This window comes from Xaviernesmea oryzae, from assembly GCF_900109605.1.
Classification (GTDB): Bacteria; Pseudomonadota; Alphaproteobacteria; order Rhizobiales; family Rhizobiaceae; genus Xaviernesmea; species Xaviernesmea oryzae.
In genome coordinates, this window is sequence record NZ_FOAM01000028.1 from 1 (window position 1) to 41088 (window position 41088).

Consider the following 41088-nt stretch of genomic DNA (forward strand, 5'->3'; position numbering starts at 1 on the left):
AGTTCGTCCAAAGTCGTTTCGCCATGGGCCGACATCCGCTCGCGGACCCAGTCACCATGGGCCATAAGCTTCCCACCACCAGGCGGGTGGCCCTGCTTGGCCGCGGCCAGAGAACCGGATGACCGATGCAGCATCATCATATTGTTGACGAACCGAGGCGAAACCCGGAAATGCCGAGCGGCTTCACGGTTGCTATGCCCTTCATTCACAAACGCAACGACACGCTCACGCAACTCGATCGGATGCGGCTTGCCCATGGTGCATCTCCTTCCATGGGCAAAGTGAATCACAGAGCAAGACAAACTGGAACCATGAATCAGGTTTACAGCGACACGCTTTAGCAAAACCACGAAGGCGCCGGCCTTGACGGCAGCCCTTGCCGTGGCCTCGCCAATACCGGACGAGGAGCCCGTTATGAGAACGACGGCGTCTTCGAGTCTCATGATCTGTCCTTTTGAATCATGCCTGTTCAGCCTCAGCTAAACTTGCGTATTGGCCGGCTATTGGTCGCCACTCAATAAACTGCCGCTAGAAACTAGGCGCACTCAAAGCTGGCGATTATTTGCCTATTCCTGCTCCATGCATTGCCCGCTCGGGTTCGATGTGTGACGAACAGGCATGAACGACACTTTGCGAACATTGACGACATTCGTGGCACAGCGAACGCAATCCGTGCTGACGCGGGCCGAAATGCCGCGAGTGGAGATCTATCGTGTCACGCAACCGACAAAGCTATTGCCGGAGATTTACCAGCCTTTTGTCAGCCTCATTTTGCAAGGCAGCAAGCGGCTGATGATTGGCACGCAGGTTCTTGACTATGCTGCCGGAAACACATTCGTTGCCTCCGTGGCTCTGCCGGCGATTGGCGAGGTCATCGAAGCGAGCGTCGCCGTGCCTTATCTTGCCGTATTGCTCCGGTTCGATCTGACAGTGATTGCCGATCTGCTGCGAGATGTGCCTGGCTCGATGGACGTTCCCCATCAGCAGAGCTTCCGTGTCGACCCAGCAAGCGATGATCTCGTCGATGCTTGGCTGCGCATGATGCGCCTCATGGACCGACCTGACGATATTGCGGTGATGGCACCCTTACTTGAACGGGAGATCCTGTTCCGTCTTCTGCAAGGCCCGCAGGGCGTGGTGCTCCGTCAGGCAGCCACTGCCGAAGGGCGGTTCTCGCAGATCAGGGCAACTTTGTCCTGGGTCAGGACCAACTACGCAAGGCCCTTCCAGGTCGAGGATCTCGCCGACATGGCCAACATGAGCCCGTCGGCATTTCACCGCCGCTTCAAAGCGAGCACGGGTCTGTCTCCATTACAATATCAAAAGCACCTCAGACTGTACGAGGCGCGCAGGATACTCTTTGCTCAGCCTGGCGATGTTGCTGCCGTGGCCTTCGCCGTCGGGTATGAAAGCCTATCGCAATTTACCCGCGAATATGCCCGTCTATTCGGCGCACCGCCCGCCAGCGACATCAGAGATCTGCGCGCGCCTGGTTCCCGCAACATCACCGGCGCTGCCTGATACGGTCCATCGGCGGAATGGACGGTAAACCGGCATGAACCGCCCGTCTTTCTCACATAGCCCCGACGGTTTGGTCTGCCCTGCTTCGCTGTCTCTTTTGGGACCCAGATTTGACTGCAACTACAGAACTTGAAGGCGCCTGGCGGAAAAGAGCCAAGAGAACTGGACAGGTTGGCAATTCGGACCGCCAGAGCTCGCCGCAACAGAAGCAGCATTGCTGGATCACAGCCAGCATGCCGATAAAATTCCGCCACTCTTGACCAAATCGAGCGCACCCACAGGTGGTGTACCTAAACTCTGGCCGTCCGACACATATTGACAACGCTCAGCCATGTCGCCGAGTTAAAAAAAGTAAAATGCTTTGACGCCGGCATAACCGGCGATCGTGGAGATGGAGGACTCCTGTGGCATCGTTGCTTGAAAGATGAAGAGCGCGCCAGCCAAAGCGGACTGGCCACCGCTCACAATCATTGCCCACTGACCGCCGCTCGTATTCCGCCGTCCGAGATCCTTTTCGCAGTTTTAAGAGACCCGAAAAGAGAAATTCCTTCCGATCACATAAGTCTCTCGCCACTAAAGCGGCCGAAGCGGAAAAACAGGCCCGCTCCAGCCGCCGGGACCGGCACCACAAGCAGGTCGTCAAGAAAAGCCGGCGACCGAATGGGGACGATAGTTGGCCTCAAGGGCTTGTATTTCTTCCGCAGTGAGCTTGATGGTCAGTGCAGCGACAGCGCCGTCCAGGTGCTGCAATTTCGTGGCGCCGACGATAGGCGCGGTGACTTCGGATTTCGACAGAAGCCATGCGAGAGCGATCTGCGCTCTGGGCACCTCCCTGTCCTTCGCAATCGTCGCGACTGCCTCCACCACGCGCCTGTCAGCATCCTCCGTCCCCTGCGCGTAGAGACCTTTGCCGAACTCGTCGCTTTGGGAGCGTGCGCTTTGCTCGCTCCACTCGCGCGTCAGACGACCACGCGCGAGGGGGCTCCAGGGAATGACGCCAATGCCTTCGGCCTTGCACAGCGGAAGCATCTCTCTTTCCTCCTCCCGATAAAGAAGGTTCAGGTGGTTCTGCATGGAGACAAACCGTGTCCAGCCATTTGCCTCGGCGACAGCGAGCATTTTGTGAAACTGCCACGCATACATCGACGACGCGCCGATATAGCGGGCCTTGCCTGCCTTGACGACGTCATGCAACGCCTCCAGCGTTTCCTCGATCGGGGTATGGGGATCGTAGCGGTGGATCTGGTAGAGGTCGACATAGTCGGTCCCTAGCCGCTTCAGACTGGCATCGATCTCCGAGAGAATGGCTTTTCGCGACAGGCCGGCGCCATTTGGTCCGGGCCTCATCCGGCCATGGACCTTCGTGGCGATGACGACGTCGTCTCTCGTTGAATAGTCCTTGATCGCACGACCGAGAATTCCCTCGCTCGTGCCATCGGAATAGACATTGGCTGTATCGAAGAAGGTGATCCCCAGTTCGATCGCCTTGCGGATGAATGGGCGACTGTCTTCTTCCCGAAGCGTCCACGGGTGATTTCCGCGATCAGGCTCGCCGTAGCTCATGCATCCCAGGCAGAGGCGGGAAACCTCAAGACCTGTGTTTCCAAGCCGTGTGTAATCCATGGTCGTCTCCGAGTTTTGCAGCGTGAATGATGAGAAACGTCCCAAGGGGGCGTGGGTTCGCAGGGTGCACTGTTCAAGTGCGAATGGCACCTTCCACGAGCAGGCCTGAACCGGCAATGCTGATCGCGTCAGACCCAGCGACGAAGACGTCTGTTCGCCAACCTTCGTCTATTCCTCCATCTCTGCCATTAAGCCGTGCGATGGAGCAGACATCTCCACCTTGCACACATACTTCGCTCACCTCAGCCTGTCGCGCACATCGGTCATGCGGCGATCGGTTCAGCCACCTGGATCAGGCAATCGCCTGCCTGGCTGTCGCAATGCAGGCGGTGGGAGATGACGATGCCGGGTTCGGCGAAGTGCAGTGGTTCCTCCGGCTGTTCCAGCCGTTCGAGATCGTGATACCAGCCGGCGAGATCACCGGCTGAGACCATGGCACCGAGCGCCACGGCGGGTTCGAACCAGCCGCGTCGTTGCGCATAGATGCCCTGGCTGTGGCGGGAGAGCGAGAGGAGCTGCAGCGGGCCGCTTGCCGGCGCGAAGTCCCGTGACAGGATGGGCGTATCGACCATGCCAAGCGCGAGAAGGAGCCGGTCGATGGCGGCGGCGGTGAAGCGCATGCTGGCCGGCGTGACCGTTCCGCCACCACCGAATTCGCCCGAAAGGCCAATGGCACCGGCGCGGCCTGCCGCGCCCATGGAGGTAGGGGCCGCCGGGCCGTTGTCGGCAATGAAGGCATGCGCCCCGCCCATGACACGCAGAAGCTCGACCGCTCTTTCAAAGCGGGCCGGATCGGCCTGCCGCTCGATCAGCGTGCAGGGAAGATGCGCCATGGAGGTGCCGCCGGCGTGAAGATCGAGCACGACGTCATGATGGGGAAACAGGTGCGTTTCCAGAAAATGGGCGAGCCGCGCGGTGGGCGTGCCCAAGGGTTCGCCAGGAAAGGCGCGGTTGAGATTGCCGCCATCGAATGGCGAACACCGTTTCGCGGCCATCACGGCCGGCAAGTTGGCGGCCGGCAGGATCGTGATCGCGCCGCGCATCCTCGCTGGATCGAGCAGGCGCATCAGCCGCGCGAGCTGAAGCTCGCCCTCATATTCGTCCCCGTGATTGCCGGCCATCAGAAGGAGGCTCGGGCCTTGGCCGTTCTTCACGCGAAGGATCGGGATGCGGATCTGGTAATAAGGCGACCGGTCGATCGAGAAGGGAATCGCAAGATCGCCGGCCTGACGGCCGTCCCGCGACAGATCGATCGGATTGACGAGGCCACTGTGCATTTTGTCTCCAGTCGGGGGTCAGCCGAAGCATGTCAGATAAGCCCCGGTCACCCGCTGATCGGGGTCGAGGCCGTAGAGGATGGCGTGCCGGTCCAGGCAGGTGCAGGGATGGGAGATGCCGAAGACAATCACGTCGCCGACGCTGACGGTGCTTGCGGGATCGAGCCGCAAGAAAGCGTGCTGGTCGTTGAGGCGCAGCACCTCGCAGTCATGAAGGGTCGCAAGTCGCTCTCCTGCGCGATAGAGCGCCAGCGGGCGCGGCAGTCCCTGGTCATTGGCGACATCGCGCAGGCCCAGACCACAGATCGCCAGGTCGGGTTCAGGGCGCGAAAGCACCTCCGCCCAAACTCTCAGCGCCGGCTGGAAGGCCTCGGAGGCGGCCAGCGTCTCGCCGCCGATCACGAAGCCGCCGCGCGCGTCGACGCCGGCCATGCCGCGTTCATAGACACCATGATCGTGGAAGAAGACGGCGCCGCTGCGCAGGATCAGCCGGCAATGTGGGTCCGCTGCGACGGCAGCCCGGAGCCCAGCCATCACCCGGTCGAAGAAGACCGACCCGCCAGCCGTCAGGATCAGCGCGCGCGTCTTGCCAAGGCGCGTACGCAGCAAGGCCAGGAAATCGCCGGTGACCTGCATCAGGGCATCAATGCGCTGCGCCGTTTCCAAGACATCGGCTGTTGCCGCAGCGCCTTCATAAGCCGCAACACCTGTCAGCCGAAAGCGCGTTGTCTCGGATGCCAGGATGCGTTCGAGAATGCGCAAGCCCGCCTCGATCGTCCGCGCTCCGGCGCGGCCGGCGCCGAATTCGATCAGCAGGCCGAGCGGCGGCAGGTCGTCGCGCTCGGCCCAGGCTGTGCGCAGCGCCTCGACGGCCTCAGGCGAGTCGACGAAGATGTGGAGGTCCGCATCGGGAAAGCCCGCAAGCAGCGCTGCCAGCCGTCGCGCGGCTGCCACCCCGCCGATCTCATTGGCGAGGATCAGACGCCTCTGGCCCGCGCGCAGGAGCACGCCGGCCTGGCGGATATCGGCTACCGTTGTTCCCCAGGCGCCCGCCTTCACGAGCGCGTCGGCGAGCGCCGGCACCATCGGCGTCTTGGCATGCGGAGCAATGTCGACGTTCTTGTCCCGCACATAGGCCATCATGGTCTCGACGTTGCCGGCAAACGCCGCTTCGTCGAGCGAGAGAAGCGGCAGGGCCATGCGCCCGTCATAAGGCGCCCAGTTCTGCGCGCCGATTGCACCTGCTGGCAGCGGCGGATGGCCGGGTGGAAAGCCGCGGATGCGGTCATCGATCATTGGATCGGTGAGGACATTAAGGGCGGCGTCAGACATGGTCTTCCCCTGCGGCGGCGGCGTGATCGCTCAGCCCCAGCCGGTATGTGTCGTTTGCGGTGGTGAAGAACAGCGACCGCTGCTCATCGAGGGAGAGCGGTTCGGCCGCCCGGCGGAAGACGTCGTAGAGCGCGTCGAAGCCGGCATGGAGACCGGCAACCGGAAAGTCGCTGGCGAACATGCAGCGTTCGGCGCCGAAGCACCGCAGGCAATGGGCGATCACGGGCTCCAGGCTGTCGAAGCTCCAGCCATGGTCATAGGCCACGAGGTCGGAGATCTTCAGCCGAACGTTGGGCTCGGCGCCGAGCGCTTGGAGCCCATTGCGCCAAAGCGCCATGCCATCCTGCGTCCGATCCGCCGGACTTCCGGCATGGTTGATCACGAAGAGGGTTTCGGGGAAGGCGCGCACCAGATCGCGGGCCTCATCCATCTGCCAGGGGTAGAGCATGAGGTCGAAGACCAGACCCAGCTTCGTCAGATGGGAGAGACCTGCTCGCCAACGGGCATCCGCCATTCGCCAAGGCCGCGGCGCAAAGCTTTTGGCCGGTTCAGGGTGCCAGCTGACGATGTCGCGAATGCCGACGATGCGCGGATTGGCTGCTTCGATGGCGAGTTTCTCTTCGGCATCGGGATCGTCGAGCGGCACCCGGGCAATCGCGCGTCGAGCAATACCGCCTGCGAGATCCAGCGTCTCCAGCCAGGCACTTTCCTCGTGCGGATGGGCATCCGACCATCCGGCCTCGACATGAACGGTGGCGACGATGTTCTGGCGCGCGGCATCGGCGGCATAGTTCGCCACGCCATAGGAGCGCAGCAGAGCGGACATGTTGCCGAAGACCATCTCATCCTGGTGCGCGCGCGCCCGCTCAAGCCAGGGATGGCGCTTCAGCGAGATGTCCCACAGATGATGATGCGGATCGACGACCGGACCGGCATAGCGCGTCATCGGCGCGCCTCTCTGCCGGAGATCATGAGAAGCGCGAGGATCAGCGAGCCGAACATGATCGACCGCCAGCCGGGCGAGGCATTGACGACGGTGATCAGCGCCGTGGTCGTGACCAAGAGGATGGCGCCGGGAATGGTGCCCGCATAGGTGCCACGGCCGCCGAGAATGGAAGTGCCGCCGAGAACGACCGCTGCAATCGAGGTGAGGAGATAGGGATCGCCGATGCCGACATAGCCTTGACGGTTCATGCCCAGGAGCAGCAGACCGGCAAGACCGGCAAAGAAGCCGGATAGCGCATAGAGGATCAGCGTGTTGCGGGTCGTGCTGACGCCCGAGAGACGGGCGGCCAGCGGATTGGCGCCAAGCGCCAGGAAGCGGGCGCCGATCGGCATGCGGTGAATGAGCAGAAGCATGCAGGCGGACACGAGGATCCAGAGCACCACGCCGGCCGGAACGCCCAGCGGACGCGACTGGCCGAGCAGCAGCACGGCCGGGTTCTGCACCGTGACGGCGCTGCCGCCGGCCACCAGCACGAGCATGCCCTGCAGGAAGGTGGCCATGGCCAGCGTCATGATGATCGGCGGCACCTGCAGAAAGGTCGCCCCTGCCCCGTTGAGCAAGCCGATGCCGACGGCAATCGCCAGGACGAGCGCGACCCCGACAAGCCCGGTCGGATCCCAGGCCGGCGAGAGAAGCGGCAAGAGGATCGCCGTGACGGTGATGACGGCGCCGACCGACAGATCGATCCCGCCCATCAGCACGACAAGCGTCTGCCCGGCGGCGGCGATGCCGATGACGGCCGCAAGCTCCAACAGATAGCGCAGATGGCCATAGGCGCCGAAGCCGCGCAGCGACAGGCCGGCAATGAGCCAGACCAGCGCCACGAGCAGGAAGGTCAGCAGCGGCGGATTGCGCAAGATGGCCTTGGCACGCATCATCGCGCAGCCCTCCACAGAGCGAGATGAGCCGGCACAGCCACGGCGCCGACGATGATGAGGCCTTGCGCGACATATTGCGCGACCGGCGGGAAACCCAGGAAGAACATGACGTTGATCATGACCGATAGAAGCAGGCTGCCGCAGACCGCGCCGCGCATCGTGCCCTTGCCGCCAAGAAAACCGACGCCGCCGAGAACGGCTGCCGCAATCGAATTCAGCGTGAAAGGCGCGCCGATGATCGGATCGCCCGAGCCTGTCTGCGCGGCGACAAAGAGACCGGCCAGCGCCGCAAGCACGCCGGACAGGGCAAAGGAGACGATCTTTACCCGCTCGATCGGCACGCCGGAGCGAAACGCGCCGACGGGATTGTCCCCGGCGGCATAGATGGCGAGGCCCAGCGGGGTGGCGAGAAAGATCTTCCAGAGCCCAAGGATGACGAGAAGAAGCAGGAAGGCCACTGGCGTGTGTCCCGCAAGGAGGGTGGAGAGCCAGCCCGGCACGAAGCCGCCCGGCCGCGGCAGGAGGATGAGCGCCACGCCGGTGATGATGAAGGAGCCGGCCAGCGTGACGATGATGGCCGGAAGACGCAGGAGCGCGACGATCGCACCGGTCACCGCGCCGATGCCAAGGCCGACGGCGACGACAGCCAAAATGCCGCCCGGCACACCGAAGGCGCTGCCCATCGTCGTCGCCGCGATGACCGCGCCGAGACTGACCAGCGGCCCGATGGCGAGCGTGATGCCACCGTTCAACATCAAGAGCGCCTGCGCCATGGTCACCAGCGCCAGAGGAAACCAGTTCTGCGTGAATTTGGAGAAGCCGCCGATGGTCAGGATGCCAGGGAAAAGCACGGCATAGAGGACGAGAAAGGCGGCAACGACGAGGTAGAGACCGACAAGGCCGCGATTGCGCCGCCGCTGGATGGCGCCGTAAAGTCCGGATGAGGATGCGCGGTTCATTGAACAGTCTTCCTTCCGATGCCTTCGCCCTGCTCAACGCCCATGGCCGCGCCGACGATTGCCGCCTCGGTGATCGCCGGTCCACTCAGTTCGGCTGCCACAAGGCCCTCGCGCAGCACCAGCACGCGGTCGCAGAGATGGACGAGTTCGGGCGTATCCGAGCTGGCGAGGATCACCAGCCGCCCCTCCGCCGCAAAGCGACGGAGCATCAGGTAGATTTCGCGCTTGGTCTCGATATCGACGCCGCGCGTGGGATCGTTGAGCAGCAGGACGCCTGGGTCGAGCGGCAGCCATTTGGCAAGCGCGACCTTCTGCTGGTTGCCGCCCGACAGGGCCTGCACGGGTCTGGCCACATCGCCCTTGATCATCAGCTGCCGCGCGAGATCGGCGACCAGCCCCGCCTCGGCGCGCCGGTCGCGCAGGCCGCCGCGCGCCAGCCGTCCCAGCGAGGGAAGCAGGATATTGGACGCGATCGAATGTGGCAGGACCAGCCCTTCATGCTTGCGGTCAGCCGGCACATAGACCATGCCCGCCGCATTGGCCGCAGCAACATCGACAGGCAGGCCGGACCGTCCATCGATCTCTGCCCGATCGGCCTTGGCGGGGATCGCCCCATAAAGGCCAAGCAAAAGATCCTCCTGCCCCTGCCCGACCAGTCCACCAATGCCGACGATTTCGCCGGCCCGGCCGGCAAGCCGCGCGTCGCGAACGAGCCCGGCGGAAAAGCCCTCGACGTCGATCCTCACCTTGCCGACGCGTTGCTGCGGCTTTGGCGGGAAGAGCTCGCCCGTTTCGCGGCCGACCATGAGGCGCACCAGCCCCTCCCCGTCGACACCGGCGAGCGAACGGTCGGCCGTGACGCCGCCATCCTTGAGAACCGTGACGTGGGAACAGAGCGCCTGAACCTCGTTCAGGCGGTGGGAAATATAGAGGATTGCGACACCGCGATCGCGCAGCGTGGCGATCAACCGGCCGAGCACGCCGGCCTCATGGGCCGATAGCGACGACGTCGGCTCGTCGAGGATGAGCACCCGCGGCTTGCGAAACAAGGCCTTGGCGATTTCGACCATCTGCCGGCGCCCGAGAGCAAGATCGGCGACCGGCATATCGAGCGGTTCGGTCAGGCCGACGAGATCGCAGACCTCGCGCACGCCGCGCGCAAGCGCTGCATAGTCGATCAAGCCGAAACGCCGGGGATAGGCGCCGAGCCCGATATTCTCGGCGATCGACAGATCCCCCGCCAGGCTCAGCTCCTGCTGAACCACGGCAATGCCGGCCGCGCGCGCCGATGCCGGCGACAGCCGCGATATCGGCTGGCCATCGATGGCGATCGCCCCTTTATCCGGCGCAAGGGCGCCGGACAGGAGATTGATGAGCGTGGATTTGCCGGCGCCGTTTTCACCGAGCAGGGCGTGAACCCTGCCCGGACGGAGCGCGATATCGACGCCCTTGAGAACCGGATTTCCAAAGAAGCCCTTGAAAACCCGGCGGGCTTCCAGAAGCGGCCCTGCATCGGTCATGTCGATCGTTCCTGCCCGGCTTACTGGGCCAGCAGCTTGTCGAACAGCGCCTTGTCGTAATCCGAGTAAATATAGCCATCGGCGGGGAACTTGTCGGCCCGTGCGAGATAGCTATCGATGGAGCTGTCGTCGATCACCGGCAGCGGCACCTTGATGAAGGCGGGGACGGACTTGCCTTCCAGCGCCTGAACCGCCGTGTAGACCGACAGAGCACCCAGCCAGTTCGGCTGCATGGTCGCCCAGCCCTTCAGACCCTTTTCCTTCCACAGCTCCAGGAACTGCCGTGCGTTTTCGCCCGTGATCGGCACCTGCTCGCGACCCTGACGGTCGAAGGCAAGAACGGAACCCGCAGAAAGCGCGCCGCCGAGCGACAGGACGCCATCGATTTCCTGATTGGCGAAGAGCAGGCTGGTCATCGCTTCCTGAGCCGGCGCGACGTTGTATTCCGTATTGGTCTCGGTGATGATTTCGATGCCCTTATTGGCATCCAGCACAGGCTGGGCGCCCTTGCGTCGATCATCGGAGACGGAGATGCCGGCCGGGCCGTTCATGACGATGATCTTGCCCTTGCCGCCGAGCTGGTTCACCAGCCACTTTGCCGCTTCGCCGCCCCATTCGTTGGAATCCGTGTTGATCTTCGCGGTAACCTTGTCCGTGTTGACGAGGCTGTCGAAGTTGACGATCGCAATTCCCTTGTCGCAGGCATCGGAGATGACGCGGTCGAGCGCGTTGGAGGAGCCGGCGATCACCACGATCGCATCGACATTGGCGTCGATCATCGACTGAATGTGCTGGATCTGCGTTTGCGCGTTGCCCTGAGCGTCGGTGATCATCAGATCCTTGACCAGACCTGCTTTCTTCAGCTCATCGACCTCGGCGGTGATGGTGCCCTCGGTCTGTTTCATCCAGGTCGGCACCGAATAGATGTTGGCCCAGCCGATCGTATAGGGCGCCTTGCGGTCCCCCTTCACGCAGTTCGACGCTGCGTTGGCCACGCCGGAAAAGGCGGCGAGCACGAGACCGGCCGCGACAGTCGCTTTCAGAAGGCGGCGCAGCGCACCGGACGAAGTTTCGTTGACGTTGATCATGTCGTTCCCCTTTTGACGCGGCTGGCACCCTCACTTGTCCATGATGTCCGCCGCTTGATGACAACGTTACCATTATGAGTCCGCCTGTCAATGACAACGTTACCATATTAAGACAAAGCGGGTTTGGGCGTCGATCCATCGGGTTGCGCCGCGCACCGTCCGCAGCGCGCTCTTCACGCGGTTGCGCTTCCGCCTCTGCGCGGACTAAAAACAGCACGGGCAAGGATAGGGAGACGGATGCAGAGCGCGCAGGACGAAAACGGATCGACCGTCGTCTATGACGACGTGCTGCGGATTGCCGACGCCGATCCGCCAAAGCAGGGGCACGGCACAGAGAGGCAAGCGGCGTCGCAACGCGTCTCGATCGGCGATGTCGCGCGGCTGGCCGATGTCGCGCCGATCACCGTGTCGCGTGCGCTGCGCAATCCGCAAAAGGTCAGCCCGGACAAGCGCGCCCGGATCGAACAGGCGGTGGCGCAAACCGGCTACAGCATCAATCCCCATGCCAGCGCCTTGAAAAGCGGACGGTCGAATGTGGTGCTCGCCTTCGCCTCCAACCTGATGAGCGAGCAGTTCGCCTCCGCCCTGAAGACCTGCGCGGCAGTGCTGGAGGATGCCGGCTATCTCTTTCTCGTCGGCCAGACCTCCTATTCCTACGAGCGCGAGACAGCCGCGCTTCGCTCCCTGCATGCCATGAAGCCGGCAGCGGTGATGCTTACCGGCGTCATCGAGCTGGAGAGCAATCGCGAGCTGCTGCGCGGCCTCGGCATTCCGATCATGGAGACCTGGGCCCTGCCGCGCGACCCGATCGACATGCTGGTCGGCTTTTCAAATACCGAGGCCGGCCGGCTGGCGGCGGACATGCTCTTTCGCCGGGGGTATCGCAAGGTTGCCTATGTCGGCAGGCGCGGCGGCCGGGGCGCCCTGCGCTTGCAAGGCTTTCGCGAAGGCTGCCAGGCGCTGGGCATTAGGCTCGTCTGCGAGGAGCTGGTGGACGATGTCACCGGCGTTTCGGACGGCCGGCGCTGCCTCTCATCTGTCTTGGCCCGCCCGGAAAAGCCTGACGCGCTCTTCTGCAGCAACGACGTTCTGGCGCTGGGATGCATGATGGAAGCGCGGCGCTTCAATGTTCGGGTGCCGACCGATCTCGGCATTCTCGGCTTTGGCCAGAGCGACATTGCCGCCGAGATCCCGCCGGGCTTGACCATGATCGGCGTCGACAGCGCCCTCCTCGGCCGCGAAGCCGGCGCCATGCTCATCGCCAGCCTGGCGGGAACACCTCCTACGCAGAAGCTCAAGAGGCTGGATCTGATCGTCAGCGAGGGCGGCAGCCTCTGACGCAGGTGCGGCGGCATGGCACAGGGCGTCGCCTTACACGCTTCGCTTTCGCATCGAAGGTTGCGATCCATGCAAATGCGCCGCCGCGCCCCGGCCGGCTCGCACACGAACCGTACGGCCTCTTGATCTGCTGACGCTTTCCCGACATGACTACATATGTCATCAAGTTGGGGATGGGCGCGGCATGCTTCTTGGAATCGACATCGGCACATCGATCATCAAGGCCGCACTGTTCGATGAATCTGGCACCGAGCGTGCCGCCTCGAGCGAGCGGATGCAATTGCTCTCCGCGCCGCTTGGCTGGTCGGAGCTTGACGGCGAGGCGGTGTGGACGGTCACCACGCGGGTAATCCGTGCGCTGTTTGCCGATGGTCAGGTCTCGCCTGCCGATGTGCGCGGCATTGGTGTTACCGGGGTGATGGTCGGCGCCTGGCTGGTGGATGCCGAGGGCGAGCTTGTCCGGCCTCCCATCCTTTGGAACGACGCGCGCGCCCAGTCGCTGGTGGATCGTATCCGGGAACGCGAGCCTGATCTCTTTTCCAGGGTCTTTTCCCATTCGGGCTCCATGATGCAGCTTGGATGCACGCTGCCGGTTCTTGCCTGGCTGAAAGAGAACGAGCCGCAGGCCCTCAAGCGGGCACGCCGCGTCATCTGCGCGAAGGATTTCATCCGCTTCCGCCTGACTGGAGAATTCGCGACCGATGAGTCGGAGGCGGCGATGGCACCCGGCTCGGCAGCGATGCGGGCTTTCCATGTCGATCAGGCGCGCCTGCTTGGCGTGGAGGAAGAGATGCAACTCCTGGCACCCGTTCGGCCGGCTACCGCATTGGCAGGGCACGTCACAGCCGCCGCCGCGCAGGCGACCGGCCTGCGGACAGGAACGCCGGTGGCCGTGGGAACGGGCGACACCGGCGCCTGTGTTCTCGGCGCGGGGTGCCACCGGCCAGGACAGGCCGTTTCCGTCCTCGGGACAACCTGCCTGAACGGCGTGCTGTTCGACCGGCCGGTCTTCGAGCCGCGGGATCTGGGCCTGCTCTTCATCCTGCCGGAACAGCGCTGGATGAAGACCATGGTCAATGTCGCCGGCACCACCGTGCTCGATTGGTGCCTGCAGACATTGTGCCCCGATGTCGCCGCAGGCGCCAATCCCTACGAAACCTTGGCAAGGCTGGCGGAGAGCAGCCCCGCCGGCGCCCATGGCGTGGTCTTCGTTCCCTATCTGTCGGCAAGCGGCGTGATTGCTCCGCATATCGAGCCACGGGCGCGCGCCGGCTTTCACGGTCTCGCGCCGCATCACACGCGGGCCGATATGGTCCGTGCGATCTATGAGGGCATCGCCTTTGCCATCCGCGACTGTTACGAAGCGATCGGCGGAACGGCCGGTGCCATTCGCCTGTCGGGCGGCGGAGCGCGCAGTCCCTTCTGGAGCCAGATGATCGCCGACGTCACGGGCTATGTCGTGGAAATCCCCTCCGGCACACAATTCGGCGCGAAGGGCGCCGCGCTCTGTGCAGCGGTTGCCATCGGCGACCACGCATCGCTGGAAGAGGCCTGTGCCGCCACCTTCACCGCCGAGCGTCGGCACGAGCCGATGGTTTCGCAAGCCTATGAGGCGGGCTATCGCCGCTTCAAGACCGGCAGCGCCGCCGCACTCGGCGTTCTGACCGACATTGCAAGCTGAGAGACCATCTCGGAAGCCTCATCCTGCGCGCCACCCCCTGCGCGGAGAGGCTGCGCCATGCGCCTTACACGGCAAGCTGGAAGCGGTTCGGCGCTCTACAGCGCTGTTTTTCTTTTGGATCGTGCCGCTGAGCGATTGCCGCTCCCTGATCCGACGCTCTTGTCTTCAAAGCTGCCAAACCCGACGGTGTAGGACCACTCCCTTGCTTCCGGGCTTATCGCCTCCGGAACGGCCTGCAGGAAGCCGACATGGCGGATGGAGATATCGAGCGGTACGGGCAGCATCGATATATGCGACAGCTCGATCGGTGCCCCGGTCTGGTCGCGCGCGCGGCGAATGGCGATGAAGATGGGGTTGCCCTCGGGAAGGCCGAGAAGGGACGCAACCTCACCATCGGCCACGGCCGGCACATATTGGTCCTCGGCCTGGACGATGGTGCGGTTGAACTGATGGCGCAGCGTGCCATAGAGCGAACTGTCGAGGTGGGAGAGCTCCAGCCCCTCCAGGAGCGTCAGATTCAGGCAGGTATCCACCACGGCGAGCGCGCGGCCATTGGCGGACACCAGGCGGCGATGACGATAGACCTGCGCATCTCGGCCAAGTTCGAAGAAGAGCGCATTTTCGCCGTCCGCCATCTCAGGACCGCTCGAGAGCACGCGAAACTCCGGCCGTAGTCCCTGCCCGGCGATGCCCTCGGTAATGCTGGTGATGGCCCGATAGCGCTTTTCGACGCCCTTGGAATTGATGAAGGTGCCCATCCCATGCTGGCGCACCAACAGACCCTCTTGAACGAGAAGCTCCAAGGCCTGCTGGATCGTGCGGCGGCTGACCTTCCACTCGCGCGAAAGCGGCAGTTCGCCGTCGATCTTCTCTTCATAATAGCCTGACAGAATCCTGGCGCGCAGCGTCTCGGCAATCTGAATATAGACCGGCCGGTGATCCCGAACCGCAGAGGAAATATTCAAGCTGACCTCGGCATTCCCTGTTTTTCGCTCTGCCGAGCATAAAGGAGCGCCACCTGCATGGCCATATTGGCGAGCACGGCCTCAAGGATTATTCGCCCCTTTTGTGCCGTCGCCGCCCGCGCATCCCCCAGCACCGGACTTTGCGAAAATTCGGTCCAGCGATAGGGCACGTAGGAAAAATCAGGCGGAAACTGGGGGTAATTGGCGATCGCCTTGCTCATATCGACATGCTCGGGCGCCAGATGCAGCATGTAGGAGGTCTCGATTTCGCAGGCATGCATATAGGCGGCATGCGCCTCCGGCTTCTCGCGCTGTGTGACGATCAAGGCCTCGGCGCCGGGATAGAAGAAGTTGGCGATGACGATCCCCTCCTCCTTGGCCATGCGCTGCGCATCGCGGATCGCCACCGCATTGCCGAGATGCGCGTTGACCACCACCAGGGTCGAAAGGCCCTTGGCCTTCGCCGACATGGCGATTTCCACGATGGTCCGCGTCACCGTCTCGTTGGACACGCCGAAGGAGCCCGGCGCATCGCCGAGCGACCAGACCTGTCCAAAGGGAAGAACCGGCAGCCGCAACAGCGGCGTGCGCCCGTCCACGACCCTTGCCAGCTCCTCGGCAAGACGTGCCGCCAGCAGGTTGTCGGTGCCCGCCGGCAGATGGTCCCCGTGGCTTTCCACGGCGCCGATCGGCAGGATGAGAACAGGACGCGCGGCCAGCGCCTCGACCATCTCGCTGTCGTTCAGGCCGGTAATGTCGGTCTTGTCCTTCACCATCCCGCTCATGGCTTGAACACGAAGGCGCGGCGGGGATTGTCGATGAAGAAGGCCTGGAACAGCGCCTGTCCATCATAACCGGCCTCGTTGGCCTGTTCGATGAAGCGCGGCACCCAGCTTTCGAGAATATAGCCGAGGCCGAGGCCGCCCTCGCCATAATGACGATACATGGTGCGCCGGGCGATATCGCCGCCGACGAGGATCTGGTCCTTGTGGCCGTGCTTGAGAAGACTGAGGATGCAATCGATCAGCACGCTCTCGGGATGGTATTTGATGCGGCTGATGCCATCGAAGCAGAGGAAGGCGCCGGTCTCGGCGGCCTTGCGGTGAACCCAGGGGTCCGGGTTGCGGTCGACATGGGCAATGGTCAGCCGCGTGGCATCGACGCCTTCGGCCTTGACGATGGCGAGCTGTTCGAGGATCAGCGTGCCGTATTCGGTATGGGAGTGGAGCGGCGAGCCGGTTTCCTTATGGGCGTCGAGCACCGCGCGCATCACCTTGTCCTCGGCGTCCGAAATGGTGTTGTAGCCGGTTCCGAACTTCGCCACGCCGCCTCTAAGGTCTGTCCCGTCCATGCCGACGGTGAGCTCGTGCACCACGTGGTCGCGGATCTCCGCCCGGCTGTGGCTGTCGATCCAGGCTTGAAAAGTGCCGCCGGTGCCGGCCATCTGGCCAGGCCACATGATGGCCTTGTTGAAGCCTGCCGTGGCGATGATGCGGATGCCCGTGCGCTCGGAAATCGCCCGCAAAGCGCTCGGATCGCGACCGTAGTCGATGGCGGTGGCGTCATAGACGGCCTGACCGCCAGCCGCCGTGAAGAGTTCGACGTCCTTGATCGAGCTTTCGAGGTCGTCGATCATGAAGTCGTCGATCTTCTTTTCCTTCCACAGGGGCGGGATGCAGAAGAGGTGATCATGCGCATAGGTGACGCCAAGATCCTCAGGGGCGATATCGCCGGTCAGCGTTCGAATGAATGCCACGTCAGCGTTCCTTCTTCAGGTTGGCAAGGGCCAGCGCGACCACGATGATCGCGCCTTGCATGATGAATTTTGCCGCAGGGGGCAGCGAGAGCACGTAAAGCAGGCTTTGCAGGATAAAGAGGATCAGCGCACCCAAGGCGGCACCAAGCGGCAGAAAGACGCCGCCGGAAAAGAGCGCGCCGCCGATCACGGCTGCGGCGATGGAGTCGACCGTATAGCTATCGGCAATGCCGATCGTCGCCATGCCGGTGATGGCGGAGAGAAGAATGCCGCCGAGCGTGGCAAGCAGGCTGGACAGCATGAAAGCCAGGATCACCATCCGGTCGGACGCTATCCCGTTCAGCCGGGCGGCCCGCATATTGGCGCCTGACAGCAGCATCCTGCGGCCGGTCATGGTGAAGTGCACCAGAACCGAAAGCAGCCCGGCGACAAGTGCCCAGACAACCACCGACCAGGGCAGCACACCGGCGATCCATCCCTCGGTCACCACGCGGAAGGACGCCGGAATCGAGCCGCGTGGACTGCCGCCTGTAAAGACCAGCAGGCCGCCCGCGATGATCAGCGACATAGCCAGCGTTGCCAGAAAGGCGGGAATGCGCAGGACGACGACCAACAGACCATTGGCCAGGCCGACGGCAAGGCCGAAGATGAGGGTGAGTGCGAGCGCCGTGCCGATATTGGCCATGTCTCCGGCAAAGCTTGTGGCGAGAACGACATTGGCCAGACCCGCCGTCGCGCCGACGGAAAGATCCAGCCGGCCCATCATCAGGATCAGCGCCTGCGCGAGCACGATAATACCGAGGGGCGCGGCCTGCCTGGCATTGTCGAGCAATTGCTGCCCTGAAAACGCGCCTGAGCTGACCAAGAGCAACGCCAGAAGAAGCACAAGCAGGCCGAGGGCGCGCAGGCTGGCGGCAGAGGGTCGCAATTGGGCGATGAAGGGTGCCAGGCTCATCTCATGCCTCGCTCTTGCTGGTGCGCATGAAGAAGACGAGCGCGCCGACGAAGATCAGTCCCTTGGCGATCGCCTGCAGATTGGTGTCGAGGCCGAGCAGGTTGAACATGTTGTTGACCAGGACCAGAGCCAGCGCCGCGAAGAGAACGCCGGCGACGCTGCCCCGCCCGCCTTGCAAGGCCACGCCTCCCAAGATGGCGGCGGAAACGGAGTCGAGCGTATAGGGCTCGCCGATCAGCGGATCGCCGGAGAGAATGCGGATGGACAGAAACAGGCCGGCAAGCGCCGCGATGCCACCGGCTGCGCCATAGACCACCAGATCGACCCGCGCGCCGGACACGCCATTGGCGAAGGCCGCCTTTGCATCCGAGCCGAAGGCATAGATGGCGCGCCCCATCCGGCTCCAGCCCAGAAGCAGGAACATGAGCGCATAGGCTGCAAGGCAGATGAGCAGTGGTGGGCCGAACAGCGCCTCCCGCTCGAAGACGAGTTCGTAGAAGACATAATCCACCTCGCCGCCCGGCGAGGGCAGCAAAAGCAGCGTCACGCCCTTAACGATCGCGGCCGTTGCCAGGCTCATGACCAGCGGATTGATGCGCAGCAGAATGACGCCGGCTGCGGTGAAAAGCCCGCAGGCGACCCCGGCGACAAGGGTGAGCGGCACGGCCGCCCAGCCGAGGTTGAGCGAGCCGAGCGCCATGATCGCCGTGGCCAGGCTCATGATCGTGCCGACCGAAAGATCGATGCGGCCGGCAAAGAGGACGATGGCCTGCGCGAGGGCAACGAGCCCGAGCGGCAGGAGACGCGTGGCGAGATTGCCGAGATTGGCCTCCGTCAGGAAGGCGGGCGACAGCAGGCTGGTCAGGATCGTCAGCAGGGCGGCCAGAGCCAGCGCCGGCAGCGACAGGACCAGATTGGCGCGAAGCGAACCGTCAAACATGGGCGGCCTCCCGCGCCATGTCGGCGGGGCCCGACGCAAGCGCCATGATCCGCTCTTCCGAAAACGCCGCGCGCTCCACTTCGCCGGACAGCCGGCCTTCATAAAGCGTCAGGATGCGATCGCTCAGGCCGATCAGCTCGATCAGATCCGAGCTGATGACAATGACGCCAACACCCTTAGCCGCCAGCTCGCCCACGAGATGGTAGATCTCGCTTTTCGACTGCACATCCACGCCCTTGGTCGGTTCGTAGAGCACGAGTATCTTCGGCACATGGGCCAGCCAGCGGGCAAACACGACCTTCTGCTGATTGCCGCCGGAAAGCTCCCCCACCGGCTGTTCGAGATCGGTCGAGCGGATGGAGAACCGCGCACGCGCGTCCTGGGCAAAGCTGCGCTCGGCCCGGAGCGGCAGGAAGCCGAAGCGGGCCTTCTCGCTGATCGCAAAGAGGCTCATATTCATACGGATCGGCAGCGAGAGCGCCAATCCATCATGCTTGCGGTCATCGGGAATGCTCGCCACCCCGCTGGCAATCGCAGCAGCCGGCGATGACAACGATGCCGCCTTGCCATCAATCAGAATCGTGCCTTGTGTGAAAGGATCCGCGCCGCAGAGCGCGCGGGCCAGAGGCCGTTGCCCCTGCCCTTCCAGGCCGGCAATGCCAAGGATCTCGCCGCTGCGCAGCGCGAGCGTCATGGGAGGCAGCTGCGCGTTGCCTGCCGATTGCAACTCGAAAACAGGCTTGGCCTTGCTGGATGGCGCAGGGCGTTCGGGAAAAACCATGGTCAAGGTCCGGCCGACCATCGCCTGGATCAGGTCATCGCGGTCGAAGTCGCCGCGTCGCGCTTCGAGCGTCAGCGCGCCATCCTTCAGCACGACGGCGCGATCGGCCGCGTCCATGATCTCGCTCATGCGGTGGGAGATGAAGATGATCGAGGTACCCTGTTCTTTCAGTCTGGCCATGAGCGCCAGAACCGTTTCGGCCGCATGCGCGGAGAGCGAAGCAGTCGGTTCGTCGAGCACAAGCAGTTTCGGCCGCCGCTCGATGGCGCGGGCAATCTCGACCAGCTGGCGCTCCGCCGCAGGCAGGCTGTGTCCAAGCGCCCGCGGATCAAGGGCAAAGCCGAGGCCGGCGAGGAGCGCTGTACAATCGGCATGCATGCGCGCCTGGCGCAGCAGGCCCAATGCATTGCGCGGTTCGCGGCGGAAATAAATGTTTTCGGCAATGGTCAGGTCCGGCATGATCGCCGTTTCCTGGTGGGCGATCGCCACGCCACGGCGCATCGCCTCGACTGGCCGGGCTGGCCGGTAATCCAGCCCGTCCAGTGTCATGCTGCCGGAATCCTGGGCAAGCCCGCCGGAGATGATGTTCATCAACGTGGACTTGCCAGCACCATTTTCGCCGACCAGCGCCAGCACCTCACCGCGCTCGAGCGTGAAGGAGACGCCGCGCAGCACGGGATTTCGGCCGAACGCCTTCGACATGGTCGACACGCTCAAACGCGGCGTCTTATCTTGCGAAACCTCGGTCATCGCGGCGGGCTTTTCTGTCTTGTTGCGCGGCTGGCTCAGTCCTTGAAGGCAGCGCGCACCTGCTCGTCGCTCAATCGCGTGTTCGACCAGAAGGAGTCGGAAAGATCGGTGCGCACGATCGACGCCACATTCGCATCCGTGATCATCGGGGGCGGGAAAATCGTGTTCTTCTCGACGGATTCGCCCTTCAATAGCTTGATCGCGACAAGCAGGGATTCCGAGCCGAGCCAGGTCGGCTTGGAGGGCGCGACCGAAGTGAAGCCCTTGTCCTTGAGCGCCACCCAGCGCTTGAGATAGCCATTGTTGTCTTCGCCGGTCATCGGCACCAGCGCGCGCCGGGCTGCGTCGAAAGCATCGATCGCGCCAAGCGTCATCGCCCCGCCCTGAGACCAGATACCATCGATCTCGGGATTGGCTGCCAGCAGGTTCGACACCGCGACCTTGGCCTGCGCATAATCCCAGGACGCATCGACGGCGCTGACCACCTTGATATCAGGATTGGCCGCAAAGACCTCCTTGGCGCCCGCCCAGCGATCGTCACTGGCGGAAATACCGGAAATGCCATTGAGCGCGATGATCTTGCCCTTGCCGTTCAGCGCCTTGACCAGCCATTCCGCCCCCGCCTTGCCGAAGTCCTCATCATTGACGGTGACAAGGGCGTCATAATCCTGCGAGCGGATCTTGGAGGCCAGCAGCACGACCTTCACGCCCTTGGCGCGGGCCTTCTTCAGCGTCGGAATGAGCGCGGTGGGCGAAATCGGCGTGACGATGATCGCCTTGACGCCCTTGGTCAGCAGATCCTCGATATTGGCGATCTGCTTGTCGACCTTCAGCTCGGATTCCGTATAGGTGACATCGACCGTGTCGGCCTGGCGCGCGGCCTCTGCCTCGAACTCCTTGTAGAGCTGCACCGACCAGGAATTCCCACCGAAATAAATATCATAGCCGACCGAAAATTTCTCGGCGGCGGCAGCCGGAGCGGCAAGCCCCAGAGCGAGCGCGGCGGCGAGCATTGCCTTTTTCAGGTTCATGACGGTTCCCCTTTTTTAATGACCAGCCTAGGCGAGCCACATGCTACCTTGTCCATACATGTAGTCACGTAAATCCGGCTGTAAAAAGGGATCAGGAGATCAGGCCGTCGACGGCCTTTCGCACCCAGCCGAGCCGCGGCGCGGGAATCAGGCCGTAATTGTAGAAATTGATCCCGTCGGCACCGGCATCGACGGCAGCGCGCGCGCGTGCCGCCAGGGCCTCGGCGGACAGCACTTCCGGATAGAACACCCGGTAACCCGCGCCCAGGAATTTTTCGGGGCCGAGCGCTGCACGTCCGGCTTCGATCAGGGCGGAGATGGCGTCCGGCTCCATGAAATAGCAGCAGAGGATCGCCCCATCGCAATGCTGGCCCACGGCGGCAAGATCAACACCTCCAAGCCAGCCATCCTTGAGGTCGATCAGGACGATTTTCGTGGCAGGGTCGGCCTGGGCACGGATCTCGGCGACCAGGCTCGTGACCGGTTCGGTGCGCCACAACAGGTAGGCGTGCAATGCCGGCCAGGCGGCAAAGGCGTCGATGCCCTCGGCGGGGAAGCCGGGAATCTGCGCTTGCGGCACTTCGCGGTCGCACATCTCCGCAATAAAGCGGCGGGTGGCAGACCGCGCGCTGTCCGCATCCACGCCGGCCGCTTTTGCCCTTGCCATGCAATGATCGCAGAAGCACAGAGACAGCAGAAAATCATCCTCCGGCAAAAGGCCGACGCCATCCTTCTCATGGTGAAACTCATGGGCAAACCCCATGAAATTCGGGCTTTCAAGCTCCAGCATGTCAGGCTTGTAGAGCCGGGTGATCTCGCCGACCATCGTGACCACATAGTCACGGGCGGCCGGGCTGGAGGGGCAGAGATTGTAGTAGTTGGCATTGCCGAAAGCATTGCGAGTCACATGGGCCGGATGCAGCATGCCAAGTCGGGTGTTGTGCAGACAAACGGTCCAGCAGGAGACCTTCATGCCGCCTTCGGCGCGTGCCGCAAGCAGCGCGGCCAGCATGTCTCCCCGCTCGGCGACATTGGCGGCCATGAGCGGACGGATCTCCCTGCCCGCCCACGTCTCGTCCTGCGGGCGGTAATAAACCGTCCCGTCCTCGGGAAAATAGGCCTTCTGCTGAGGGCTGCGCGGCTGAAGGAAGCGCCCTGCATGGTAGGAGGTGGCAAGGCTGATCGTATTCAGCCCTGCCTGGTCGCGAAGCTCGGAAACTGCACGCTCAAGTCCCTGATCCTGAAGGTCCCAGGGATAGGTCCACATGGAAAGATGCATCGTTCCGCCTCTCGCTTCATCCTGTTGCAACACCATCAACTTGTCCACTCATGTAGTCAAGATAGCTGCCGTCAGTTTTGGCTATTCGCCATGGCGGCGCTTAGGCCATGGCGTCATCGTATGCATGGAATGGGCAGGTTGTGATTGCGAGCCGGTTCGCCTGGTAAGGCAATGGCTGTGCCCAGATTCGAGCACTGGCCGGAGCATCAACCGGTATCGTTGATGGAATTGGACCCGATAGCGGCTCTCGATCAGAAACGAGCCGGCCGGGCTCGCGGAAAACGCCTCCCAGCACGATGTCGTGCAGGATGTCTCGTCGATAGGACTTGTTGAAGACGGCTCTTGACATCGAGTAGCGATGCAGCGGGAACAGTGTCGAGACGCTGGGCCTTACCTGTGGTCTTGCCCTTGTCGTCGATTACGGCCTTGTACTGATCTCGATGCCGTGCTGGCATTTGCTCGTCTCAGATCATTCGAAAAATTCCCGGAGGACGTCGACGACCAACCCCCTGTTAACATCCAGCTTTGATGCGTCACCTACGCGACGAGTGGATTGATTTTTCGTTCGCGAGCCCGCCCGAGGCGTTTCGTGACCTTGATGGCAACAGCGTCTCCGTCCGACAGAGCGTCTTGGACAGCGTCGCCGATGCCTGTCGCGACGAAGTCGGCATCGATATCCTCCGCCGCTACGGGGCTTTCGGTCGCGCCACCGATCCCGGGCATGACGATCCCGACCCGTAGCGACGGCTTCTGCCGCTTGAGGCGCCGTACCGCTTGGCGAGCATGGGCTTTGGAGCCAGAATTCAGAAAGGCGATGACGACGGTGTCGATCTCCGCGAGGCGAAGCAGGTTGATGGTTGGTCCGCTGATCATTGTATGTTCAGCCTGGGAAACCGTCGCCCCCTCGATCGCGAGGACTTGCGCAATCATCGACGCAGCAGCGTCATCGATCGCGCCTCTGCCGCCGATGCAAAGGACCGACTTGCGCTTGACCGCCGACAGGTCGGGGTCTTCAGTCGCCTCTTCCAGCGCGGCCGGCGCGGTTGGGTCTTGATTGTCTTCCGCCTCTTCCTCGTTGGCGATCTCAGCGAGGTTGCCGATCAGTGTCTGGGTCGTGGACGCAAACAGGGCGATTTGCGCTTCCGTCATCACGCCCCGCTGCCGATCCATCTCACCGAGTTTCAGAGCCGGAAATCCGACTTGCTCGTAATAGTCGAGGAGATATTCGCTCTCCAGAAAATCCTCGGCGTTATCGGTCGCTTCGTTCGGATCGCCGGCAAGAAGTCTCTGATAGAGTTTCTCCTGTGGCTGCAGAACGGGCTCGTTCCCAAGGAGCACGTCCAGGAAGCTGAACTGTGGAACGTAGCGGCCAAGCACGACGAGGCAGACGGTGAGCGGCGTGGACAGCATCAATCCAACCGGCCCCCACAGCCAGGACCAAAAGATGGCGGAAACGATGATCGCCAGCGGGGAGAGGCCGGTATGGCTTCCATAAAGCCAAGGCTCGACGACGTTGTTGCTCACCAGTTCCGTCACGATGAAGAGCGCCGCCACCCATGCAACCAGCGACCAGCCCGGCGCGATCGCCAGCGCCAGAAACAGCGGCAGGATCATGCCGATCACTGGGCCAATATAGGGGACGAAGCGCAGAACGAGCGTGAGAACTCCCCAGAGAATGGCATTCGGAATGCCGAGAAACCACAGACCGACCGCGATCGGCAGGGCATACAGCGCGTTTACGACCAGCTGCATCAGGAGATACTTGCCGACGCGTTTCCCAGCATCCTGAAGTGCTGCCGTTGTCCTGTGCAGATCGCCGAGCCCGACGAGACGGATGAACCTGTCGCGCAAGTCCTCGCGCTCCAGCAGCATGAAGACCACGAGAACGATCACGAGACCCGCCGTCGCGAACGGGCTGATCAGCGGCAGGATGAAGTTTCCGAGCGTTTGAACAGGGTTGGAGCGCGTTATGATCTCAACGGGCATCGGGTCCCGCCTGGAGGACTGTGGGGCCGCGTCTTCCTTGCTTTCCTCGGCAGTGTCCTGCATTTCCGCGCCGATGCGCTCGACGACCTTGCTGATATGCTCCAGCACCCCGTTGCCGGATCCGGCCTGGCTCAGCGCCTGCACCTTCGTGACGATGTTGCGCTGGTAGGTGGGAATATTGTCCGCCAAATTGGCAACCTGTCCGGCGACGATGAAGCCGAAAGCCGCAATCACCAGAAAGGCGCTCGCCACCGCCATGAGGACAGCAGCGATCTTGGGCACGCGGCGCTTGCGCAGAAAGCTAACGATCGGGGCCAGCGTGAAGGTCAGCAACAGGGCAAGCGCAAGGGGAATGAAGACTTCCTGCCCGACAGACAGAATGACGGCCACACCGATCAGAATGAGAATGGTTCGGCCTGAGAGGGTCGACGCGGCGAGCGCGCCAGAGACATTCGGAATGGCTGTCCGTGCGATTGCGCTTTTATCGATGCCGCTCACAGCTTTCCCCAAAAGTGAATGTGTCGCCGCAAAGTCCGGCCTGCACGGGTAAATGCATCAGAGCTGAAACTGATCGAGCCATTCCTGAAAAAATTTCGCGGCCGGAAAACCACGGCCATTTACCTGGCTCAGAGAAGTAATCGCCGAATGCCCAGGTGGTGTCAGAGAGGGTGACGCGGAGGTGAAAGACGATCAGCACATAGAGCAGGGTTGTCGCGCGCGGACCCATGGAGGCGTTGACCGCTTCGATGAGACTTTCCGCCGCCATCTAAGCGATCGCTTTCAATCATTTGGCCGGCTCTGCTGGTGGTGTTTCACCAGTCGCTCGCCATGACCGATAGCTTTGGCGCGTTGCGCAGTAAAGCTGTCCCTATTTTCTTAGACCCGGTTTCGACCACGTCGTTTCCGGCAATGACCTTGGCAAGCTCCATGGTCTTGAAAGTGCACAGCCTCAGTTTCTGTCAAAGCCCCTTTACGCCCGCCACGTCGAGACCATTCGAAGATCCATGGCTTCGACTTGAAATGGAGCGCCGCCCACCCATTTTTTCCTAAGTTTTCTGACGCCGGAGGTTACTGTGGCAGCACGAACTTGGAATGCAGGCGGTTTTGGTTCGAATGCTTCAAGCGACACATTCGGCGTGGAGCAGCGTCTTTTGAAATTACGCCGGCTATCCGGCCTGTCGCGCCTGATGGATACGGCCGTTGGCATTCCCGGTACGCGCATCCGCTTCGGCGCGGATTCCGTGCTTGGCCTTGTTCCACTTCTCGGCGACGGCGCTGGCGCTCTTGTTGGTCTCTACATTGTCAACGAGGCTCGCCGCCTCGGCGTTCCGCCGGAAAAACTGGCGAGGATGATCGGCAATGTGGCGATGGATTCTTTCATCGGCGGCGTGCCGCTGTTGGGCGATCTTTTCGATGTCTATTTCAAGTCGCATCGCCGCAACGTCCAGATCATTCTCGATCATTTCGGTGTTCAGCCGGAAGAACTGCGGCGCAAGCGGTGAGGGATTAGGCGAGCGGACCGCTCTCGCGTGGCGCAGGACGCGCCCTCTTCGAAATGGGAGACATGATGCCTTTCCATCACCGGTCATAGACGGGTGCAGCCGGTAGCCGCGGCGGCACCCGCATGAGATGGAGGCTGTATCGACGCCACCTGCGTCACCCTTTTTCCCTGTAGAAGATCATTCCGCCGTGATGCAGCGTGTCCTTGTCGACGAAGGTGCCATCGGCGGTGAAACCCGTGTCGTCCCAGTAGTCGATGTGCGCGCCGGTTACGCGGTAGCGGCCCTGGTAGGCGCTTCGGCGGCTCCCGCGGGCTTCGTCGTAACGACCAGTGGGGAGCAGTTCCTGACGGATGCGGCCGTCACCGGTAACCCACATGCCAAGATAGGGATGACTCTGCGGCTGGGTCTCGAGCCCCGTGTCGGTGCTTTCAGAGGTGTTCGATTGAGTAGGCATGGAATTCTCCGCTGTTGCGCTATGGGCCACCACTGCGAATAATGTGGTCGTGATGAGACTAAGGAGGAGATTGCTCATGGCAGATGCCCCTCCAGTGGCGTCTTGGTCGGCTGCTCGACGGCGGGCTCACCACCGCCCGCTTCGATCCGCTCGCAAAAGCAGCCGAGACGCGAGGCGGCGCCGGCGGCCGCAGCATGGGGTCCGGTCTGCTGAAGCATCGTGTTCTCCGCTTGCTGCCTCGTTGCTTCCTAGCGCCGGTCAGGCCGCCGCTCTGGTGGGACGAACAACGATCTCGTTGACGTCAACATCCTCGGGCTGTTCGATCGCAAAACGAACCGCGCGGCCGATCGCATCCGGCGTCAGCGCGATGGCGCGATAGGCCTTCATGCCTTCGATCGCAGTCGGGTCGGTGATCGTGCTAGCAAGCTCGCTTTCGACGACGCCGGGATGAATACAAGTGATGCGCAGCTTGTCGTTTTCCTGGCGCAGACCATCGGAAATCGCTCGAACCGCGTATTTCGTGGCGCAATAAACGGCTGCGGTCGGCACCACCTGAAGCGCGCCGATCGAGGCGATGTTGATGATCTGGCCGGAGCCACGCTCGGTCATCTCTTGCAGGACGGCAGCAACACCGTAAAGCACGCCCTTGATATTGACGTCGATCATCCTGTCCCACTCGTCGACCTTCAGCGACGCCATTGGTGACAGCGGCATGACGCCGGCATTGTTGACGACGACATCGATCCGCCCGAACGCCTGACGGGCCGCCTCGGCGAAGGCCGCGACGTCGGCACGATCAGTCACATCGACCTTGTGCGTCATGACTTTTCCGCCAGCCGCACGGAGCTGCTCCGCGACCGCTTCCAGGCGATCCGTGACGCGCGCGCCAAGCACGATGGTGGCACCGGCCTTGGCGAGTTCGTGGGCGATGCCGACCCCGATGCCGCTGGAGCCACCCGTGATGAGAACGACTTTGTCCATGACTTTTTCCTCTTGCATCCGCTCGATTGCGGTAGCCAGGAGAATAAGCTCGGGCCATTGTCGTGATAAGCCGTGCATATGTTCACGCGGCGGTAAGGAAAACTAACCAATGCAGCCCGACTTCAACGCACTCTCCGTCTTCGCGCTCGTTGCAGAGGAGAAGAGCTTTCGCGCCGCAGCCGACCGACTGGGCGTCACCCGCTCGGCCGTCAGCCAGATGATCCGCAAGCTCGAAGAGACGATCGGCATCGCACTTGTGAGCAGAACGACACGCAGCGTGGCGTTAACGGAGGCCGGAGAGCGGCTCTATGCCGATGCCGCCCCAGCACTTCGCGACATGCAGAACGCCATGGAGGCCGCCGCCAACCTTCGCGGCCGAGCACGCGGGCAGCTGACGCTTGCCGTCTCGTCCATTGCCGAAAGTTTCCTGTCCGGGCCGCTGCTCTCAACGTTTCTGGAGGAAAACCCGGAGGTGACGCTGCACGTCACGGTCACCGACGAGGAGTTTGACATCGTCGCGGAGGGCTACGACGCCGGGGTACGACTTGGAGAGGTGATCGCTCAAGACATGATCGCCGTGGTCGTTTCGGGGGAGCAGCGCCAATTGGCGGTGGCGTCGCCTGACTATCTCGGGCGGTTTGGAACGCCGACTCACCCGAGCGAACTTGCAAGCCGCCGCTGCATCGGCTGGCGTCGAGCCGTAAACGCCGCTCCCTATCGGTGGGAGTTCGAAGAAGCGGGTCGTCCCTTCTCTGTCGCCGTTGCCGATACGGTGACGACCACCGACATGGCATTAATGATCAAGCTTGCCTGCGCAGGCGCCGGCATTAGCTTCGGCATGGAGGACAGTTTCCGGTCGGCGATCACGCGCGGAGAACTGGTGCCGATCCTCCAGGAATTCAGCCCCCGCTTTCCCGGCTTCTCCCTCTACTACCCTAGCCGCCGGAATATGGCGCCGAAACTCAGGGCGCTGGTCGAGCATTTGCAGCGGCGGCGGTCGAATGGTCGGCTGGATGGGTGAGGCCACCTGCCTGACAACGACGGCAATATGGTTGCCTTTATCAATAAGTCCTCACCCGGAGAGCGCAGAATGCGCCCGTCCGGAGGCAGCTCCAACTATCCGGGAACCACCGACGACCGCGCCTCGTCATCGCGCTGGCGCAAGCACGAAGTCATGTTCGACTTTCCAGAATTTGCCGTCGAAGCCAAGGTCCTTTGCTTGTGCGGGATCATCCATCAGCCTGAACTCGGCCAACAGGCTCTCCTTGACACCGAACACGGCATCGGAATGGATATAAGGGTCATCGGGATCGAAGATGTGGGTCGTCAGTGTCTCGAAGCCATCTGCCTTGATAATATAGTGCAAATGAGCTGGTCGATACGGGTGACGCCCCAGTGCGGCCAGGAGTTGGCCGACGGGGCCATCGTCCGGGATTGGATAATATTTTGGTTTCACTGCACGAAACCAGTAATATCCATCGCTGCCGGTGCGGAAAATGCCGCGAAGGTTGAAATCCGGCTGAATGCCCTGCTGCTGGACATCGTAGAACCCCTCGTCATTCGCCTGCCAGACATCAAGGACAGCGTTTTCGATCGGTCGGCCCTCGATATCGAGGATGCGGCCGCCGATCACCATGTCCTCCCCTTTCTGGTCGAGGCAGATATTGGCCCCTAATGGAAGTTCCGGCGCATCGGCGACATGGAACGGCCCAAGCACCGTGCTTTCGGAGGCGCCGGACGGTTTGCGGTTGTTGATCGCATCGACCAGCATCGAGACGCCGAGCACGTCGGAAAGAAGAATGAACTCCTGCCGCCACTCGTTGCACATATGGCCGGTGCGGGTGAGGAACAGAATCGCATCCATCCACTCCTCCTGCGTCGGTTCCAGTTCCTTCACGGCCTCGTGCAGCTTGCGGGTGACGACCTCCATCACCTCCTTCAGTCGCGCGCTTTTTGCGCCCGCATTGCGGCTCGTCACGACCTCCGTGGAGCTTTCCTCGGTGAAATAGCCCTGCTCTTCAGTGCCCATGATGCCCTCACCGATTCAGAATTGTCGTCAACACGCGGGACAACGCGGCTTTCGGATCAGCAATTGCGTCATCCGCGCGCCACGCGACATGGTGATCCGGCCGCACGAGCAAGACGCCGGAATCGCCGATTTCGCAGGCCCGCGCCCAGTCGCCCGTCAGGTCCTGCCAGGGTTGCCGCGGGCCGATCTTGTGAACAGTGATCGGGAGTGCGAATTCATCCGACAAGGCCTTTGCCGCCGCCACCCAGCCGTCGCCACCCATGCCCGTGAGGACGGTGAAGACGCCATGACCGGTCAAATCGAGGCTCGACACCTTTCCGCCGTCTGCGCCAAAGAGCCATGCATGCGGCAGCCGAGCCCCCGGCCAACTGGTCGGCTGGAAATGCAGCTCGGGATCCTTCTCGAAAGCAGGTGCGGGCTGCCCGTCTTTCACCACCGCCTTGGAGTCATAGCGATGGTTCATCTCGACGCCATGGGCATCGAATTCGTAGACCTTGTTGGCTATGGCTTGGCGGATCGCAGTGCGTTGCTGCTCGGCATCAGCGGTATCGTCGCAGCGCGCATCCATGTTTTGCTGCATCTTCACCGGATCGACGGAATCAAGCAGGCCGAGCGCTTTGAAGATCGGCCCGAATTCCTCGATCGATTTGTTGGCGCGGGTGACGATCTGCTTGGCGACCGGCGCACGCTCTGCCTGATAGCTCTCCAGCAGGCCCAAGCCTGCCTGTCCCCGCAGCACCATCGCCAGCTTCCAGGCAAGGTTGAAGCCATCCTGAATAGAGGTGTTGGAGCCAAGCCCGTTTGACGGCGGATGACGGTGGATGGCATCGCCCATGCAAAACACGCGACCATTGGACAGCGTCGTCGCGTACATGTTGTTGACCGTCCAGGTCGAGACCGACTTGATGACGGGCTTCAGATCCGCAACGCCGACGAGGTCGCGCACCACCTTTGTGGCGAAGGCCTCGTCGACCTGTGGCGCGGGCTGATTGATGTCGTAGCCCCAGACGATCAGCCATTCTTTCCATGGTCTGACCATGCGCACCAGCCCCATGCCGATCCCGCCGACATCGGCGCCGGGCTGCAGCACCCAGTAAAGGACGGATGGGCGGTGGGCGACATACTGTGAGAGGTCGCATTCGAAAAGGATGTTCATGGAGCCGCCCACGCCCATCTTGCCCTCGAAGGTAAGACCTGCATGCTCGGCAACTTTGGAATTGCCGCCATCCGCACCGATCAGGAATTTCGAGCGGATCGTGATCTGCTTTCCGGTCATCCGGTCCAGGCAGGTCGTGGTAACGCCCTCATCGTCCTGCAGATGGCTCAGATATTCCGTCGACATCCGCGACTGGGCGCCGCGCGAACAGGCTGTCTTGAAGAGCAGCGGCTCCATGTAGGTCTGCGGCAGATCGTTCATGCGGCCCGGCGAGGACAGGATATGCTCGGCACGCGAGAGCGGGTGATTGCCCCAGCTCTGCATGCGGCCGATCTCTTCGCCCGCGACGGCTGTGCAGAAGACATTCTGGCCCATCAGATCCTGCTCAGTCGCGAACATATAGGCCTCGTCCTCCACCTCACGGCCGAGATCGCGCAGAACCTCCATGGTGCGCTGGTTCGTGATGTGCGCACGCGGTGTCGTCGCCAACCAGCGATAGCGGTTGATCATCAGCGGCTCGAGGCCATAGGTCGCAAGCAGGGCGGCCGTTGCGGAGCCCGCAGGTCCCGTTCCTATGATCAAAACGTCTGTGGTGATGTCAGCCATGCGGCCCTCCCTTGTCAGTCTTTATCGGTGGTCCGCCCTTCAGGAGGCGGCGGACCGGAAAGAGTTCCCAACCGGTGCGATCGGAGATCAGCCCCCAAAGTCCCCTCGGCGCAAACAGCATGATGACGATCGCCAGTGCCCCCAGCGCCAGCAGATACCAGGAGCCGTAATTCGAAAAGGCGTTCTGCAACAGGAAGAACACGAGGACGCCGAGGATCGGGCCTTCGATGGTGCCGATGCCGCCGATGACCACGATGAAGACGACATAGGCCGTCCAATCGGTCAGAGAGAACGCGGCATCTGGTGAAATGCGGGCCTTCTGCAGATAAATCAGCGCGCCGACAACACCCGTGAGGAAGGCCGTCAGAAGGTAGATGGCGGTTTTGAGCCTTCGGGCATCAACCCCGATCGCACGTGCTGCGTTTTCGTTGTCGCGCACGGCAGCCAGACCCAGTCCCTGCTTCGAGCGCAAGAGCTTGTAGACAAGGCCGATCGTCAGCGTCGCCAGCGCCAGCGCCAGCCAGTAGGCAAGGGCATCGGCAGCGGCAGACGCGCGCATGCCGAACCAATCCTGAAGCAGCGAAAGGCCGAGCATGTCTTTGGTCGCCTCGCGTGGCAGCGAGGTGCCTGTCCCGCCGCCAAGCATCTTCCACTGCGCGAAGAGCAGGCGCCCGACCTCGGCAATGACCCAGGTACCAATCGCGAAATAAGGACCATAGAGGCGAAAGGAGAAGAAGGCCGTCGGGACGGCAACGAGCATCGCCAAGAGGCCGGCTATCGGAATGGCGAGGATCGGATCGAGACCACCAAGGATCACCAGCCCAAAAAGGGCATAGGCGCCGCAGCCGACGAAGAGTTGTTGGCCGACGGAGATAAGCCCTGCATAGCCGGCGAGCAGGTTCCAGTTCTGCGCCAGCGTCAGCATGGTGAGAATGAAGAACAGATCCTGCACCACGCCGCGCGAAACGAAGACGGGAGCCGCCGCCAGCACCGCCACCGCGACAATCGCCACCACGGCGATGGCGCCGGAAAGCCGTGTGCGCGTTTCCACGCGCCAGGCTTGGGGCTGCTCGATCTCGGTGCGGATGGAATTAAAACCTGTTGTCATGGCGGCTTAATCCATTGCTCGAGGGAAAAGGCCGCGCGGCCGGAACAGAAGGACGAGGAGGAATGCGATATGCCCGGCCAGGATCTGCCATTCCGGATTGATGGCAGCACCGACGGTTTGGGCAACACCAAGGATGATCCCGCCGGCAAGCGTCCCCCAGAGGGAGCCGAGCCCGCCGATGATGACGGCTTCGAACGCATAGATCAGCCGTGCAGGCCCGGCCGTCGGATCGAAGTTGGCGCGCATGCCCAGATAAAGGGCCGCCACTGTGACGATCATCATGGCCGTGCCAGTGGCGATGGCAAAGATGGAATTCGGACGGATGCCCATCAGGGTCGCGGTCACCACGTCATCCGACGTGGCGCGGAAGGCGCGGCCGAGTGACGTGCGATAGATCAGCTGGTTCAGCGCCACGATGACCAGGACCGATGAGACGAAGGTGACAAGCGGCATGACACCGGCGCTGATGCCGCCGAAATCGACTGACGCGGTTTCCATGGCATTGGCTGAGATACGTCGGCTATCGGCCGTAAAACTTTCGAGAAGGCCGTTCTGGATAACGATCGACAGTCCGAACGTAACGAGTAAGGGCGGCAGGATGTCTTTGCCGAGCGTTCGGTTGAGCAGGTAATATTGCAACAGCCAGCCGAGGCCAAACATCAGCGGCGCCGCAACCACGGCCGCCAGGAAGGGGTCAAGCCCGAGCGTCGACACGATGAGCAGAATGAGAAAGGCGGCGAGCACGATCAGGTCGCCATGCGCGAGGTTGACCAGCCGCATGATGCCGAAGACCAAGCTCAAGCCTGCAGCGAACAGAGCATAGAGCCCGCCGAGCAAAATACCCTGCAAAAGCGTATCAATGAAGCTCATGGGGCTCCGCTCCGAAATAGGCAGCGTGAATGTCCGCGCGATCGAGGTCCCTCGGGCAGCCGGAAAGGGTAATACGGCCCTCCATCATGCAATAGACCCGGTCTGCGACCTTCAATGCCTGGGCGATATCCTGCTCGACGATGACGATCGCCGCTCCGGTGGCGCGGATCTTGGAAAAGGCGGCGTAGATATCCTTGATGACAACGGGCGCCAGGCCGAGACTGATTTCATCGCAGAGCAGGATTTGCGGATTCGACATCAGCGCCCGGCCGATTGCCACCATCTGCTGCTGGCCGCCCGAAAGCGCGGTCGCCGGATTGCGCCGGCGTTCCTTGAGAATTGGGAACAGATCGTAGATGGTTTCCAGCGTCCAGGGCCCATCGCCTTGGCGACCGCAAGCGCCGACTTTCAGATTTTCTTCGACGGTGAGCGAAGCAAAAAGCTTCCGTCCTTCTGGCACCAGTGCGATGCCGCGGCGCATCACATCAGGCGCGGCAAGCGCACCGATCGGCTCGCCGCGATGCAGGATCATCTCGTGGCGATTGACGATAAGACCGGAGACGGAGCGCATCAATGTCGATTTCCCAGCACCGTTCGCACCGATGACGGCAATCGTCTCTCCAGGCTCAAGCCGAATATCAACGCCGAACAAGGCCTGAAAATCGCCGTAGAACGCCGTAAGGCCACGGGTTTCGATGAGGCTTGGCATCACACCTCCATACCCAGGTAGATTTCGCGGACCACGCTGGAGGCCATGATCGTTTCGGGATCGCCGATGCCGATCACACGGCCGAAATTCAGCACGAGGATGCGCTCGACGACTGCAGTCAGGGCGTGCAGCACGTGCTCGATCCAGATGACAGCGACGCCGCGTTGATGCACCCGCTTGATGGTCGCGACCAGCTGGCGGCACTCGCCCTCGGTCAAACCGCCCGCGATCTCGTCCAGCAGCAGCAGTTTCGGCTGTGTGGCGAGCGCACGGGCAAGCTCCATCCGCTTGCGCTCCAAAAGGGTGAGCGCGCTGGCTGGCCTGTTGGCCTTGGCGATGAGACCGGTTTCCACCAGGATATCGGCGCACAGGTCGGTGACCTGGCTTTCCTTTTCCTGCGCTCCAAAGGCGGCGGCGACGAGGAGATTTTCGAACACCGTAAGCCGCTCAAAGGGTTGCGGGATCTGGAAGGTACGACCCATGCCGGACAGACAGCGCTGCATCGGCGGCTGATGCGTCACGTCGCGGCCATCGAAACAAATGGTGCCGCTTGCCACGGGGTAATTGCCATTGATCAGGTTGAACAGGGTCGACTTGCCTGCGCCATTGGGACCAATGATCCCGAGTGCCTCACCCGGCTCGACCGAAAAGCCGATGTCTTCGGCCACGACCAGCGCGCCGAAGGATTTCGAGACTGCAGTGAGTTCCAGTATCGGCATGGTGTTCCGTTTCCGCTCGGCGATATTGGGTCGTTTGGCACGACATCGCCTGCTGGGTGCGTCGCAGACATCTCCCCCCGACAGGGGAGATCGTTTTTTCCCTCGGCTGCTCACAAGATCTGGAACCGGAGACTTGGCCTCATGCGATCGTGCCTTGAGCACGATGCGCGAAAGCACAAGCAGTGCATCCGAAAGTGGTTGTGGCTCTCTCATTCGGCTTTTCGGCGGTCGTCGCCGCGCCACGGAAAAAAGACTAAGCCAAAGCCTCCAGCTTTCCGCCCAGCGGCACATTCGGCGCAAGACCGTTTTCGACGATCACGAGATCATAACCGCCGCCCTGCTTAAGCCGCCATTGGCCGCCCACGAGCGGGGTCTTGGCGACATTCTTCTGCGCAAACGGCGGCAGCTTGTCGCTGCCCCACGCGACGGGCCCGACCAGCGTATCGAGCTTGGTCTCGCCGATGGCTTTGGCGACAGCATCGCCATCGGCGACATCCTCGGCGCGCTTCATCACATCGACGGCAAGTTCGAACAGCGCATGGGAAAAGCCGATCGGCTGCGTCCAAGGACGCCCCACCGATTTGGTGAAGGCCTCTGCCACCATTGCTGCCGTCTCGCCCGTCAGCGACGACTTGAACGGATGGCTTGGTGTCCACCAGACTTCGGTCGAGAGATTATGTCCGGCCTCACCAAGCGCATCCACTGTTTGCGGGAAGAGAAGCGCCTTGCCGATCGACGCAATCTTGGGCTTCAGGCCCTGTTGTTTGGCTTGGTTCCAGAACGTGGTGAGATCCGGTGGGATCATCACGCCGGTCAGAATGTCTGTTTTACTCTGCTTGAAAGCGTTGATCTGGGCGGAGAAGTCATCCGTCAGGTTCTGATAACGCCCTGTGTCGGTCAGGCCATAGCCAAGCTTCTCGAGCACAGGCGGGAAGCCGACCACCTTGTCGCCCCAGGCATTGCCATCGCCATCATTCGGGAAGAGCCCGCCCACCTTCTTGTTGGTCTCGATCTGACCCCACATGCCCGTGTAGACGGCGATGATATCCTCAAGCCCCCAGAAGAAGTGGTAGGCATAGTTGAACGGCTTCCAGGATCCCGGATCGCCAGGATTGCCCTGCTGACCGATGAACCATGGCTGCCAGGGCGCAACGGTGGAGATGCAGGGCATTTCCTCGGCTTCACACGTGGTAGAGACCGGATTTGTCGTTTCCGGTGTCGAGGAGACGAGCATCAGGTTGATCTCGTCATCGACGATCAGTTCCTTCGCCACCTCGGCCGCACGGTTGGGGTTGGACTGACTGTCTTTTACCACGACTTCGTAGTTGAGACCCTTGCTCTTGGTCGTCGCCAGAAAAGCGTCGATGACGAACTTGTCGGCCTCGCCGAAGGCAGCGAGCGGACCCGTCTGCGGGCTGACATAACCAAGCTTGATCGCCACGTCCTGGGCAATCGCCGGTGCGGCAAGACCGGACGTGGCGAGAACGGCACCGCCGGCCGCCGTGGTCTTCAGAAAGTCGCGTCTGGTAAACATGTTTCCTCCCATTGTCGTCTCTCCTCCCAAAGAGCGCGCCCCATAGCGTACGAACGATCAGTCCTGCGGCCTCCGGCCCTCAAAAGCGTCCTGAAGAAGCGCGCGGATCGAAGACCGATCGACCGGACGCGGATTCCAGTAGGAATTTTCGACCGCAATCGACGCGGCACGATCAAGATCCGCTTCGCTCAGCCCAAGTTCCTTGAGGGACAGCGGCGCACCGATGGCTGTTGCGAAATCCCAAAGCCCGCTGCCAATGGATCCGCCGAAAATCTCGGCCGCTGCGGCAAGCTCCGGCGCGGCGGCAGCGGCGTTGAAAGCGGCCGTGTGCGGCAGCATGATCGCGTGGGTTTCCGCATGGGGCGTATCGAACGAGCCACCGAGCGTGTGGCAGAGCTTGTGGTGCAGCGCCATGCCAACCGTGCCAAGCACCGTGCCGCAGAGCCAAGCGCCATAAAGCGCATCGCCACGTGCCTCGGCATCTTGGGGCGATGCAACGATTTTCCGCAGGCTGCGAGAGAAGGCGCGCAGGCCCTCCAACGCCATCAGTGTCGAGATCGGGTTGCGATCCTTGGCATAGAGCCCTTCCACGGCGTGAGCCATTGCGTTGAGGCCGCTGGTGACGCTCATGGCAACCGGCAGGCCCAGCGTCAGCGCCGGATCGTAGATGACCACCTCCGGCAAGATCTTCGCATCGCGCACCGTCGTCTTGCTCCCTGCCTCCGTCTGGCCAAGGATCGGTGTCACTTCCGAGCCGGCATAGGTGGTCGGCATGACGATCTGCGGCAAATCCGTCCGATAGGCAATCGCTTTGCCGAGCCCGGTAGTCGAGCCCCCGCCGAACGACACGACACAATCGGCTTCGGCCTCGGCCACGAGCTTCATCGCAGCCTCCGTCACATCAACCGGCGTGTGCATGGTCGCGCCTGAAAACACACCTGCGGCAAGATCGCCGATGTCCTGCGCCAAAGCCTCTGCATCCGCCTTTTGCTGCGGCGTCGAGAGCACCAGCGCCCGACTGCATCCGACTTTGCGGACCCAATCCGCCAATTGGCTTCGGGCGCCGTCGCCAAAGACGATCTGGGCTGAGCTGCCAGCATATGAGAAGGACTGGGTCATGCAGCCCTCGCCGGCTTGGCGCGCATCATGACGAAGGTGAGGTCGATGGCCCGGCCCCGCCTGCCTCCGATGTCGGTGGGTTTGAAGCAGGTGATGAGTTCCGGCCGCACGCCGAACAGGGCATCCTCGGCAAGATGCGGATCGCTCGCATCATAGATATGGGTGGTGATCGTTTCAAAGCCCTTCGCGCGGATGACGAAATGCAGATGCGCCGGACGCCGCAGCGGATAGCCGGCATCGGCCAATAACCGCCCGACCGGGCCATCATTGGGCACGCCATAGCCGGCGGGCATGACGGAGTGGTAATCGAAGCGTCCTTTGGCATCCGTGTGGAAGAGACCGCGCAAATTGTGCTCCGGCTGAAGGTCCGGCTGCTGGTTTTCGTAAAAACCCTCGGCATTTGCCTGCCAAGTCACGACCTCGGCCCCTGCGATCGGCAACCCATCGAGATCTTGCACCCGCACCGAGACGGCAAGCGGCTCGCCAATGCCGTCGAGAGAAATAGAGGCGCCGGATGCGCGCACTGGCGCATCGCTGCGAAAGAACGGGCCGCGGATGGTGTTGGGCGTTGCGCTTGTCGGGCGGCGCGTATTGATGTCCTCGACCAGCGCAGAAGCGCCGATAAGGTCGGACAGCAACACCCATTCCTGCCGTCGCTCATCCGAGGCATGGCCGACTTCCGTCAGAAAGTCGATGACCTTGCGCCACTCGTCCTGCGATGGGCGAAACCGCTTGATGAGATTGTGAACCTCGGTCACCGCGGCGGTGAGCAGCTGCGCGACCTTGCTCTCCGCAGACAGAGCAAAACGCTCGGCGAAGGCCTGCGACGATGTCGCCTCGCTGAATATGAGCGCTTTGGCACCCAACGACATGCTTTCCCTCCCAGATCCGCCGTCTTGAGAAGGCGACACTAGCAGGCGAAGGGAAGCGGATTGATGATTTTATTCGCAATCGATATAACGGATCGTTATGAAGATCGACGAACGCCATTTGATCCAACTTGCTGCCGTCGTCAAAACCGGTGGCGTCACGGAAGGCGCCGCGCTTGTTGGAATGGCGCAGCCCGCTGTCTCGCGCACGCTCTCCATGTTGGAAAAGCGGGTTGGCGAACCATTGTTCATCAAGGGCCGACGCCCGCTACAGCCAACCCCGCTCGGCCTTGCGCTGGCCGAGCATGGCCTCGTCATGCTGGTAGCATCTCGAAAGGCCTCCGATCTGTTGGAGAGCTTTCGTGTCGGCAAGAGCGGCGTCGTGCGTGTGGGGGGCACACCCTTCTTCATGGACGCGCTGATCTCCGAGCTGTGCGCCGAGTTTCAAGCAAGCCATCCAGATGTTCGCATCGACCAGAGCTACGGGTACTTTCCCGATCTGCGGGCAGCGCTCAAAGCCGACCAGATCGACCTGGCCATCTGCCCAATCGATATCCTGGACGAAGGCTCAGGCCTGGAATTTCAACAGATCCTCCCGGGCCGAAACGTCATCGCCTGCCGCGTTACGCATCCACTTCTGCTCAAGCGCCGGCCGCAGCCGAGCCACCTGCTCGAATACCCCTGGGTCGCCCCTCCGCCCGGAAGCCCGCTCATGACAGATTTGAGAGCGCTGCTGCTGTCCTTTGGCGCGACCGAGATTAAAATCCGCTATTCTGGCGGCTCGCTGATGGGGGTCATCAATTATCTGAAATCGGCGGATGCGCTGACGGTGATGCCGCATAGCGTCGTCTTCGCCCAGCGCAAGGAAAAAACGATCACCGCCCTGCCGGTCAACATTCCACATCCGGAACGCGCGCTGGCAATCCTGAAACGCACCGATGCGCCCCGCACACCTGCAGCGGAGCAATTCGCCGAGTTTACGCGCGCGGGCTTCCAAGATCTGCGCCATTTGATCAAGCGTCACGAGGAATCGGTGATCTGGGGGCTTTAGGCGCGGCGAAGCATCGGATAGCGGAGCGGTGGCAATGCAAACACGATCAAGCGTCCGGCACTTACACGCTCGCCTCGGCATTAAGAAACAATCGTTCCGGCAAGAAAAAATCGACGTACCAGCGGAGACGGCGCCGGCGACCGTCTCGTGTCGACCAGTCATCCCGTCCCCGCCTATCGACCCTAACAGCACATCCATCAGCGTGCGCGCCGCGCTTTCGGGATTGTCGAGCTTTAAACGTCCTCGCTTGATCTAACCTTCGAGCCATGCAGCCAGATCACGCCTCGAGGGGTCGGCGTCTTCCTTTCGGCTGAACTCCGCCAATTCCGAAATGTCCCTTGCCTCCTCGAAGGCAAAGGCGAGGAAGCTGTTTCTTTATCCCGCTGCTCAATGTCACTTAACGCCGGATCTTCAAGTCGAGGCCAGTCGAGGCCGCGATGACCAACGCCGTTGCGGAGACATGCGCCCCGGAAGATCCGGACCGCAGACCATAATATTCAAGCAAAGTTGACGCCTAAATTTACTCAGCGGCTACTGCCTTTTGAGTACTTATACCAACGCTCAATGATTAGAACTCATGCGCCCATTTTCGGTAACCGATAGACCTGATGCGCCATGGCTGGTTTTTGAGCTTTCGCCAAGCATCGTAGCAATGGCCGACGATGTCGTCGTAGGATTTGAAGACGCGATTTGATAGCCAGTTCTCACGCATGAACTGCCAGAGGTTTTCGACCGGGTTCAGTTCGGGCGATTTCGGTGGCAGCGGCACAATGGTGATGTTGCCAGGGACGACGAGCGTATTGGACATGTGCCAGCCTGCCTGGTCCGTGATGAGGATGGCGTGCGCGTCATCGGCAACGTGACGCGCGATCTCAATCAGATGCTGGTTCATCGCATGGGTATCACTACCCAAGGCATCACAAGTGCCGCTGCTTTGCCGCGCTTGGGGCAGATCGCACCGAAGATGTAGGCGGATGGTGTTCTGTGGTCGTGCGGCGCAGAAGGTCGCGTGCCCCGCTTGGCCCAGCGGCGCGTGATTTTATTCTTTTGGCCTATGCGAGCCTCCTCTTGGAACCAGATTTCTTTCCGCCTTCCTCGTGCTGCCCCGGCGGCGATCTCTGCCACTGCGGCGGGGAAGTTTTTTTAAAATCCTCCATGGCTTGAGGGTCTTGCGCGTGGTGTTTGGGGCGGGCGGTGAGTTTGTGATAGCCCATTGCATTCAGTTCGCGCCCAAGCGTCTGGCGGCTCACTGAGATACGATGCTCCTGCCAGAGCCAATGCACCAGATCGACGAGCCTCCACCGGACCACGCCGTCGAGATAGGGAACGGGACCTTTCTCCACCGCAGCGACAAGCGCCTTGCGCTGCTCGTCGTTTAGCCGCCGCGCGCGGCCCTTGGCCTTTCCGGTCCGCAGACCGTCCGGGCCGTTTCTGTTGAAGCGCTCGACCCAGTCCCGAACGATCTGCAAACCAACCCCGCCCATCGAAGCTGCCTGGCTGCGCGAACCACCATCGTAAATGACCGACAAGGCAAGCAACCGGCGCGACAAAGCCGCATCGCGGCTCTTTCTGGCAAGCTGACGCAGATCATCAGCCGTGAAGTCCTGACGGATCGTGAGCGCTCTTCCCATGACAAAATCTCCTTCCGTCATGGTGAATCATGATTTGCGCGAAAACCTAATCCCATGAGTCAATTTCATCGGGCTTCGGTATTA

37 protein-coding genes and 2 pseudogenes are annotated in these 41088 nt (G+C 62.2%); 6 read left to right on the forward strand and 33 right to left on the reverse strand.

Translation table 11 applies throughout. The features are described from left to right. Nucleotides 1-443 (reverse strand): SDR family NAD(P)-dependent oxidoreductase (locus BMX61_RS25235; RefSeq protein ID WP_234794797.1); only part of this gene is annotated, 443 nt, incomplete at its 3' end. 175 nt (nt 444-618) lie between these two features. On the opposite strand from BMX61_RS25235, the gene BMX61_RS23065 reads away from it, so the two are divergent. Next, complete coding sequence (locus tag BMX61_RS23065) at nt 619-1521, forward strand: AraC family transcriptional regulator (protein WP_075627065.1); 903 nt, start codon at nt 619-621, stop codon at nt 1519-1521. Between the two features lie 290 nt (nt 1522-1811). Here BMX61_RS23065 and BMX61_RS25240 read toward each other — a convergent pair. The 9 genes and pseudogenes from BMX61_RS25240 to BMX61_RS23110 form a co-directional block, all read right to left on the reverse strand. Further along, nucleotides 1812-2062, reverse strand: a pseudogene (locus BMX61_RS25240) (DUF308 domain-containing protein); the annotation flags it as partial. 98 nt (nt 2063-2160) lie between these two features. After that, nucleotides 2161-3144 carry an aldo/keto reductase gene (locus BMX61_RS23075; RefSeq protein ID WP_075627066.1) on the reverse strand — a complete coding sequence of 328 codons (984 nt, stop codon included), beginning with the start codon at nt 3142-3144 and terminating at the stop codon, nt 2161-2163. A gap of 263 nt (nt 3145-3407) precedes the next feature. Beyond that, nucleotides 3408-4421: a M14 family metallopeptidase gene (locus tag BMX61_RS23080; protein WP_075627067.1), complete on the reverse strand. Its 1014-nt coding sequence runs from the start codon at nt 4419-4421 to the stop codon at nt 3408-3410. 18 nt (nt 4422-4439) lie between these two features. Continuing rightward, a complete protein-coding gene (locus tag BMX61_RS23085) occupies nt 4440-5753 on the reverse strand; it encodes an alanine racemase (RefSeq protein ID WP_075627068.1) in 1314 nt (437 codons plus the stop codon). Then, nucleotides 5746-6699 (reverse strand): amidohydrolase family protein, encoded by a 954-nt coding sequence (locus BMX61_RS23090; protein ID WP_075627069.1) that lies wholly within the window; start codon nt 6697-6699, stop codon nt 5746-5748. Before BMX61_RS23090 ends, BMX61_RS23085 begins: the two co-directional genes overlap by 8 nt. Next, nucleotides 6696-7637, reverse strand: a complete 942-nt coding sequence (locus BMX61_RS23095; protein WP_075627070.1) for an ABC transporter permease — start codon at nt 7635-7637, stop codon at nt 6696-6698. Before BMX61_RS23095 ends, BMX61_RS23090 begins: the two co-directional genes overlap by 4 nt. After that, nucleotides 7634-8596 carry an ABC transporter permease gene (locus tag BMX61_RS23100; protein WP_075627071.1) on the reverse strand — a complete coding sequence of 321 codons (963 nt, stop codon included), beginning with the start codon at nt 8594-8596 and terminating at the stop codon, nt 7634-7636. The genes BMX61_RS23095 and BMX61_RS23100 overlap by 4 nt, the downstream gene beginning before the upstream one ends. After that, on the reverse strand, nt 8593-10116 hold the full coding sequence (locus BMX61_RS23105) for a sugar ABC transporter ATP-binding protein (RefSeq protein WP_075627072.1): 1524 nt from the start codon (nt 10114-10116) through the stop codon (nt 8593-8595). Before BMX61_RS23105 ends, BMX61_RS23100 begins: the two co-directional genes overlap by 4 nt. Before the next feature lie 20 nt (nt 10117-10136). Next, on the reverse strand, nt 10137-11204 hold the full coding sequence (locus BMX61_RS23110; RefSeq protein WP_075627073.1) for an ABC transporter substrate-binding protein: 1068 nt from the start codon (nt 11202-11204) through the stop codon (nt 10137-10139). A gap of 237 nt (nt 11205-11441) precedes the next feature. Here BMX61_RS23110 and BMX61_RS23115 point away from each other — a divergent pair, with 237 nt between their 5' ends. Then, a complete protein-coding gene (locus tag BMX61_RS23115) occupies nt 11442-12542 on the forward strand; it encodes a LacI family DNA-binding transcriptional regulator (RefSeq protein WP_075627074.1) in 1101 nt (366 codons plus the stop codon). Between the two features lie 184 nt (nt 12543-12726). Next, entirely contained in the window at nt 12727-14223 is a 1497-nt protein-coding gene (locus BMX61_RS23120; protein WP_075627075.1) for an FGGY-family carbohydrate kinase, read from the forward strand. A gap of 95 nt (nt 14224-14318) precedes the next feature. Here BMX61_RS23120 and BMX61_RS23125 read toward each other — a convergent pair whose 3' ends face one another. The 10 genes from BMX61_RS23125 to BMX61_RS24440 form a co-directional block, all read right to left on the reverse strand. Then, on the reverse strand, nt 14319-15188 hold the full coding sequence (locus BMX61_RS23125; protein ID WP_075627076.1) for a GntR family transcriptional regulator: 870 nt from the start codon (nt 15186-15188) through the stop codon (nt 14319-14321). Next, the gene (locus BMX61_RS23130) at nt 15185-15973 is read right to left on the reverse strand and encodes a creatininase family protein (RefSeq protein WP_092743043.1); all 789 of its coding nucleotides are present in this window, start codon (nt 15971-15973) and stop codon (nt 15185-15187) included. The genes BMX61_RS23125 and BMX61_RS23130 overlap by 4 nt, the downstream gene beginning before the upstream one ends. Next, on the reverse strand, nt 15970-16944 hold the full coding sequence (locus BMX61_RS23135) for a phosphotriesterase family protein (RefSeq protein WP_075627078.1): 975 nt from the start codon (nt 16942-16944) through the stop codon (nt 15970-15972). Before BMX61_RS23135 ends, BMX61_RS23130 begins: the two co-directional genes overlap by 4 nt. 1 nt (nt 16945) lies before the next feature. Further along, a complete protein-coding gene (locus BMX61_RS23140; RefSeq protein ID WP_075627079.1) occupies nt 16946-17899 on the reverse strand; it encodes an ABC transporter permease in 954 nt (317 codons plus the stop codon). A 1-nt stretch (nt 17900) separates the two neighbouring features. Continuing rightward, complete coding sequence (locus tag BMX61_RS23145) at nt 17901-18839, reverse strand: ABC transporter permease (protein ID WP_075627080.1); 939 nt, start codon at nt 18837-18839, stop codon at nt 17901-17903. Next, a complete protein-coding gene (locus tag BMX61_RS23150; protein ID WP_170855007.1) occupies nt 18832-20322 on the reverse strand; it encodes a sugar ABC transporter ATP-binding protein in 1491 nt (496 codons plus the stop codon). The genes BMX61_RS23145 and BMX61_RS23150 overlap by 8 nt, the downstream gene beginning before the upstream one ends. An 83-nt stretch (nt 20323-20405) precedes the next feature. Then, on the reverse strand, nt 20406-21401 hold the full coding sequence (locus BMX61_RS23155; protein ID WP_075627082.1) for an ABC transporter substrate-binding protein: 996 nt from the start codon (nt 21399-21401) through the stop codon (nt 20406-20408). Nucleotides 21402-21492: 91 nt separating this feature from the next. Then, the gene (locus tag BMX61_RS23160; RefSeq protein ID WP_075627083.1) at nt 21493-22680 is read right to left on the reverse strand and encodes a glycoside hydrolase family protein; all 1188 of its coding nucleotides are present in this window, start codon (nt 22678-22680) and stop codon (nt 21493-21495) included. Nucleotides 22681-23217: 537 nt separating this feature from the next. After that, entirely contained in the window at nt 23218-25155 is a 1938-nt protein-coding gene (locus BMX61_RS23165; protein ID WP_456119712.1) for an AI-2E family transporter, read from the reverse strand. Further along, nucleotides 25148-25432 carry a hypothetical protein gene (locus BMX61_RS24440; protein ID WP_139198994.1) on the reverse strand — a complete coding sequence of 95 codons (285 nt, stop codon included), beginning with the start codon at nt 25430-25432 and terminating at the stop codon, nt 25148-25150. Before BMX61_RS24440 ends, BMX61_RS23165 begins: the two co-directional genes overlap by 8 nt. Nucleotides 25433-25739: 307 nt before the next feature. On the opposite strand from BMX61_RS24440, the gene BMX61_RS23170 reads away from it, so the two are divergent. After that, the gene (locus BMX61_RS23170) at nt 25740-26168 is read left to right on the forward strand and encodes a DUF4112 domain-containing protein (RefSeq protein WP_075627085.1); all 429 of its coding nucleotides are present in this window, start codon (nt 25740-25742) and stop codon (nt 26166-26168) included. A gap of 154 nt (nt 26169-26322) precedes the next feature. Here BMX61_RS23170 and BMX61_RS23175 read toward each other — a convergent pair whose 3' ends face one another. The 3 genes from BMX61_RS23175 to BMX61_RS23180 form a co-directional block, all read right to left on the reverse strand. After that, nucleotides 26323-26622 (reverse strand): Atu4866 domain-containing protein, encoded by a 300-nt coding sequence (locus BMX61_RS23175; RefSeq protein ID WP_234794799.1) that lies wholly within the window; start codon nt 26620-26622, stop codon nt 26323-26325. A 74-nt stretch (nt 26623-26696) separates the two neighbouring features. Beyond that, entirely contained in the window at nt 26697-26840 is a 144-nt protein-coding gene (locus BMX61_RS24840) for a hypothetical protein (protein WP_170855008.1), read from the reverse strand. Between the two features lie 40 nt (nt 26841-26880). After that, a complete protein-coding gene (locus BMX61_RS23180; RefSeq protein WP_075627087.1) occupies nt 26881-27603 on the reverse strand; it encodes an SDR family oxidoreductase in 723 nt (240 codons plus the stop codon). 109 nt (nt 27604-27712) lie between these two features. Here BMX61_RS23180 and BMX61_RS23185 point away from each other — a divergent pair, with 109 nt between their 5' ends. Then, on the forward strand, nt 27713-28624 hold the full coding sequence (locus BMX61_RS23185) for a LysR family transcriptional regulator (protein WP_075627088.1): 912 nt from the start codon (nt 27713-27715) through the stop codon (nt 28622-28624). A gap of 126 nt (nt 28625-28750) precedes the next feature. Here BMX61_RS23185 and BMX61_RS23190 read toward each other — a convergent pair whose 3' ends face one another. The 9 genes from BMX61_RS23190 to BMX61_RS23230 form a co-directional block, all read right to left on the reverse strand. Next, the gene (locus BMX61_RS23190) at nt 28751-29632 is read right to left on the reverse strand and encodes an intradiol ring-cleavage dioxygenase (RefSeq protein ID WP_075627089.1); all 882 of its coding nucleotides are present in this window, start codon (nt 29630-29632) and stop codon (nt 28751-28753) included. A 7-nt stretch (nt 29633-29639) separates the two neighbouring features. Beyond that, nucleotides 29640-31394 carry an FAD-dependent oxidoreductase gene (locus BMX61_RS23195; protein WP_075627090.1) on the reverse strand — a complete coding sequence of 585 codons (1755 nt, stop codon included), beginning with the start codon at nt 31392-31394 and terminating at the stop codon, nt 29640-29642. Further along, entirely contained in the window at nt 31387-32502 is a 1116-nt protein-coding gene (locus BMX61_RS23200) for a branched-chain amino acid ABC transporter permease (RefSeq protein ID WP_075627091.1), read from the reverse strand. Before BMX61_RS23200 ends, BMX61_RS23195 begins: the two co-directional genes overlap by 8 nt. A gap of 6 nt (nt 32503-32508) precedes the next feature. Then, entirely contained in the window at nt 32509-33372 is an 864-nt protein-coding gene (locus BMX61_RS23205) for a branched-chain amino acid ABC transporter permease (RefSeq protein ID WP_075627092.1), read from the reverse strand. Then, on the reverse strand, nt 33359-34081 hold the full coding sequence (locus BMX61_RS23210) for an ABC transporter ATP-binding protein (protein ID WP_075627093.1): 723 nt from the start codon (nt 34079-34081) through the stop codon (nt 33359-33361). Before BMX61_RS23210 ends, BMX61_RS23205 begins: the two co-directional genes overlap by 14 nt. Next, complete coding sequence (locus BMX61_RS23215; protein ID WP_075627094.1) at nt 34081-34800, reverse strand: ABC transporter ATP-binding protein; 720 nt, start codon at nt 34798-34800, stop codon at nt 34081-34083. The genes BMX61_RS23210 and BMX61_RS23215 overlap by 1 nt, the downstream gene beginning before the upstream one ends. Before the next feature lie 253 nt (nt 34801-35053). Next, the gene (locus BMX61_RS23220) at nt 35054-36334 is read right to left on the reverse strand and encodes an ABC transporter substrate-binding protein (protein WP_075627095.1); all 1281 of its coding nucleotides are present in this window, start codon (nt 36332-36334) and stop codon (nt 35054-35056) included. A 57-nt stretch (nt 36335-36391) separates the two neighbouring features. Next, nucleotides 36392-37453, reverse strand: a complete 1062-nt coding sequence (locus BMX61_RS23225) for a maleylacetate reductase (protein WP_075627096.1) — start codon at nt 37451-37453, stop codon at nt 36392-36394. Continuing rightward, nucleotides 37450-38325 carry a dioxygenase family protein gene (locus tag BMX61_RS23230; protein WP_075627097.1) on the reverse strand — a complete coding sequence of 292 codons (876 nt, stop codon included), beginning with the start codon at nt 38323-38325 and terminating at the stop codon, nt 37450-37452. Before BMX61_RS23230 ends, BMX61_RS23225 begins: the two co-directional genes overlap by 4 nt. A gap of 97 nt (nt 38326-38422) precedes the next feature. Between BMX61_RS23230 and BMX61_RS23235 the strand changes: the two genes are divergently transcribed. Continuing rightward, nucleotides 38423-39373 carry a LysR family transcriptional regulator gene (locus BMX61_RS23235; RefSeq protein WP_075627098.1) on the forward strand — a complete coding sequence of 317 codons (951 nt, stop codon included), beginning with the start codon at nt 38423-38425 and terminating at the stop codon, nt 39371-39373. A 568-nt stretch (nt 39374-39941) separates the two neighbouring features. Here the strand turns inward: BMX61_RS23235 and BMX61_RS23240 are convergent. Then, nucleotides 39942-41025, reverse strand: a pseudogene (locus BMX61_RS23240) (IS630 family transposase). Nucleotides 41026-41088: the final 63 nt, after the last annotated feature.

Bases quoted from the DNA above. Each gene is read 5' to 3' on its own strand.
- BMX61_RS23130 (WP_092743043.1), bottom strand. From the start codon at position 15,973: ATGAGCGGGATGGTGAAGGACAAGACCGACATTACCGGCCTGAACGAC.
- BMX61_RS23195 (WP_075627090.1), bottom strand. From the start codon at position 31,394: ATGGCTGACATCACCACAGACGTTTTGATCATAGGAACGGGACCTGCG.
- BMX61_RS23235 (WP_075627098.1), top strand. From the start codon at position 38,423: ATGAAGATCGACGAACGCCATTTGATCCAACTTGCTGCCGTCGTCAAA.
- BMX61_RS24440 (WP_139198994.1), bottom strand. From the start codon at position 25,432: ATGGCGGCGGAAAGTCTCATCGAAGCGGTCAACGCCTCCATGGGTCCG.
- BMX61_RS23210 (WP_075627093.1), bottom strand. From the start codon at position 34,081: ATGCCAAGCCTCATCGAAACCCGTGGCCTTACGGCGTTCTACGGCGAT.
- BMX61_RS23150 (WP_170855007.1), bottom strand. From the start codon at position 20,322: ATGTCGAAGGCGTTCGGCCGAAATCCCGTGCTGCGCGGCGTCTCCTTC.
- BMX61_RS23160 (WP_075627083.1), bottom strand. From the start codon at position 22,680: ATGCATCTTTCCATGTGGACCTATCCCTGGGACCTTCAGGATCAGGGA.
- BMX61_RS23220 (WP_075627095.1), bottom strand. From the start codon at position 36,334: ATGTTTACCAGACGCGACTTTCTGAAGACCACGGCGGCCGGCGGTGCC.
- BMX61_RS24840 (WP_170855008.1), bottom strand. From the start codon at position 26,840: ATGCTTCAGCAGACCGGACCCCATGCTGCGGCCGCCGGCGCCGCCTCG.
- BMX61_RS23115 (WP_075627074.1), top strand. From the start codon at position 11,442: ATGCAGAGCGCGCAGGACGAAAACGGATCGACCGTCGTCTATGACGAC.
- BMX61_RS23155 (WP_075627082.1), bottom strand. From the start codon at position 21,401: ATGAACCTGAAAAAGGCAATGCTCGCCGCCGCGCTCGCTCTGGGGCTT.
- BMX61_RS23225 (WP_075627096.1), bottom strand. From the start codon at position 37,453: ATGACCCAGTCCTTCTCATATGCTGGCAGCTCAGCCCAGATCGTCTTT.
- BMX61_RS23200 (WP_075627091.1), bottom strand. From the start codon at position 32,502: ATGACAACAGGTTTTAATTCCATCCGCACCGAGATCGAGCAGCCCCAA.
- BMX61_RS23110 (WP_075627073.1), bottom strand. From the start codon at position 11,204: ATGATCAACGTCAACGAAACTTCGTCCGGTGCGCTGCGCCGCCTTCTG.
- BMX61_RS23145 (WP_075627080.1), bottom strand. From the start codon at position 18,839: ATGTTTGACGGTTCGCTTCGCGCCAATCTGGTCCTGTCGCTGCCGGCG.
- BMX61_RS23205 (WP_075627092.1), bottom strand. From the start codon at position 33,372: ATGAGCTTCATTGATACGCTTTTGCAGGGTATTTTGCTCGGCGGGCTC.
- BMX61_RS23090 (WP_075627069.1), bottom strand. From the start codon at position 6,699: ATGACGCGCTATGCCGGTCCGGTCGTCGATCCGCATCATCATCTGTGG.
- BMX61_RS23075 (WP_075627066.1), bottom strand. From the start codon at position 3,144: ATGGATTACACACGGCTTGGAAACACAGGTCTTGAGGTTTCCCGCCTC.
- BMX61_RS23095 (WP_075627070.1), bottom strand. From the start codon at position 7,637: ATGATGCGTGCCAAGGCCATCTTGCGCAATCCGCCGCTGCTGACCTTC.
- BMX61_RS23230 (WP_075627097.1), bottom strand. From the start codon at position 38,325: ATGTCGTTGGGTGCCAAAGCGCTCATATTCAGCGAGGCGACATCGTCG.
- BMX61_RS23065 (WP_075627065.1), top strand. From the start codon at position 619: ATGAACGACACTTTGCGAACATTGACGACATTCGTGGCACAGCGAACG.
- BMX61_RS23215 (WP_075627094.1), bottom strand. From the start codon at position 34,800: ATGCCGATACTGGAACTCACTGCAGTCTCGAAATCCTTCGGCGCGCTG.
- BMX61_RS23100 (WP_075627071.1), bottom strand. From the start codon at position 8,596: ATGAACCGCGCATCCTCATCCGGACTTTACGGCGCCATCCAGCGGCGG.
- BMX61_RS23105 (WP_075627072.1), bottom strand. From the start codon at position 10,116: ATGACCGATGCAGGGCCGCTTCTGGAAGCCCGCCGGGTTTTCAAGGGC.
- BMX61_RS23080 (WP_075627067.1), bottom strand. From the start codon at position 4,421: ATGCACAGTGGCCTCGTCAATCCGATCGATCTGTCGCGGGACGGCCGT.
- BMX61_RS23190 (WP_075627089.1), bottom strand. From the start codon at position 29,632: ATGGGCACTGAAGAGCAGGGCTATTTCACCGAGGAAAGCTCCACGGAG.
- BMX61_RS23185 (WP_075627088.1), top strand. From the start codon at position 27,713: ATGCAGCCCGACTTCAACGCACTCTCCGTCTTCGCGCTCGTTGCAGAG.
- BMX61_RS23175 (WP_234794799.1), bottom strand. From the start codon at position 26,622: ATGCCTACTCAATCGAACACCTCTGAAAGCACCGACACGGGGCTCGAG.
- BMX61_RS23085 (WP_075627068.1), bottom strand. From the start codon at position 5,753: ATGTCTGACGCCGCCCTTAATGTCCTCACCGATCCAATGATCGATGAC.
- BMX61_RS23120 (WP_075627075.1), top strand. From the start codon at position 12,727: ATGCTTCTTGGAATCGACATCGGCACATCGATCATCAAGGCCGCACTG.
- BMX61_RS23140 (WP_075627079.1), bottom strand. From the start codon at position 17,899: ATGAGCCTGGCACCCTTCATCGCCCAATTGCGACCCTCTGCCGCCAGC.
- BMX61_RS23180 (WP_075627087.1), bottom strand. From the start codon at position 27,603: ATGGACAAAGTCGTTCTCATCACGGGTGGCTCCAGCGGCATCGGGGTC.